A 57,671-nucleotide genomic window follows, 5' to 3' on the forward strand; every position below is an offset into this window, starting at 1 on the left:
ACTCCTAAATACCATAAAACTCGCTTTTCTTTTGGATAACTTGGTTTTAAAGGCATATATTTGTTTATTAGTTAACAGTGTTACCCCTAAGTATACCAAGTGTTACCTATTAGTGTTAACTGTACAACTCATTGACTTTATGTCAATAATATGATACTATTATATATTCTGTTATGTCCTGCTATTTGACAATAATATTTCGATTTTAATCGAAAAAATATAGATAAAAAAACCAAAAAACTCTCATTGGAGGTAAAAATGAGAAAACTATTCCTACTTGTCGCTATATTAGCGACTTTCGTTTCCCTAAGTTCTGTCAATGCATACCTGACCAACATGGTCAACGGCGCAGAACAAACAACCACAGATGTTCTTACAACGGCGGATGATATTCCATTCGTAACATTCACTGTGGAAAACAGTGAAACAGAACCGGTAATCCTGCAGCATGTAAGTTTCTCCTGCTGGAATATCAATCTTACGGCTCAAAACCCAAACATACAATTTTCTATGTATAGTGATGATGGAATTTGGTACCCTACCGAACATTCCATATTCAACTTAAACTTCAACATCGCAAGCGTAATTAATCCCGGATCCAGCAAAACCTTTGTAGTGATGGGTAACGTTTGGGAAAATTCCGACGGCGGAGCAAGGTTCTGCCTTGGATTGTGCAATTCCGGAAACTTCCAAGTGACCGGACAAAACACTGGGGAAACCTACTTCGTCAACATGATCGGACCCTGCCAAGACAACATTTATCATATCATTAATGTCTGGCAATCTATGCACAAGTTGTCCATGGCCCCATTTGTAAACCCGGTAGAAATTTATCAAAATTACTACCAGGACAACTTCTGGGTTTACCCTGGACAGAGTTTCTGGAGTTGTCTGACACTGAACGCTCTTCCGAATTCAGTTGAAAACTCCGCAATTGCCTTTAACTCCCAGACTATATTTGGGGGTACTCTTGGACAAATCAATCCAGGTAATGGTAACTTTTTTGTTACAGATTATCTACCTGGTTTAGTTTGGGCATGGCATCCTGAATACAGCAATTTTCAGATGTCATGGACATCTCCTAATGTAACTGGAGTAGACGCATCGTTTTTATATGAAACGGTGATACAAACCCATCTGAATCCCAACGAAATCCAAAGTGAATACACTTCGGCTACAATTGGGAACTACAGTTCATTGTTTGGGATGTCAACCGAATCTGCTCAATATGAGCGAGTCTATCACCCGTATCAAGCCATCAAGCTTGATGTAAATGGGGATTCCTTGTTTACTCAAGCTGATCTGGATATGTGCCAACAATACAATGTTAATAACATAAATTTGTATGGGACGAATTTTAACAACAATTCTGCCCCAAACATATCCAGGTCATCGGTGATTTTTTTCTACCCGAACAATATGTTCGACCAATGGTTGGGGAATGTATACCTCAATCATCCCCAAGAACCACTGGTGCAGAACCTTGGCATTGGCCTTCCGTATGACGGCACCTGGCCAAATGTCATCGGTTCTACATACACACAAACCGGGAATACCATAACAGTTGACACGAATGGCAATTGTATTGGTGTCTTCGGCCAGTTACCTAACGGAGAAGACTGGAATACAGTCATCTTCATGAACGGTGGTGAAAACCTCCGTTGGAGTAGTGAGTCTCAGACAATTGAACCTGAACGGATACAAATGGATCGAACTCAGATCCAATTCATAATCCCTGAAGGCTTGACTCGTATTGATGTCCAGGCGCGTAGCTTGGCTCAATATACCGCCAATGATGATCCTTCCATTGTCACCCCTGCCACTCCGGTCTTACACCAAAACTTCCCGAATCCCTTCAACCCGGAAACTACCATTTCTTTCAATCTGCCCAAAGCAGGCAAAGCGTCCCTCAACATTTACAATGTGAAGGGACAGTTGGTAAAGACCTTGGTCAATGAAACCAAAACTGCCGGTACCCACCAGATAATCTGGAACGGTACTGACAACTCCGGACAGTCTGTTTCCAGCGGTATATACTACTACAAATTGAATGCTGGAAAATACAGTTCCACCCGAAAGATGATCATGATGAAATAACTCTTCATTCACTCATTTGCTTAAATACATAAGCGATTGAGTGATGAATACAAAACCTTGAAAACCCCAAGTCAGCAATTGACGAAGGGTTTTCTTTTTTTGCAAAACACTCCCGGGGTGAGCCACTCTGGGGGTGGACTTTATTTTACTCATAGGACTTTTATTTTGACATTGTTTATAAATTATGATAATAAGAAATCAAAATACAATTAAGATAATGGAGGATTATCATGCATATCGTGAATAGCAAAAAACTTTTTCTTTTCTTTATGGTAATGTTTTTTTGTATTAGCCTCATGGCTACAACAAAAACCTCAGAATACTATATGGGAATTACAATAGGCATTGTTGGATTAGTATGCCTAGTAGTATTTCTCTATATAGTGTTTCTACTTATCTGCAAGGCAAACTCCTGTTCACAAAGAATTCCATTTAGACCAGGTGAAAAATTAGAACTTAGAATGTCTTCATATTTCTTAGGAAATTATGTATTCAAGTTTGAAGTTCTTATAACAACAAAAAATCAATTTACAATGTTATGTGAGATATTCTCAGAAATTGAGGATAAAAAAAACAAATATGTAGATAAAATTGAGCTAAAAGGAGATATTTCAACTCCTATAGAAAAAACCATCAATATCCCGTTTTTATCTAAACTGTCTATTGGGTACGACGAAAATTCCAACTCTTTGGAAGTCTCAATAGAAAGAATAATCTCTTTTTGCGATGAGACAGTTCAAAACCAAACAATATAACAACAAAACACATTTTAAGGCCCGTGTAATTCATTTTACATGGGCTTCCTTTTTGACTTTTATTGGCTTAGAATATAAAATAAACTCATTATTGTAATACCAATATACAAATGGCATGCCAATCATACAAATGCCAAATTTATATATATTATAAATAATAATTTATAAAAAAATGAAAAGCGATAAAGTGATTTTTAAAAATCTCTCTTATTCTGTTGTCGGTTTATGCTTTGAAACTCATAATGAATTAGGTAAATATTGCAAAGAAAAACAATATGGAGATGCTTTAGAAAAAAAGTTAAAAGAAGCACATATAGAATATAAAAAAGAATTAATTTTTCCAGGTACAAGAAATATTGTCGATTTTCTCATAGAGGACAAAATTATACTGGAATTAAAAGCAAAAGAGACAATAAACAAAGATGATTATTATCAAGTACAACGATACTTACAAATGTTAAAAATAAAATTAGGAATATTAATTAATTTTAGAAGTCAATATTTAAGACCCAAAAGAATAGTGCGTATTGACACAGAATCACACAAAAAATTTTTATATCCATTCATTCGTATAATTGGTATAAATTAGTATATTAGTATTATCCATTCATTCGTATAATTGGTATAAATTAGTATATTAGTATTATAATTAGTATATATGCAATCACGAGAAATCCGACAAAAATACATAGAATTTTTTGTTGAACATGGACATGTAGAACTTCCTAGCGCTTCTCTAATTCCTGAAAATGACTCTACAACACTTTTCAATACTGCTGGAATGCAACCGCTTATTCCATTTCTTTTGGGTGAAGATCATCCTGCAAACAACGCGATTGTAAATTGCCAAAAATGTGTAAGAACTGGAGATATAGAATGTGTTGGAGATAATTCTCATCTTACTTTTTTTGAAATGCTTGGCAATTGGCCACTAGGAAAATATGGAAAACAAGAAGCCATAAAATACAGCTTTGAATTTTTGACAAGTAAAAAATGGCTTGGAATTGATCCAAACAAATTATATGTCACAGTTTTTGAAGGTGACAAAGATATAGAAAAAGATATTGAAGCTATAAAAATTTGGCAAGAATGTTTTGACTCAATTGGAATAAAGGCAAATGAAAATGAAAAAATATTTGCACTTCCTAAAGATGATAATTTTTGGGGGCCAGTTGGTTCAAGTGGGCCATGTGGACCTGATAGTGAAATGTTTGTAGACACTGGATATGACAAATGCTCTGATAATTGCAAACCTGGATGTCACTGCGGAAAATACATAGAAATCTGGAATGATGTTTTTATGTTTTATTACAAAAATTTGGACGGAACTTACAAAAAACTAGACAAACCACAAATTGATACTGGCTTTGGCTTGGAACGTGCAACAACAGTTCTAAATAATTTAGACAATGTTTATGATACAGATTTGTTTATTCCAATTGTTGATGAAATAAAAAATTTAGCAAATATTTCAAATCCAAATGATGAACAATTAAAATCAATTCGCATAATTTCAGATCATATCAGAAGTGCAGTTTTTGTAATGGGTGATGATTTGGGAATTGCTCCATCAAATGTAAATCAAGGTTATGTTGTTAGGCGTTTGATAAGAAATGCAATTCGTCATGGAAAATTATTAAATATAAAAGATGTTTTTTGTTTCAAAATTGCAGAAGTTGTTATTAATTTAATGAGCAATATTTATCCTGAATTAAAAAATAATAAAGACTTTATAATAAATCAAATAGTAAAAGAAGAAGAACAATTCAAAAAAACATTGGACAATGGTTTAAAAGAGTTTAACAAATTAGAAAAAATCACAGGTGCTGATGCTTTCAAACTTTATTCAACTTATGGATTTCCACTTGAAATGACAACAGACCTAATAAAAGAAAAAGGATTAAATTTTGATATAAATGAATTCAATTCTGAATTTAAAAAACATAAAGAGCTTTCACGCACAGCTTCTGAGGGTATGTTTAAAGGAGGACTTGCAGATCACAGTGAAATAGTGACAAAATACCACACTGCGACTCATCTACTTCACCAGGCACTTCGTGAGACCTTAGGAACTCATGTAGAACAACGTGGTTCAAATCTTACTGCTGAGAGAATGCGTTTTGACTTTTCTCATCCTAATAAATTAACACCTGATCAATTACAAATGATAGAAGATCTAGTAAATCAAAAGATAAATGAATCTCTCTCAATAATTTGTGAACTCAAACCAATTGAAGAAGCAAAAAATAGTGGCGCAATAGGACTTTTTGGAAACAAATATGGAGACCAGGTAAATGTTTATGCAATAGGAAATTTTAGCAAAGAAATTTGTGGCGGTCCTCACGTACAAAATACAAATGAGCTTGGACATTTTAGAATAATAAAAGAAGAAGCTTGTTCACAAGGAGTTAGAAGAATAAAAGCAGTGTTGGAATAATATTTATTTTATACATAATAATATAATAATAAAATTAGAAAAGTATATTTAATAAATTAAAAATAAAAAAATGAAAAAATTATTAGTATTCTCATTGTTATTGTTATTACTTATCACAATTTCAACAAAAAGTATATCGGCCTCAGATCTAATTTCAAATGTTCAAATTCAAACATCTCAAAATTCTACAACAATAACATGGAACTCAAATGAATTAGATAAATCATATATTTTGTGGGGTATGAAAAATACAGATAATGATATAAACATAGTATCTCAAGACCCAACTTATACAACGGTTCATTCGATTACAATAAACAATCTAGCTCCAAACACAACTTATTATTATAAAATTTTATCTAGAACAAATAGTAGTAATATAATGGAGTCTGCTGTGTATACCTTTACTACACTCGAAGATACAACATCTTCTGATTTAATCTATAATATACAAATTAATACAACCGAAAACTCTGCAAAAATAATTTGGGATTCAAATAATTTATATAAATCGTATATTTTGTGGGGTATGAAAAATACAGATAATGATATAAACATAGTATCTCAAGACCCAACTTATACAAAAAATCACGAATTAACAATAAATAACCTTATACATAATTCAAAATATTACTTTAAAATACAATATGGAATTATTAATAACGGTGCAACTGAATCTCAAATATATGAATTTACTACACTTGATAAAGAACTATCTTCAGATTTAATCTATAATATACAAATCAATACAACTAAAGACTCAGCAAAGATAACATGGAACTCCTACGAAGATGACCAATCATATTTATTATATGGAACAAAAAATACAAATAATGACATAGGAACAGTTTCAAAAGATGATAATTTTTTAAAAAATCACGAATTACTTCTAAACCATCTAAATCCAAATACAACATATTATTTTAGAATATATTCAAAAAGAAGTACTAATAGTATAGTAGAATCAGAAACATTTTCATTTACAACAAAAAAAATAATAAATCCAGATAAAGAATTATCTAATAAATTAAAAGGTAAATTATTATTAGGCGTAGAAGATAAGGGAAGAATATGGTACGTAAATCCAAGTAATCAACAAAAATATGAGGTAACTTTTACTAATGCTTTATTGATATTTCAAAAATTATCACTTGGAATAACAAATAAAGATCTAAATCAAATATCAAATACAAAATCAACAACACTTGGCAATAAATTAAAGGGGAAATTATTATTACAGGTGGAGGACAAAGGAAGAATATGGTATATAGATTCAAATGGCATAAAACACGAAGTTACTTGGGTAAATTTAATGGATTTATTTACAAGTTTGTCACTTGGAATAACAAATGATAATCTTGACAAAATTGAAGATGGTAATATTTAAAATAATCATTAAATTTGTGAGTTTATCTGTGAGCTTACAAAAATTTTCAAAAATTTGAGTGTAATCAAGCGTAAAGAAACTTCAAGTTACCGATAGGTAACATTTGAAGTTTTAGCTTGACGAAATGATAAATTTAAAAATTTTTGTACTCTCGCGACTTTTCTGCTCAACTCTTTTCTAGAAAAGAGTTGAAAAATAACAAAACCTTTTTTAAATATTAAGTTTATTATGCTACAATTAATATAGATATTTTTATTTACAAATAATTAATGTAAAACTTATGGCCACTATCAAAGCTTTCAAAGGACTTCGACCAAAACTAGAGCTAGTAAAAGAATTTTCAGCTCCACCTTATGACGTATTAAACTCAGATGAAGCAAGAGAATATGTAAAAGACAAACCAAATAGTTTTCTTCATGTTACAAAACCAGAAGTTGATTTAGAAAAAGATATTGACTTGTATGATGATAGAGTTTATGTAAAAGCAAAAGAAAATTTTCAAAAAATGGTAAGTGATGGAATATTTGTACTTGATGATAAGCCATGTCTTTATATTTACAGACTCGTAATGGGTAATATCGATGAAACAGGAATTGTTGCATGTTCTAGCGTTTCCGATTATGAAAATAATATTATCAAAAAACACGAAAAAACTCGTGCTGACAAAGAAGCAGATCGCATAAGACATACTGATACAATAAATGCAAATGCTGGCCCAGTTTTTCTTACATACAAGGCAAGAGAAGATATAAATGAAATAGTAAACAGTTTTATGCAAGATAATTCTCCAGTTTATGATTTTGTAGCAGATAATGGTGTAGCAAATTCATTTTGGAAAATAAGTGATGATGCGATTATTGCAAAAATCGTAAATATTTTTTCTAGAATTGATTATACCTATATTGCAGACGGTCATCACCGAGCTGCCTCCGGTGCACTTGTTGGAAAGCAAAGAAGAGAAGCAAATCCAAATCATAGAGGCGATGAAGAATATAATTTCTTTTTATCAGTACTTTTTCCACACAATCATTTATACATAATGGACTACAATAGAATTGTAAAGGATTTAAATGGACTAAATAAAGAGGAATTTTTGGTAAATGTAAAAGAAAAATTTGAAGTCGAAGAGTTCTCAAAAGAAAATTCCTATAAACCAGAATCAATTCATACATTTGGAATGTATTTGGATCATACTTGGTACAAGATTAGCACAAAAGAAGGAACTTATGACAAAAATGATGTTATAAAATCACTCGATGTTTCTATTTTGCAAGACAATTTATTAAATCCAATTCTAGGAATAGAGGATCCAAGAAAAGACAAAAGAATTGATTTTGTAGGTGGAATAAGAGGACTTGATGAATTAAAAAATAGAGTTGACAATGGTGAAGCAGTAGCTTTCTCAATGTTTCCTACTTCAATCGAAGAACTTATGAATATTGCTGATGCTGGAGAAATTATGCCACCAAAATCCACTTGGTTTGAACCAAAACTCCGTTCTGGAATGGTAATTCATTTGTATTAATTTGAGTTTAAAATAAAATAAACAAAATGAAAAAAGTAAAATTTTTTGTTATCTTTCCGATTTTAATGATTTCGCTTTTTATAAGTTTGAAATCTATAAAGGCCGAAGAATATATAACAGATCCAAGCGAATTACCAAAACAAGATGCCTTCAAAGCAATTGTTCAAATTCATACATTTTATAATGATGAATCAAATTATCTTACAAAATATGGATCTGGCTCTGGAATTATAATAAACAAAAACGGCCTTATACTTACAAATTATCATGTGATAATGCCTTTAGATAATTTTGATGGCACTGAAATAGATACATCTTATCAAATATGTATTTCTCAAGAAATAGGCATTGAACCAGAATGTAAATATAGCGCTAAATTTATAGCAGGAAATGAAAATTTAGATATTGCACTTCTTCAATTAGAACAAATAGAAAATCTAAGTACTATAAATCAAAATTTTCCATATTTAAATTTAAATGAAACTGATACTACAAATATAAACGATGAAGTAATAGCACTCGGCTATCCAGCGATAGGTGGAAATACTATAACTATTACAAAAGGCATTATAAGCGGAAAAGAAACAAAATATAATAATAATTGGATAAAAACTGATGCAATAATATCATTTGGAAATTCAGGTGGTGCTGCAATAGATGAAAATGGAAACGTAATAGGAATAACGAGTGAAGTGGGTTCAGATACTGTTGGAAGTTTAGGATATATTATAAATATTATATCTCTAAATTCTTGGATAAATGAAAACAAAAACACTGTTCCAAAAACCAATAATTTATTAGACAAAACGAAAGACCTTATTAAAAAACAAAATATATTAAAAACTTCAAATTCATTCATTAATACATCTAATCCATATATAGTAATTGCAAAGCCTGATGATTGGAAGTTTTTATTTGAACAAGAAAACATGGTAGCAATATACAATGAAAACGATGAAGATAGTGGAATGCTTATCCTACAAATATCAAATTATCCATATTTACTTGATTTAGATAGCATTGTTTCAATATACAAAAATACAATCACGATACCAACAGCTATAAATTTCAATAAAATAGAAGATATTACCATAAATGGAAGGCAAGGTAAAAAATTATTAATTTCTTCTATGGATGTGATGCAAAATATATACCTTTTACCAGTACAAAATAGATTAGTAGAAGTAACTTATAATTATGGTACAGATGATAAAGATAAAACAATTATAGACAATATGATAAATTCTCTTATAACAAGAGATTCCAGTTTAGCATTTCTTGAAACTTATGAATACGTAAATGAAAATCCAATATTTAGTATAAAGACAACAAACAATTTGCCAATTCAATTATTAAATTCAAAATCAAACCCAATAAAAATATTAAACAAAACCGACAAAGATTTTTTTGTAAATATTAGTATAGAAAAAACTGATGACAATACAAAAAATTTCAATAATGATGAATATTTGACATACGTACAACAAATATTACAGACAGCAAACCAAATGGGATCTTACTTTGATTTTGAGAACAAATTAATTACTTCAAATGCTCATTATAATTTGAATAAAGAGCTAACTGATGTAGTAATGATAGAATACGAAATTAACAAAGTAACTACAAATTCAAAAATAATTCACACATTAGAATATCTTATAAAAACAGAAAATGAATACATCGACATCTCACTTTCATTCTATGGAAATGATGCTTCAAAAATAAACAAAGCAAAAACAGAATTCAATGAAATGTTAAAAACATTCTCTCTTACAAATATTCCAAATGATAGTGAACCAACAAACACAAACACAGAAACAAATAATAACACCGACACTTATAATAATAAAATTTATGATAAGAATCTTAGTAACAGATTAAAAGGTGAATTATTATTACAAGTAGAGGATGGCGGAAGAATATGGTATGTAAATCCAAAAAATGGAAAAAGATATGAAGTCACATTTGCAAATGCCTTGAATTTATTTGAAACACTTGCTCTTGGTATCAACAACAATGATTTGGCTCAAATACCTGTATATACTGATAATTTCACTACAGCTACAGGAAATCGTTTAAAAGGCCAATTATTGCTACAGGTTGAAGATAAGGGACGCATATGGTATGTTGATATGGAAGGTAAAAGACATGAAGTAACTTGGGCAAATTTGATGGATTTATTTACAAGTTTGTCACTTGGAATAACAAATGCCAATCTTGACAAAATAGAAAAAAATTAGTATTATTTAATTATAAGATTATAAATAAAAATAACATTTTGATTACAATTTCTGATTTTATGTAATGTAGTCGTTAGATGTTCTTGACAATATTTTTAAATTGGTTATAATCTATATAATAATAATTCATTTTTATTATTAATATTTTTGTTGAAAAATATTACTTATTTGCTATCCGCTTGGCATTAAATGCGGAGGCGGATATTTTATTTATAGCTAATGAAACAAAACAAACAAACAAACAATACGAGTAAAGATTTTATAGAGTTAGATGGAGTTATATTAGAATCCTTACCTGCAACACAATTCAAAGTAGAGCTTGAAAATGGACATGAAATATTGGCATATTTATCAGGCAAAATGAGAATGTTTAAAATTAGACTTTTGCCTGGGGATAAGGTAAAAATACAAATGACACCATATGACTTGGATCATGGCAGAATAACATACAGATATTAATAGACAATAAAATCAAAAAAATTAAGTAATTTATTATATTATAATAATATGAAGGTTAGACCATCAGTAAAAAAAATATGTAGAGATTGTAAAGTGATTAGAAGAGAAGGTCGCTTGGTTTGTATATGCAAAAATCCAAAGCACAAACAAAGACAAGGTTAAAAATGATGAATGATGAGTTAAGAATTTTGAATGAATTTTAAAATTAATTAATTCAATAATTTATTAGAAATTAGAAATTAATAATTCAAAATTAAAATATTATGGCTAGAATAGCAGGAATAAATTTACCAAATAATAAAAGAACAGAAATTGCTCTTACTTATGTTTATGGAATAGGAAAACAAACATCCAAAAAAATATTAGAAAAGACAAAAGTAAATCCAGATACTAGAGTAAAAGATTTATCAGAGGAAGATATAAATAAGCTAAGAGATGCTGTAGAAAAAGAACACAAAGTAGAAGGTGATTTGAGACGTGAAGTTATGATGAATATAAAAATAATGAAAGATATAAAATCTTACAAAGGCACAAGACATGCAAAACATTTACCTGCAAGAGGACAAAGAACAAAGACAAATTCAAGAACAGTTAGAGGAAATAAAAGAGGAGTTGCTACATCTGGAAAGAAAGGCGCTGCACAAAAAACATAAAAATTATTAAAATTATACTTTAATTATGATTAAAAATAAGACAACAAAAAAAAAGAAAAAAGTTGTAGTAAAAAAAGGACAAGCACATATTAGTGCAAGCTACAACAATACAATAATAACTCTTACCGATCAAAATGGTAATACTTTAGTTTGGGGTTCTGCTGGAGCTATGGGTTTCAAAGGTCCAAAAAAAGCAACTCCGTATGCAGCTGAAGTCATCTGCCGTGAAATAATAGCAAAAGCAAAAACTGTTGGACTTGAAGAAGTAGATGTATTTGTAAAAGGAGTTGGTGCAGGAAGAGAAGGAGCAATAAGAGCACTTCATTCAAATGGATTAAATATTATGTCCATCAAAGATATTACTCCTATCCCACACAATGGTTGCAGACCACCAAAACCAAGAAGAGTTTAATATAAAATAAAATAAATTATTTAATTAAAATAATTCAAATAAATGAGAAAAATCAGTTCAAAATGTAAACTATGTAGAGCAGAAGGCCAAAAACTACTACTCAAAGGGGAAAGATGTATGTCTTCTAAATGTGCCATGATCAAAAAAAATTATAAGCCAGGAGTTCATGGTCCAAAAAAATCAATGACAAAACTCTCAGCATATGGAAAACAGCTTAGAGAAAAGCAAAAAACAAAAAGAACTTACGGAATGTTGGAAAAACCATTTGCAATATTAGTAAAAAAAGCTTTACAAAGCAAAGGAGATGCAGGACGTATTATAACAAATAAATTGGAAAATAGATTTGACAACATAGTATATAGATGCAAATTAGCTAATTCTAGAAATACTGCAAAACAGATAATTAGTCATAATCATTTAAAAATAAATGACAAAAGTGTTAATATATCATCTTATGAATTGAGAATTGGAGATAAAATATCAGTAAAAGAAAATAAATTAAAGGATAAATATTGGGAAAAACTTAAAGAATCTCTAAAAAATGAAAAAGATATGCCAACATGGTTAAATGTAGATACAAAAAATCTTACTGCACAAGTTATTGGCAGTCCAGACTATGAAGAACTTGAAAAATCTATAAATACTTCTCTTATAATTGAGTTTTATTCTAGATAAATTTAATTTTTATAAATTACAAATTTAACAAAACAAAAATGGACAATATAGCTTTACCACAAAAAATAGAATATAAAAAAGTAAAAGAAAATCAAAAAGAAATAATAATAGAACCATTATTTCCTGGTTATGGAATAACCATTGCCAACTCACTTCGTAGAGTTCTTTTATCTTCTTTAGTTGGTTCTGCAATTACAAAAGTAAAAATAAAAGATGTAAGTCATGAATTTTCTACACTACCATATCTAAAAGAAGATATAGTAGAACTTATTTTAAATATAAAAAAAATTAGAGTAAAATCATATTCAGATGAACCTATAAAATTTAGATTAAAAATAACTGGAGAAAATGAAGTAAAAGCTGGTGATATAGAGAAAAATGCACAGTTAGAAGTTGTAAACCCTGATTTAGTAATAGCTCATCTTACAGATAAAAAAGCAGAGTTGGACATTGAATTTACAGCTGAAAAAGGAAGAGGGTATGTAATGGTAGAAGAAAAAAGTGGATATGAAGATTTGGCAGTAAATGAAATAAGCTTAGATTCATTATTTAGTCCCATAGTAAATGTAAGTTTTAGTGTAGAAGCGGTTCGTGTTGGTAAAAAGACTGATTATGAAAAATTAGTCATGAAAGTAGAGACAGATGGATCTATTCAACCAGAAGAAGCAATATTAAGATCTATAAAGATATTAATGAGTCATTTCGCTCTTATTGATCAAAAAGAACCAGAAATTGAAGAACCAATAATTGAAAAAAAGGAAAAAGCAGAAAAGCCTACATCCGCTAAAGTTAAGGTAGACAAGAAAGAAAAAAAAGAAAAAGTTGAAAAAAAAGAAAAAAAAATAGACAAGATAGATAAGAAAGAAAAAAAATCTAAAAAATAAGGATGGCTATCAGTTATCAGCTATCAGCTTAGAAATGCTGACAGCTAAAAGCTAAAAGCTACAAGCTAATATATGAGACATCAAAACAAGAATAAAATTTTAGATAGAAAAATAGGACCTAGAACAGCATTAATAAAAAATCTAGCTGGTCAGGTTGTTTTATTTGAAAAAGTCAAAACAACATCCGCAAAAGCAAAAGTAATAAAATCTTATATAGAAAAGCTAATAACAAAATCATCAAAAAATAATCTTACCACTCAAAGATATTTAAAGACAAAATTAAATTCAAAACAAGCAATAAAAAAATTACTTGAAGTATATGGCCCAAAATTTGAAAATCAAAATGGTGGATATCTAAAAATAATAAAAGCAGAAAAAAGAATAGGTGATGGGGCTGAAATGGTTTATATAACATTTACAAAATAAATAATATGGATATTAAAAGAGAAAAAATTACAATAGATGCAACAGATCAAAGCGTTGGAAGGCTAGCTACAAAAATTGCTATGCTTTTGATGGGTAAAACCAAGGTAGATTATCAACCTAATATAGATTCTGGTGCTGATGTAAATATTGAAAATGCTTCAAAAATAAAATTTACTGGTAATAAAATAGAAAAAAATATTTATCATAGACATACTGGCTATGTTGGTAATTTGAAATCAGAAAGGCTAAGAGATATGTTACCACAAAAAATTGATGTAATACTTAGAAAAGCAGTAAATAATATGTTACCAAAAAATAAGTTAAGAGCAAAAATGATAGCAAGATTAAAAATTAACAAGTAATACCAATATACAAAGGCGGATCAGCCTTGGGCTGAAGTATGAATTAGTATATTAGCATCACATATTAGTATAAAATTATGGAAAATAAAGAAAAAACAACAGACACATATATATATGCAGTAGGCAAAAGAAAAACATCTATAGCTACTGTAAGGATTTATCATGAAAAAGGTGATGTAACTTTAAATGATAAAACTGTAGATGACTATTTCAAAGATAGTGCCATGAGTGAAATTGTTGTAGAATCATTAAACTTATTAAGTCAAACAGGAAAAAATAAAATAACCATAAAAGTAAAAGGTGGTGGAAAAAATAGTCAAGCAGAAGCTATAAGACTTGGTATATCTAGATGTCTTGTAAAAATGGATCCTGAGGCTAGAAAATCTCTAAAAAGTCAAGGATTTTTAACAAGAGATCCAAGAGCAAAAGAAAGAAAGAAACCAGGATTAAAAAGAGCAAGAAAAGCACCACAGTGGGCAAAACGTTAAATATATAATATACACAAAAAACTCTATAAAAATAGAGTTTTTTGTTTGTTGTGTGATATAATAAAAAAATGAATAATTCACCATCAAATAAATTAATAAAAAATACAGGTTATTATACAATAGCCCTTGTTATACAAAAAGTAATCTCATTTACATATTTTTCTTATTTAGCATCAAAAATAGGCTCAATAGGTACTGCAAAATATTTTTTTGCTGTTTCTTTTGTAACTATTTTTTCTGTATTTATAGATCTTGGATTATCAAGTCTTATAAATAGAGAAATAGCAAAAAATAAAGAGTCACATCAAAAATTACTTAGTAATGTATTGGGGGTAAAAATATTAAGCACACTTTTAATAATCATTGCAATATTTATATTTTCCAATATTCTAAATTACAATCAATATTTGAAAAATATGATATATTTATCAATGATTACAATGATCATTGATAGTTTTACTATTACTTTTTTTGCTGTAATAAGAGGAAAACACAACTTAAAATATGAAAGTATTTCTTCTATATTATTTCAATTAATAGTAATAACAACTGGATATTTCATGCTACAAAAGACGCAAGAACCACTTTTATTGCTCATAGTATTATTAGTTGCAAGTATATTTAATTTTATATATTCCTCAATAATTCTTATAAAAAAATATAAAATAAATATTAGCCCTAAATTTGACAAAGAATTCATAAAATTATTACTAGTAACAACTTGTCCATTTGCAATTGCTGGAATTTTTATGAGAATATCTGGAAGTATAGATTCTGTATTTTTGTCAAAATTAGCAACTGAAAAAGCTCTTGGATATTATGGCTTAGCATATAAAATCACTTTTGCATTTCAATTTATTCCATTAGCTTTTTCTGCATCACTATACCCAGCGTTTACACACTTTTTCCATTATGAAAAAGAAAAATTAGAGAATATATTTAATAAAAGTATTATATATCTTTTGATAATAAGTTTTCCTATATCAGTAGGAATAATTTCCCTTACAAATCCAATTATATTAAAAATTTATGGATATGACTTTTATGGTGCAATACTTACATTACAAATTTTAATTTCTAGTATCCCATTTTTATTTGTTACGTTTCCAATGGGAGCACTTTTAAATGCTACAAATTTACAAAAAAAACACACTATAAATATAGGTATAACAATGCTTGTAAGTATAATATTCAACTTTACTCTTATAAAATTATATTCACAAAATGGAGCAGCTATGGCATCAATAATATCAACTCTTACATACCTTATTCTAAATACAATAACCTGCAAAAAAATTATAAATATTCATTACAAGGAAATTATAATAAATATTATAAAAATACTAATAGCTTGTACAATTATGGTATTGTCAATAAAATATCTTGAAAATAAAATTAATTTACTCTTTGTTATAACTATAGGAGCTACAATTTACACATTAACAGCTTATATATTAAAAATATTCACAAAAAAAGATTTATCTTATATAAAAAGTCTCAGAAAAACATAAACAAAACCACAAAAATAACCTATAAATAAACAAGAAAAATGTGTTTATCTATTTTTGCTATTAAATAAAAAATATCGTATAATCAAGTATATGAAGCCTGTTTTAAAAAATAAAATCAGGAAGTTTTTGGTAGTATTACCGATTATATATATATTGGGATTTTTTTGTGTAAATGCAGAAAATCAGGACACAAAAGAAATACTTATAAAACTAAAAAATTCTAATCAAATATATAAAATTAAATTTGATAATAATGAGAGTATTCAGAAGATAAAGTCAGAATATGAAAAAAATGATGATGTAGAAATAGTATCTGAAAATCATAACTATAATATAGCAATATTACCAAATGATGCTATTTTTTCAGAACAAAAATATTTAAAAGATACAAATATAGATCTTGCTTGGACATTTGCTAGAAATACTCAAAATATAACAATAGCTGTTATAGATACTGGAGTAGATTTAAAACATCCTGATCTAAAAAACAATATATGGATCAATAAATACGAAATCCCGAATGACGGAATAGATAATGATCAAAATGGATATGTAGATGATGTTTATGGATGGGATTTTGTAAATAATACATCTGACAATAATGTAAAAATTAGTGTTGGCTATAAAGAATATGCTGTAAATCATGGAACCATTATAGCAGGAATAGTATCTGCCGTTACAAATAATAAAGAGGGTATTGCAGGAGCTTCATGGGGAGCAAAAATAATGTCTCTTAGAGCTATTGATAGTCAAGGACAAGGAAATACTTATAACGTAGCAAGAGCAATTGATTATGCTACAAAAAACGGAGCTGATATTATTAATCTAAGTTTTGTCGGTAAAAACAACGATGAAATATTATCAGATGCAATTAGACGTGCATATAAAGCTGGAGTGGCTGTTATAGCAGCATCTGGCAATGAAAATTCAATAGGTATAGATTTAGATTTAGACCCGAGATATCCAATATGCAATGATTTTAATGACAATACCGTATTTGGCGTAGGATCTATAAATAATGAAAATAAAATATCTTTTTTTTCAAATTACGGAGAAAAATGTATTGATATTATGGCTCCTGGTGAAAACTTTGTAAGCACACAGGTTTATCAACCAACTATAAGAGGATTTACTGAAAAATATATAAAAAATTTGTCTGGTACTTCTGTTTCAACTCCACTCGTAAGTGCTACTGTTGCCCTTATAAAATCAATAGACCCAAGTTTTTCAATTTCTGAAATATATAAAATAATAAAAGATAGTGCAAAAGATATATCTTTTACAAATTTTAGCAAAAGAAATAAAATAGGCGCTGGACTTCTTGATGCCAACAAAGCTGTAATATTGGCACGAAAAATAGCAATGAATAAAATTATATCCATTATTACTATACCTAGTACTGGAACAAATTTTGAAATCAAAAACTTCAATCAAAAAACAGACAAAAACGAAACATACAAAATAGATGATGATAATAAATTCTATACCTACAACATAGCCTCGGGAGATTTAAATGGTGATGGAAAACAAGAATTAATATTATCAAAAACAGATCAGAAAGGAACAAATATATCCATATATGATCAAAAATGGAATCTGATAAATAATTTTACAATAGATTATAAAAATCCCATTAGCATAACAACGGGAGACCTTTATTCAAATAGAAGAGACAAAATAATAATAGGATCTTCATCTGGATATAAGCCAGAAGTGTCAATATATGATATAAGTGGAAATTTATTAAATAAATTTCTTGTTTATGGTGAAAATTTTAGAGGTGGTGTAAATGTTGCATTATGTGATCCAGATGGAGATTTTAATAATGAAATAGTCGTAACTGCAAAAACTGGTGGTGGCCCGCATGTAAGAATATTTAATAAAGATGGAAAATTAAAGGGTCAATTTTTTGCTGGAAAAACTAGTTTTAGAGGTGGTCTCAATATATCTTGTGGAGATTTAGATAAAGATAAAAAAGATGAAATAGTTTTAAGTCCAATGCAAGATGACGAACCAATGATTTCAATATATGATGCAAATGGTGAAATTATAATGAATTTTCTATCTTATGCAAATGACTTAAGAAAAGAAATAAAAACACAAGTAATTGACATAAATGCAGATTATGAAAAAGAAATAATTACTTACATTGGTACTGGAGCAAAATCACATATAAGAATTTTTAATATGAACGGTGATTTAATAAAACAATTTTTTGCATATGAAAATAATAATTTAAAGGGTATAAATTTAACAACATACATTCAAAATGAACATTAACAACCTTAATAAATATAAAAAATTATTATTTCAGATTATAAAATTTGGTATAATTGGATTAATAAATGCTAGTATTGATTTTTCTATATATATTATTCTTACTAGAGGATTTGATATACAAAAAAAATATTATTTAATTGCAAATTTTATATCATTTTTATGTGCAAATATAATAAGTTTTATTTTAAATAAAAAATTCGCATTTGAAGATCAAAGTAAAAACAATAATAATATAAAATATATAAAATTTTTTACAATAACATTAGTATCTTTGATAATTTATCAAATATCATTATTTATTTTTATAAATTATATAGGAATACAAAATAATGATATATATGGTAAAATAGTTGGTGTAATAATAGGTGCTATATGGAACTTTTCTATGTATAAAATATTAATTTTTAAAAATATAAAAGATAATAAATAAATTTATTCAGATCAATCGAACTAAACTCGATTAACTGGACAATAAAAATATGACTAAAAAACAAGTAATATTTGACAAAAAAAACATATTGGTAATAGGAGGTGCTGGATTTATAGGATCAAATTTGATAGAACATTTACTGCAAAATAATAAAGTGATATGCATAGATAGTTTTGTTACTGGAAATTATGAAAATATACATTCCGTACTACAATTTCCTGATTTTGAACTTATAAAACATGATATGAGTGAAAAAATAGATCTTGAAAAAATAGAAGAATTAAAAAAATTTAGGATAGAATTCCAAGGTATACAAGATATAATATATCTTGCATGTCCTACGTCATATAAAGATTCTGACAAATATTCAATAGAAACTATAGATGCAAATTCTATTGCTTTAAAAAATTCATTAGAATTAGCAAAAAAATATGAATCTAGGTTTCTATTTACTTCAACATCTGCAGTATATGGAGACGCTGAAGATGTAGATGGTCTTGTAGATGAATCTTATATTGGAAAAATAAATCATTTAGAATCTCGTGCACCATATAATGAAGGAAAAAAATTTGCCGAAATGATGGTGTATAATTATCATAAAAAGTATAATTTAGATATAAGTATTGTAAGAATTTTTTATACATATGGACCAAAAATGATAACAAATGATGGAAGACTCATTCCTGATTTTATAAATTGTGCATTTGAAAACAAAGATTTAGTAATCTATGGTTCTGAAAACAAAACAAGCACATTTTGTTACATAGAAGATGTAATAGACGCACTACTAAAAGATATGGATACTCCTTTTTTTGAACCACTAAATATTGGAAATCCAGAAGAAATAGAAATAAAAAAAGTAGCAGAAAAAATAATAGAATTAATTGGCTCAAAATCAAAAATCGTGTTTGAGAATGATTTAGATAATATTCAAAGAAGATTAATTCCAGATATTACAAAAGCAAAAGAACTCTTTGGATGGATGCCTATGACAAGACTAGAAGATGGACTTAGAAAAACAATAGATCATATCCAAAGAGAAAGAACTATGCTTACACCTAACAAATTAAACTTATAAATAATATAATAAATCTAGATTATTGACTTTAACTCAACTAGATAAAGAAACATATGACAAAATATTTTTTTACATCAGAATCAGTAACAGAAGGTCACCCAGATAAAATTTGTGACCAAATAAGCGACAAAGTATTAGACACAATATTAGAACAGGATCCACATGGACATTGTTGTTGTGAATCTTTTACAACTACCGGATTGGTACTAGTAGGAGGAGAAATCACTACAAATATATATGTAGATATAAGAAAAATAGTAAGAGATACTTTGAAAGAAATAGGTTACAACAATCCAAATTATGGTATTGATTATCAGAGTTGTTCTGTACTTACAGCTATTGATCCACAATCACCAGACATCGCTCAAGGCGAAGATGAAAATCAAGGTGATCACAAAAGCATGGGTGCAGGAGATCAAGGAATGATGTTTGGTTATGCTTGTAATGAAACCCCAGAACTTATGCCACTTCCAATAACTTTGGCTCATAGACTTACAAAAAAACTTGCGGAAGTAAGAAAAAATGGAACTTTGGCATATCTAAGGCCAGATGGAAAATCTCAGGTTACAGTAGAATATGAGGACGGAAAACCAAAATCTGTAAATACAGTTGTAGTAGCTGCTCAACATAATCCAGATGTAGATTTGACAAAATTAAGAGCTGATATTGTTGAACATGTTATAAAACCAATACTTGGAGAATATTTTGTTGAAGATACAAAAATTTTAATAAATGAAACTGGAAGATTTGTAAGTGGTGGTCCTGCTGCAGATACTGGACTTACTGGAAGAAAAATAATAGTAGATAGCTATGGAGGAATGGGTCGCCACGGTGGTGGATGTTTCTCTGGAAAAAGTCCAAACAAACAAGATAGAAGTGGTGCTTATATGGCTAGATATGTAGCAAAAAATGTAGTAGCTGCTGGACTCGCAGATAGAGTAGAAATAGAAATATCTTATGCAATAGGATATCCAGAACCAGTTTCTATAATGGTAAATACATTTGGAACAAGCAAATTATCTGATGAAGAATTAGAACAAATAGTAAAGAAACATTTTGACTTTACCCCTTCTGGAATTATAAATAATCTAGATCTTCTAAGACCAATATATGCTCAGACAGCAACTTATGGTCATTTTGGAAGAAATGATTTAAATCTTCCTTGGGAAAAATTGGATAAAGTAAATGAATTAAAACAATACATAAAATAAATTCACATTTTTTAATTTTCAATTTGAATTGAATTTCCAATTATCAATAATTCAAATACATTTAGTAAATTATAAATTGAAAATTGTTAATTAATAAGAATATATGAAATCCGTTAGATAATGTATTTAAATAAATAATACAAAATTTAAATGGGTCAAAATAAAGTTATATGACACACAATAACAAAAAAATATCTAACGGATTGAAAATATTAATTACTGGTGGCACGGGCTATATAGGATCTCACACTATTGTAGAATTACAAAATAGTGGTTTTGATGTTGTTATAATTGATAATTTATCAAATTCTAATATCAAAGTACTTGATGGTATAAAAAAAATTACTGGCAAAAAACCAAAATTTGAAAAATTAGATATATTAGATACGAAAAAATTAAAAAATTTTTTTGATAAAAACCAAGACATAGAAGCTATTATACATTTTGCGGCCTACAAATCTGTAGCTGAATCTATAGAACAACCACTAAAATATTATAGAAATAATGTTTTGGGATTAGTAAATATATTAGAAGAAATGAAAAATCACAAAATATCAAATTTTATTTTTTCATCTTCCGCAACTGTATATGGAGAAGCTGATAAATTTCCTGTCACAGAAAATAGTCCTACAAAAAAAGCAACTTGTCCTTATGGAAGTACAAAAATAATGAGTGAGCAAATTTTGGAAGATTTATCAAAAACTGATAAAAATTTTAATATAATTTCACTTAGATATTTCAATCCTATAGGATCTCACGATTCATCACTTATTGGAGAATTGCCAATAGGCACACCTGCAAATTTGATACCATTTATAACTCAAACTGCTATTGGTAAAAGAAAAGAGCTAAAAATTTTTGGAAATGATTACAATACTCCTGATGGATCATGCATAAGAGATTATATTCATATAGTAGATTTAGCACATGCACATATATCAGCGTTGAATAGATTAATTCAAAACAAAAACAAAAATAATTATGAAGTATTTAATATTGGAACAGGACAAGGAACTTCTGTACTTGAAATAATAAAAATATTTGAAAAAGTAAGTGGTACAAAATTAAATTATTCTATAACAGAAAGACGTGATGGAGATATAGCTATTTCATATGCCGATGTAAGTCTTGCAAATAAAGAACTTAATTGGAAAGCAGAAAAGACAATAGATGAGGCATTACTTTCTGCATGGAATTGGGAAAAATATATTAATGAACAAAGATAATCCAAAAATTTTTATTGTAATACCAGCTTGGAATGAAGAAAAAAACATTGCTCCTGTTTTGGATAAATTAATTCAAAAATATAACAATGTTGTAGTAATAGATGACTCATCATCTGACAATACATCAGAAATAATAAAAAAATATCCAGTAGTACTTTTGAAACATATTATAAACAGAGATCAAGGCGCATCACTTCAAACTGGAAATGATTATGCTTTAAAAAATGGAGCTGATATTATAGTTCACTTTGATGCAGATGGACAATTTTTAGTAGAAGAAATAAGTGACTTAATAAATCCAATTATAAATGATGATTATGATATTGTTTTTGGATCAAGATTTTTGGAAAAGAAATCAAAAATACCATTATTAAAAGAAAAAATTCTTTTTCCAATGGCTAGAATAACAAATAAATTAATAATGGGAATAAATACCACAGATCCTCAAAGTGGATTTCGTGCTATGACAGCTGATGCCGCAAGAAAAATAATTATAAAACAAGACAGAAAAGCACATTGCAGCGAAATATTACACAAAGCATTTAAATATAAATTGAAAATAAAAGAAGTTCCAATGACTGTGATATACAATAGATTTGGACAAAATTTTTCAGGAGGAATTGATATAGTAAAAGATTTATTAATAAAAAAAATAATAAAATGATATTTTTAAGAATAATAATAACAATATTTATACTATCAACACTTATAAAATTATTCCAAACCAAAAAGTCTGGAAAAATTTCAACTTTGAATTTCCTATTATGGAGTATATTATGGATAAGTGTTGGAATAGTTTTTTACAAACCAGAATTATCTACGCAATTTGCAAAAACACTTGGTATAGGTCGTGGTGCTGATTTGATGATTTATGCTTCAATAATAGTAATATTTTATTTAATATTCAAAATTCTTGCCAAATTTGAAAGAATAAATGCAGATATTACAAAAATTACAAGAAGTATTGCAATTTCAAAAGCAGAGGACAATAGAAAAGATGAAACCCGTTAGATAATGTATTTAATAAATAATACAAAATCTAAATAGATCAAAATAAAAATTATGTGACACACAATAACAAAAAAATAATTTAAAAATAATCTAAACTAGTATGGAATTTGACAAAAAAGTAGCCGTAATAGTAGTAAACTACAATGGCAAAAAATTTTTAGATGATCTTTTTGAATCATTAAAAATCACAAAGTATCCAGCAGACAAATGGAAACTTGTATTTGTAGACAACAATTCCGCCGATGATTCTCTAGAATACGCAAAAGAAAAATATCCTTTCGCACATTTTATAGAAAACAAAGAAAATTTAGGATTTACTGGTGGAAATAATTGTGGAAGCGATTGGGCTATAGAAAACAATTATGATTATATATTTTTGCTAAATCAAGACACGATAGTTACATCAGACTGGCTAAATATATTAGTAGAGACAATGGAAAATGATTTGACGATTGCATGTCTTCAACCAAAAATATTACTTCACCCAGAAGTAGAAAAAATAAACACAGCTGGAAACAAAATAAATTTTCTTGGTTTTGGATATAGCACATTAAATGGAATAAAAGATGAAGGACAAATAAAATATTTAAGCGATATAAATTACTGCTCAGGAGCTGGTGTTCTTATAAGAGTTGATTTTATAAAAAAAGTTGGACTTTTTGATGATGAAATGTTTTTTGACTTGGAAGATTTGGATCTTGGCTGGAAAGCACAAATGTTGGGATATAGAAATGTAATAAATCCTCGTGCCATAATGTACCACAAATACAAATTTGGTGGCGCAGGAAAAAGAATGTATTTTACAGAAAGAAATAGATTTATAGTATTTTATAAAAATTACAAAACAGCAACTAGAATTTTGCTTTTGCCAATGTCTATAGTAATGGAATTTGGAATTTTGCTTTTTGCACTAAAAAATAAATGGTTGAAATACAAAATACAAAGTTATTTTTATTTTCTAAATCCAAAAAATTGGAAATACCTTAGAAGAGCAAAGAAAAAAATTCAATCACTTAGAACTGTAAAAGATGTCGATATAATGAAAAAGTTTACTCCTGTAATAAATTTTCAAGAAATAGACAATCCACTTCTAAAATATGTTGGAAATCCTATAATGAAACTTTATTATTGGCTTATGATACTAATTATAAAATGGTAGAAAATACAAAAAAAATATCTCACATAGTTTGTGTATTTCCACCTTACAATGGTGGAATAGGTACAGCAGCTCAAAAACAAGCTAAAATTGGCCAAAAATTTGGCTATAATGTCTCTGTATATACCCCAAATTATCAAAAAACAGGCGATATTAGAGACGTAATAGAAAATATAGATATATACAGACTAAACCCAAAATTTACACTAGGAAACGCAGGATATATTAATATTTCAAAATATTTAAAAGATGCTGATATTATTCATCTCCACTATCCATTTTATTTTTCAATGATTCCTGTAATATTGTTTGCCAAAAAACACAAAATAAAAGTTTTGACTTTCTGGCATATGAATCCAAAAGATGTTGGACTAAAAGGATTATTTTTTGTGCTTTATGAAAAATTTGTTACGCCTTGGATATTCAAAAATTCTGACAAAACATTAGTAAGCACAAGTGATTATTTTTTGAATAGTTCTACAAAAAAATTATTTGAAAAAAATAAAAATAAAATACAAGAATTAGCTTTTAGTGTAAACACAGAAAATTTTAAACCGCGAGAAAAAAATTTTGAATTAATTGAAAAATATAATTTGATTGGAAAAAAAGTTTGTATATTTGTTGGTGGACTGGACAGGGCACATTATTTCAAAGGACTTGAAATAATACTTCATGCATTTACAAAATTAAATGATAATTATAGATTGCTTGTTGTAGGCATTGGAGATATGAAAGAATATTATAAAAATCTTACAAAAGAATTAAAAATTGAAGAAAAAATAATATTTCTAGATTCTATACAAAACAACGCACTTCATAAATACTATAATTTGGCTGATTGTCTTATACTTGCTTCTATAAATCAAGGTGAAGCATTTGGAATAGTGCAACTTGAAGCAATGTCTAGTGCAATCCCTGTAATAGCATCTGATTTACCAGGGGTAAGAACAGTTCTAAAAGACAATGAGACTGGATTTACTTTCAAAACTGGCAATGCAAATGATTTATCTGATAAAATAAAAAAACTTTTTGAAACAGAGGATTTGCTTATAAAATTTGGTAACAACGCGAGAGAAAGAGTATTAGAAAATTATAGTGATGAAATAATTTCACAAAAATTGAATTCAATATATGAAAATATGCTTAATAAATAGCTTTTTCTATCCAGATAAAAAAGGTGGCGCTGAGACAGTAGTGTACAATATTGCAAATGAACTGAAAAATAGAAACTACAAAGTAGTTGTAATATGCGCAGGATTAGAAAAAGAAAAAACAACCGAAGAATATTTGGATGGTTTTAAAATATATAGAGTAGGCTTCGATAAATATTTTCCATTTCATAATATTGATAATGAAAATATATTTTCTAGACTCTTATGGAGAATACATCAATTCAATAACAAATTCTCATCAAAAAATATACAAACTATAATAACAAAAGAAAATCCAGATTTAATTCTTACTCATAATGTTTTGGGACTTGGATATAATATCATAAAAGATATAAATAAATTCAAGAAGAAACACATCACAACGATTCATGACGTACAACTTGTAATTCCATCCGGTGTAATGACGAAAGAAGCAAAAATAAATGATATAAATAAAATTTATATGTTTTTTACAAAAAATATATATAGAAAATGTAAGTACATTATAAGTCCATCTCAAAAATTAGTAGATTTTTATTCAAAATACAAATTTTTCCAAGATGCAAAAATAAATATATTACCAAACCCAATACAATTGCAAAAAATAAGTACACAAGAAAAAAAACATGATGAATTAAAAGTTTTGTATATTGGACAACTTGAAGAGCATAAAGGATTATCTGATCTTATAAAAACATTCAAAAAATTGGACGCAAAAAAATTTCATCTTACAATAGCTGGTCGTGGACAAATGGCAGAAAAAATAAATAATATTGCCTATACTGTAAGTAATATAGATTTTGTAGGAGAATACTACGCTCAAAAAAGAATAAAATTACTAGAAGAAAGTGATATAGTTGCAATTCCATCAAAATGTTTTGAAAATTCACCAATGGTAATGTATGAATCATGGCTTTCTGGTGTTCCTGTAATTGTTTCAGATTTTGGTGGATTACCAGAATTAATAAAAGAATACAAAAATGGCTGGACTTTTGAAATGGGAAATATTGATGATTTGAAATTAAAGTTAGAAGATATATACAAAAACAAGGAAAAATTAGATGAAATATCAAAATATTGTCTAGAATATGTAAAAAAGTTTGATGTTTCTAAATATGTAGATAAAATATTAAATATTTAACCCCCCCCTGCAAAGCGGGACAAGAAAAAAGATGGAAAATATTTTTGAAAAAATAGAAAAAAAAGATAAATTCTTCTCAAAAAAAACAGGAGTACATTTTTTTACATATTTGCTTGTGGGTGGTATTGGAAATTGTATTGAGATAGTAATTCTTCTTATGCTTGTAGAAATATTTAATATTTGGTATCTATATGCATCTATTATTACATTTACATTAGGAACCATACTTTCTTTTGGCATGAGAAAAATTTTTATTTTCAAAAATAAAGGATTTAAAAAAATACACAAACAAATAGCTTCTTATATTTTTATGTTTATTATAGAACTTTGTATAAATTATTTTATAATGACTTTTTTTGTAGAAATATTTAAACTACACTATTTAATGGCTTATATAACATCTATTTTGATAGCTAGCGTAACTGGTATAGCAGGTTTTTTATGGAATAAAAATGTCACTTTTAGATAAAAATACCTACCCCCCCCCTCATATTTTGTGATATAATTAATATTATTAAAATGATTAATATTATTTTAAAAAAATATTAATAATAACATTATGAAAAAAATAAACAAATATATAATACTATCATTTTTTGTATTTCTATTTTTTATAATAAATACAAATACTACAAAAGCAGCAACAAGCACTATAGATAGTATTCAAGATCTATACAATATAAGAAATAATTTATCAGGAAATTATGAATTAGGTGCTAATCTAGATTTTGATGATATAAATAGTTATGATGTAACGACTTCAACAACAGGATATGATACAGTGGCAGAATTCAAAACAGCAATGACTAGCGGAACCGGGTGGTTGCCGATTGGAGATTATGATAATAAATTTATGGGAAATTTAGATGGAAACAGTTATACAATATCCAATCTATTTATAAATAGACCAACAACTGATTCTATAGGATTATTCGGATATACAAATGGAGCAAGTATTACAAATATATTTTTAGAAAATGTTGAAATAACGGGAAGAAATGGTGTTGGTGGATTGATTGGTGTAGCTTACATGATAAGCAGTCTTTATGTAGAAAATTGTGGTGTCCAAGGAAATGTAAACAGTACTCACATGAGTGTGGGGGGACTCATAGGTGTAGCTCAGTTATTAGGTATAAAACAAATATTAAATTCATATGCTATAGTAGATGTAACAGGTAGTGCAACACAAAATATTGGTGGACTTGTAGGAGAAAATTCAGCTACTATATCAAACTCCTATTCTTCTGGTAATGTAAGTGGAACAGGGACCTATATAGGTGGATTGGTTGGCTACAATACTGATTTTGGAAATATTATAAATTCCTATGCAACAGGACGTATAAGTAAAAAAGATGGAGGCTCAGGTGGATTAATTGGACGCAACCAAGGGACAGTCATAAATAGTTATTATAATTCAGAAACAACTGGACAAATTGATACCAGAAAAGGAGATTCCAAGACAACGCTACAAATGACAAGTAGTTCTACATTTATTGGTTGGGACTTTGACACTATTTGGAATATTGAAGAAGGTTCAAGTTATCCATATCTAAGACATCAGAACGATATTTTATTATACAATTATCCTATTATTGTTACTTTGGAAAAAGATATATCGGTCAGTGATTCGGACTATATATTAACATTATCCTGGAATCCAGTAATTACTCCTTCTGATTATACATTTTTAGGATATGATATATATCGTAATGATATAAAAATAGTTGATTATACCTTTGAAACCGAGTATATAGATAATATACTTGAAATAGAAACTGATTATAATTATTATGTAAAAGCAACATTTCAAAAAGACCCAGAGCAACTTATAACAACTTCAAATATTGTTTCATTTAAATTATATGAGGTTTCCTCTGCTGATGATCTAAATAATATAAGAAGTGATTTAAATGGCTATTATATACAAACTACAAATATAAATTTAGCTGTATCTCCATACAACGAAGGAACTGGATGGGTTCCCATAGGAAATAGTAGTACTAAATTTTCTGGAACATTTGATGGAAATAACCACACAATTTCTAATCTTTTTATTAATAGTGCTGATAGTTATGGTGTTGGTTTATTTGGTATTAATTCATATCTTGCTACGCTAAAGAATGTATCTTTAGAAAATATTGATATTACAAATGGTGTTAATTGGGCTTGGGCTATTGGTGGATTGGTGGGGGAAAATAATGGTAGTATAATAAATTCATATACAACTGGTAATTTACATGAAACAGACGAAAGTGGAGAGGGTATTGGTGGATTGGTGGGGGATAATTATTTTTTAATTGATAGATCATATTCAAATGTAAATGTTATTGGTGGTGATTGGGCTATTGGTGGACTTGTAGGAGAGAATCGTGGTATTATTCTAAATTCTTATTCTACTGGAAGTGTTAGTGGGGTTCTAGATTCTGTAGGTGGATTGGTGGGGGCAAATTATGATGGTATTATAGAAAATTCCTATTCTACAGGTTTAGTCACTGGGCTTACAAATGTGGGTGGATTAGTTGGGGATCATGATGATGACTATATCACATCCTCCTACTACAACTCACAAACATCAGGTCAATCAGATGATGATGGAAGAGGTACTCCTAGAACTACATTAGAGATGACATATCCATATGATGATAGTGAAAATGATACTTATGTAGATTGGGATTTTGTTGATACTTGGCATAGCGATATAAATTTAAATGTTAACAATGGTTATCCAGTTAACTATACTTATATAGATTCTGTAGGACCAGTCATAACAATTCTAGGATCAAATCCATTATCAATATACAAAGGAGATAGTTATTATGATGAAGGAGCTACAGCTATAGATGCAGTAGATGGAGATATAACAAATGATATATGTAGATATAAATACAGTAGGATCATATACTGTCACATATGTAGTATCAGATTCTGCTACTAATACAAGTACATCTACAAGAGTAGTAAATGTATTAGCAAGACCGTCATCTGGATCAACAGGTGGAGGTGGTGGATCAACTGTTGTTGTACCACCAACTATACCAACATATTCTACAACTGTTACACCAGCAAATGGTGGAACACTTAATTATACATTTTCTGATAGTTCTGCTATTACTGTTGTAGTACCAGCTAATACTGTAACATCTAATACTACAATTACTGTAAGCGAAGTGTCATTAAGTACTGATAATACACCAGGCAGTGGTACTGGTGCATTTATGATAGGAGGAAGTGTATTTAATATTACAGCAATAGATATTAATAATAGTTCTATTACATCATTTACTAATAATCTAACTATATCAATAACATTATCTAGTCTACCATCTGATACATCTAATCTAGGAGTATATTATTATGATTCAATATCTGATAGTTGGATATTAATAGAAAATGCTGTATTTGATACAACTACAAACAAAGTAACATTTACTGTAAATCATCTAACCATATTTGCAATATTTAATATTGCAGGAATACCATCTACTATTGATACAACAAGTGTTGAAAGTGATATACCACAATCATTCTGGACTACTGGTAAATGGGTAAAGACAGAGGATAGATCTACTGTATATTTTGTAGATAGTAATAATGATAGACATGCATATCCAAATGAAAGTATATGGTATTCATACTTTAATGATGATTTTTCATTTGTAAGTACAATAACCAAAGAAGAACTAGCTACTTATACATTAAAGAATAATGTTCCATATAATACTGGTATACTATTTAAAATACCAACAATAGCAAAAGTATATGTTGTAGGAGTAAATGGACTTATACAATGGATAGAGACAGAAGAAAAAGCAATAGAATTATATGGTACTAATTGGAATAAACTAGTTCATGATTTACCAGATGAATTGTTTGGGGATTATGTATTAGGAGATGATATTGAATAATTGCAAAATAGTATAATATAAAATCTCACCTATGTAATAGTTTAATTAACTAATAGGGTAATTATTAATCGATACAAAAAATAGAGTTTTTTATATGTAAAAAAACTAGTAATTTACAGGCACGTTATACTCAAATATAAAGGCTTTTCCAGAATCTACTTCTACCCAATTGTTGGCCAATTTTTTATGCTCATCAATAAGTTTATCAGTAAACTCCCAATAATCATTCAAAACTACAAATATAGTATTTACTTCAACTTTTTTTGCAGTATTAACGGCTGCCTCTTTTTTATTTTTTTCTTCTTTTGTCATATCAAGAAAATCTGAATAAATATTATCTTTTATTTTTGTAGGAAGTGAATAATAAAATTCATTTTTATAATATTTTCTAAATCCATACTTACTTATAACAGTTGCTCCAAGTGTTTGATCGCCCAATACTACATAATTTCTATTATCAAAATTTTGTTCTATATAATCTACTATTTTTATATGAGTATCAGACATACTGTATCCATGAAAATTCTCATATTTATCCACTCTAGGATAACTAAAATAAAAAGAAATAGATAAAAACAAAGACAAAGATACAAAAACAAATATTCTAAAAATATGCTTATTTTCTACAAAGCTCTTTATGAGAAGAACTATTCCCACCATAAAAAATGGCAATAAAAAATAAAAACTTAAATTAAATATACGCTCAGAGAAATCAGATAAAAATGGAAATTTTATATAAGTTATAACTATAATATAATTTACAATAAGAATAAAAAACATCATTAAATAAGTAAAATAGGTTTTTAATTGCCTATAATATATAACAAAAATTATTCCCAAAATACTTATTATAAGAATAACTAAATTAACATTTCTTCCATACAAATATACAAGATCAAAAAAATTTACAAATCTTGGCCAAAAAATATTTTCAGGAACAAGATTCATAAGTAAATTATTTCCCATCATTTGCTCTAAACTTGAAAAATTTATTTTCTTTATAAAACCATAAATCCAAAAAGCAACTGGCAGTGCAAAACATGATGAAATTGCAATAATCCAAAATGCAAAATTTTTAAATATTGTCTTTATAATCATTCCTTTTTCTTCAAACATGTGATAAATCCAGGTAAGTAATATAAAAAGAATAATTGGCAAACCACTAAGTGGATGAATAAAACAAGTTGCAATTCCTAAAATGAAAAGTGGCCAAACACTAGAAAATCTATTATTTATAAAGGAAATTGCAAAAAATATTATTATCAAAACAAATATATTTGCAAGAGATTGAGGTGTAGTGTATGTAAAATTTGCAAATGGTATAAGAAGAAAGGAAAGTACTGATACAAAAATTATATTATTTTTTATAAAAAGATTTTCCTTTAGGCTCTGATAAATAACAACTGGTAAAAATAATGAAGCTACTACTGGCACCAAAAGCTTATCAAAAAATACAACTGATTGAGCAAAAATTTTACTCAAAATAACTACCAAACTATATTGCCCCAAATAATAAAAAGGTTTTGGTGAAAAAGTACCAACTTGCATCATAAGTTTTTCTGACGCTTGATGAAGATAAGGATCGTACCCAAAACCAAGTTTATATACAAAAATTATCACACAAAAAGAAAGAAAATAGTGCAAAGAAACAAAAAAAATGAAAACATCATTTTTACTAATAAGAAGTAATAATATCAAAATAAATGTTGATAATCCATATATAAAAAATATATTTGGAGACAATACTTGCCAAGGTGAATTTATGCTAAGCTCTATTGCCTTTGAAATAAAATATTTAAACTGTGTATAACACAAAAATAAATATATTGCAGAAAATATCGCTTGCAACAAAACTATAAACGATAATTCTGGAAAAGAAAATTCCAGAATAAATGGTTCTTTTATTAATTTAAATCCCAAAAACAAAGGAGCAAAAATTAATATTATGGATACGGCAATATTTGACAATATAAACAAATAATAAAAAATACTTCCAAAAATCATAAAATAAGCAAATATCATCAAAACACCAAAAAACAATTTTGATATAAACTTATATTTAGAAAAAAAGTAATGCCCGGAAAATATTCCAAAATAAATAATATAAATAAAGCCTACAATTATGGATAAATTCGTATTTTGAAAAACAAAAAAATTAACAAGTAATGTCGATATTATCAAACAAGTAAATATATAATACATTTTCCAAGAAACCTTCAACATAATAATATTTTAACACATTTTTAAACTAAATTATATCATTAACCCTACTTTTACAAAAACCATATCCTTCGCTATAATAAAAGCATGAATAAGAAAAAAATTATCTTTTATTTTTTATATTTTTTAATTTTAGGCATATTTTTCTATTTCTATAATTATCTAAATATTGAGAATGGTTCACAACCACTTATTTTCAATTCTCCAGATGAAACTTCAAATTATTATTTTACAGAACACTTTTCCAAAAATCTAAATTTCAAAGAATATAATAGTTATTTATCAATATCAAACGATATTCACCCAAGAAGCACAAAAGTATCAGGAAATTATATTATGCCAAGCAGTTTTATAGGGCTTCCTATGATATATGGATTTATTTCAAAATTCACAGGGATCTGGACTATTCCGTACATGACTCCTATTTTTGCAATAATAGGAATTATATTCTTTTTTCTTTTGATAAAAGAAATATTTGACAAAAAAACTGCAATAATTTCTTCTTTATTATTACTTGTACTACCTAGTTATTGGTATTTTTCTGTAAAATCAATGATGCATAATATATTGTTTATCGTGCTTTTTATAATTTCTACATATTATTTTTTATTGGCGATAAAATACAAAAAAATTCTATTTTATTTAATATTCCCTATATTTCTGGCATTATCTTTAATGACAAGAACATCTGAAATTGTTTGGATATCTTTTATATACTTAATTATTACTATATTTTCAATAAAAAAAATCGATTGGAAAAAATTTATATTGAGCGGAATTATTTTTTTAATATTTCTAACACCGCTATTTTATTTCAACAAACAAAATCAAGGATCGGTTACGACCCCAGCTTATCTAAATGATTCAACAGATTCAAATAATTTAAGCGCATTACAATTAGTAGAAAAAATAATTTTACCCTTTGGGTTTCATCCAAAAAATATGCAATACACTATTTGGAATTATATTTTCAAATTAGTATGGTTTTATAGTTTATTATTCTTGGTAGGAATTATATATTTTATATGGAAAAGAAATAATATTGATAAAATTAAAAATTTATATTTTTTATTGTGGATACTTTTAAGTGGATTTTTATTTACATATTATGGAAGCTGGCTATTCTATGACAACCCGACTCCTACATCAGTAACAATTGGAAGTTCTTATCTTAGATATTTATTACCATATTTTGTATTTGGAATACCAATTGCGGGATTTTTTATTTCAAAAATAAATTTCAAAAAAACATATATAAATACAATAATTATATCTCTAATTCTTATTTTTATATTTATAAATTCGTATATGATAGTAATGAAAGATAATGAAGAAGGTATAATAAAAATTGGAAATGATTTGAATATTTATAAAAATAGAACAGAAAAAATTATACAAGACACTCCAAAAAATGCAATTATAATTACTAATATGGCTGACAAATACATATTTCCTTATAGAAATGTAATACATTTTGAAAATGAAATTTATTTATACAACAATTTTGATAAATTATTTGAAAACAACATTCCATTATATTACTTTGGTTTTACATTTAAAGATTTATATATTAATTCAAAATTTGAAAATGAAAACATAAAAATTAGTGAACCTATTTTTACAGATGGAGATCATTCTTTATATAAGATTTATCGTGAATAAATTATGAAAAAAATTACAAAAATTAGAATATTTATAAACCTAGTTGGAATATTAGGAATAGTTTTATTATTCTCATGGCTTATAAAAAAAGATTTGATTCTTGATGGGAAATTAATTATAAATTCAGATTTAACAAAAACTACTCCAATGATATCTATAATATATCCCGAACATAGAGTAGAAAAAGGCAACGAATATTATAATATAATAGAAGAACCAGTATATTTCAATCTTCGAAGTCCAATAAAATTTGATGAAGCAAATATAGAGATAGAATTTCAAAATGAAGGAGCTAATATTATACAACTATCAGTAGCAGACAATGGTGAAGGTTGGTCTTATATAGATCATACCCTATACAATAAAACACTAGACGACATAACGTGGCCACAGATAAGTGATAACATAAATACTCTATGGCAAAAAGAAACAAAATTTGATTCAATAAATGGATTTATAAATGAAATACATTCATTAGATGGTGTAGGAGCATATGATTTTAATCTTGGAGAAAATTTTACAATATCAAACTATGAAGCAAAAAAAAATGAGCTTATAATAAATAATTGTATCCGAGGAGAACACAAACTATACACATATATAAAAAATGAAGCCTTGAATTTCACATTTACAATACAAGACATAAATAGAACCGATGGTTCAGATCCTATATCTATAGAAATTTTCAATATAAATAATAAAAAAATATACTCAAAAATAATCTCTGACGATGGAATGATATCAAGTAAAGATCCGGCAAGCGACCCAAGATATATTTCTTTATATATACCAAATTTGGAAGAGGGCGTTTATAGAATAGAATTTCTCACAAACGATGATGTTTTAATAAGACAAATAAAAACAAATCAGCAAAAAATTTCTTTTATAGATAGATTATATTTATGCGACAATCCAGAGTATAGTGATGGACTAGTAGATTTAAAATATCTTCCTACAACGATTTATACAAATGCAAGAACTATATCATTTTATACTGCTCATGATAAAGGTTTGCAAACAGTTACTATAGATGATAAAACTATAAACATAAACAAAAAACACGAGTGGATAAAAACAGAAAGCGGTCCAAAACTTTCCAAAATTTATATACCCAAAAATGATCTAAAAATATCTGGAAGAGGAGTATTTGCTTTAAATAAAGAACAATATTTTAATCCTGAGATTGTAAATTCAAAAGATTATTCTGATTCAGAAAATATGAATTATATTATAGCTCAATACCAAAAACCTGAGATAATAGAAAATAATGAAAATGAAACTTGGTTTAAAGGAATTGTTCACTTTTCTCTTAATGATGCAAAAATAGAAGATGGAAATCTAAAATTTATGGTATCATCTCCAAATCTCAATCTAGAAAAAAATAAAATAAAAATAAGATCTATAAAAGTTGAACTTATAAAAAATAAAAAACAAAATGAAAATGAGGCTTATGAACAATTTTGGAACATTATAAAACAAAAAATTAAAAGTTATATAAATTTATTTAATAAGATTTAACTAATTTTTTATGGAAGGAGACATAAAACAAACAAAAAGTAATGGTAATAAAATATTATTTGATCTTTTCTATTTATCAATAGTGTTGTATATTGCAAGTATAATACTAGAAAATTTAAAACCTGGACTAATATCAAATTATCTTGATATAAATAAAATATTATTTATAATAATACCATTAGGCATAATATGTGTATTAATAAGCAATAAAAAATCTAATAATTAATTATTCCAGTTTAGCTGGGGAGAAAAAAATATGATAAAAGATGTAATAATCAAAGAACTCACAAAATACAGTGACCAAAGAGGTTGGCTCGCTGAAATATTTAGAGAAGATGAATCCAATTTAAAACCAGTTATGAGTTACATTTCTGTAACATTACCAAGTGTCTCTCGTGGCCCTCATGAACATTTAAAACAATCAGATTTTTTCGTATTTGTAGGACCTGGAACATTTAAAGTATATTTATGGGATAATAGAAAAGACAGCCCAACGTATGAAGAAAAGATGGAAATAGAAGTAGGCGAAGATAAACCTGCAACTATTATAGTTCCACCAGGAGTTGTACATGGTTATAAATGTATTTCCGATATTCCAGCATGGTCAGTAAATTTACCAGACAAATTATATAAAGGTACAAATAAGACAGAAGAAGTAGACGAAGTAAGATGGGAACAAATAGAAGACTCACCATTTAAAATAGAATAATACAAAAAAATGATAATAATAATTATAAAAGCAATATATATATTTGTACTAGCAACAGTTCTAGCAGCACTTGAAGTACAAATAGAAGCAGGAAATGGTTGGGCAAAAAATATTCCGACATGGCGCCCAGATCCAAAAAAATGGTACGCAAAAACATACAAAAAAATAATGAGCGGAAAAGAGTTAACTGGATATCATTTATTTATGTTTACTTTTGTAGCTCTTATATTTCATTTACCATTTTTCTTTGGGGTTAATTGGAATATGGCAAAAGAATTAGATATATTATGTATCTTCCTTATATTTGTTGTAATATGGGATTATTTATGGTTTATAATAAATCCACATTTTACAATAAAAAATTTCAAGGGTGATCATATTTTTTGGCATAGCAAATGGTTTTTAGGATTACCAACAGATTATTGGGGTGCAGCTCTAATTTCTCTTGTTCTTGCTTTTATAAATGATAAATTCTTTAATTCAACATATATAAAGGAATGGTTTATATTTTCTATAACAATGCTAATACTTACAATTATTGAAAAATGGTTTATAAAAACATTTAAACCAGGATGGGAATAAACAATTTTAAATTTTGATTGCTGAATTTTAAATAAATTTCATAATTCACTAATTAAATAATTTATTCATCATTCCATTCGGCCCGAGCTCATGGCCGAGGGCAAAATTCTTCATTAAATAATTAAAAATATGGACTGTGTATTCTGCAAAATTATAAAAGGAGAAATTCCATCATTAAAAATTTATGAAGATGATGATTGCTTGGCATTTCTAGATATAAATCCTATAAATGAGGGACATACTCTTGTTGTACCAAAAAAACATTATGATACATTCCTAAACACACCTATAGAAGAAATTGAAAAGTTAATAAATGTAATATACAAAATAGCACCAAAGATAAAAAAATCTCTAAATGCAGATGCTTTTAATATTGGATTAAACAATGGAAAAGAGGCTGGACAAATCATATTCCATACACATTTTCATATAATTCCTAGATTTAATGACGATAATTTGGCTAATTGGGAAAACAAAACTATGAATCAAGAAGAATTAGAAAATATATCAAAAAAAATTCAAAATAATATTTAATTTATGCTTAAATTAAAATCAAAACCAACTTTAAAAGAAATTCAAAAATATGTAGAAAAAATGGAAACTGAACGTGGTTTTGTAAAAGAACATGTTATACAAAAATGTCTTTTATTAGGCGAAGAAGTTGGAGAATTATTCAAAGCAGTTAGAAAACAAATTGGAATAAAAGTTGACAAAAAATCTACGGAATACATGATAGAAAATGAATTAGCAGATGTGCTAATTTATTTATGTGAAATAGCAAATAGATATAATATTGATTTGGAAAAAGCACTAAGAAGAAAAGAAGAAATAAATAAAAAAAGAGTGTGGGAAAAAACAACTAACAAAAAAATAACAATATATTAAAAAATAATTTTAAAAATATGAAAATATTTATAACAGGTGGTGCGGGTTTTATAGGTACGAACTTCATCTATTATATGATGAAAAAATACCCGGATTATAAAATAGTAAATTTTGATAAACTTACTTATGCTGGAAATTTGAATAATTTAAAAAGCATAGAAAATAACCCAAATTATAAATTCATAAAAGGAGATATTGCAGAAGAAAATGATGTAAAAAATGCAATGACTGGTTGTGATACTGTTGTACATTTTGCTGCAGAGAGTCATGTTGATAGATCAATTATGGATCCAGATACTTTTGTAAGAACAAACATACTTGGAACAAATGTACTTCTTCGAATTGCAAAAGAGCTTAGAATTAATAGATTTCACCATGTTTCAACTGACGAAGTATTTGGGGCTTTGAAGCCAAATGATTCTAAATTCAATGAAGATACCATCTATGACCCAAAAAGTCCTTATTCGGCATCAAAAGCGGCCTCAGATCACCTTGTAAGAGCATATTATCACACATTTGCACTTCCTATTACAATATCAAATTGTTCAAATAATTATGGCCCATATCAATTCCCTGAAAAATTTATTCCACTTTTTGCCACAAATTTAATAGAAGGAAAAAAAGTACCTGTGTACGGAGAAGGGTTAAATATTAGAGATTGGATTCATGTTGATGATCACTCTAGTGCTGTAGATTTGATTCTTCACAATGGAAAAATAGGAAGTACATATTGTATAGGAGCTGACTGCGAAAAAACAAATATTGATATTGTACATTTGATTTTGAAACATTTTGGAAAAGATGAAGAAATGATTGAATATGTTCAAGATAGATTGGGTCATGATTTTAGATATGCAATTGATTCTTCAAAAATTCAAAATGAATTGGGGTGGAAACCTCAAATTAGTTTTGAAGATGGATTAAAGCAAACTCTAAAATGGTATGAAGACAACGAGTATTGGTGGAGAGAAATAAAATCAGGTGATTATCAAAAGTATTACGAAAATCAGTATGTAAATAGAAAATAAATAATTTTTAATTTATAATTCAAATTGTCACTAATCATATTTATCATGTCTAATAAAAATATCATTGAGCAGTATTGGAATAAAGTATATAGCAAACATCCTTCAAATCAGTTACCATGGTTTAATATAAAAATTCCAAAAATAATTATTGCAAACATTAATAAATTAGATAAAAATAAAAAATTACTTATTCCCGGATGCGGAACAGGGGAAACAGTAAAGTTTATTAAAAATTTAGGTTTTAATGATATAATTGGTACAGATATCTCAAGTACGGCTATTAAAATTGCTAAAAAACAATTTTCTAATATAGTTTTTTATAAAATTGAAACAGAAAAACTTGATCAAAACAGATTTTTAAACTCAAATATTTTTGATTGGCTAAATCTTCATCAAATTAGCCCAAAGAAATTGAATAAGTATTTATTGACTCTACAAAAAATTTCCAACTTCTTAATAATTACATATATATTTGAACCAGAGTTAGGTAAAGTCAGAAATTCATATATAACTGAGGCTAAAGTTTATAATCATGATCCAGAAAAAATTATAAAAATATTAAAAGGTTTGGCTTTAAAACATAGATTTAATTTTGTTTTTTCTATTAATAAAAAATTTGGAACAAAAAAACATAATGCCGAATGCTTAATATTTGAAAAGTGTATAAAATTTTAAATTTATTTATTTAATAAAAAATAATTAATAATTACAAAAATATGAAAATACTCATAACCGGTGCAAAAGGAATGCTTGGAAAAGACATTTCTGAAATATTATCAAATCACGATCTAATTTTACTAGACAAAGAAGAATTAGATTTGACTGACTTTACAAAAACTGAAGAAGAAATTACAAAATTACATCCAGAATTAATAATAAATTGTGCAGCTTTTACGGATGTAGATAAAGCAGAAGAAAGTCCTGAAATAGCAAATCTTATAAATGGAGAAGTTCCTGGAAATTTGGCAAAAATATGTAAAAAATTATCTATAATACTTTTACAAATTAGCACTGAGTATGTTTTTGATGGAAAAGATATAAATGGATACAGCGAAGATGCAATTACAAGTGCAATAAATGAATATGGGAAGTCGAAAGCACTGGGAGAAAAATTAATACAAGAAAATTGTAAAATGTATTATATTGTAAGAAGTTCATGGCTTTATGGACACAACTTACAAAGAGGTAAAGAAAGAGGAATAAACTTTGTAGATAGAATTATAGAATTGGCGGGTGAAAGAGATGAATTAAATATGGTAAATGACCAATTTAGTAAACCTACTTTTACAAAGGATTTAGCAAATGGAATAAAAACCTTGATTGAAGAAAAATATCCATGCGGAATATATCATATGACAAATGAAGATGCTACAGTTCCTTATGAATTTGCAAATGAAATATTTAAAATTAAAGGAATAAATACAAAAACAAGCCCTATTAGTTATAGTGCATATCCATCAAAAGTTGAAAGACCAATAAATGCAATACTGGTAAATACAAAATTTCCAAAACTCAGAAGTTGGCATGAGGCAATAAAGGAATATTTAAAATAAAACAATTCAAAACACCACGTCCGACGTTAAAAACGTCGGACGTGGTGTTTTATTTTTCCACTTGCAAATTCAAAAAAATGTGTTAAGATACTTAATAATTTAAAAATAATATTAAATATATGAAAGGTGTTATTTTAGCAGGTGGAACTGGATCTAGATTATATCCTTTAACAAAAATAACAAATAAACATTTATTACCAGTTTACAACAAACCAATGATTCTTTATCCTATAGAATCACTTATAAAGGCTGGTATAAAAGATATTATGATAATCTCTGGAAAAGGTCATGCTGGAGACTTTTTAGAGCTACTTGGTTCAGGGCAAAAATATGGAGCTCATTTTTCATATGCAATTCAAGAAGAAGCTGGTGGGATAGCACAAGCATTAGGGCTAGCAGAAAACTTTGTAGATAATGAAAAAGCTGTAGTATATCTTGGAGATAATATCTTACAAGATGATATTACAGAAGCAGTAGAAGAATTTAAAAAAGTCACTCTTGGGGGAAGAATATTTCTAAAACAAGTAGACAATCCAAGTTCATATGGTGTAGCAAAAGTAGAAGATGAAAAAATAGTAGAAATTATAGAAAAACCACAAGAATTTATAAGTGATTTAGCTGTAATTGGTGTATATATGTATGATAATCAAGTTTGGGATATTATAAAGACACTAAAACCTTCTGGAAGAGGTGAGCTTGAAATTACGGATGTAAATAATTTTTATATAAAACAAGGTACTATGAAATACAGTGTTTTAAAGGGTTGGTGGGGTGATTGCGGAGAATCTATTGACAGCTGGCTTGATGCCAATAATATGGTTGCAAATGATAAACCAATAGAAAAAAGCATAATATCAGAAGACCAAAAACAAAAAATTAGAGATATAACTGAAGAAATAATAAATGATACATTAAAAATAGTAAAAAATACAGCAAAAGAAGCTTCTGAAAAACCAAAAAAATCTGGTTACAAAAAAGCATATGAACCAGAAAATTTAACACTTGAAAATATAGTAAAAGATGATGATGAAGGGTACACTGGAGATACTTTTGATATAAATAATTATTATTCAAAATAAATTATTGTATAGTTTCTTTTATAAGTCCTTCTGGGGTAATATGATACAAAATATTACCCTTTTTGTTTGCTAAAAATATATTCGAAGATTTTATAGAGCTTAAATCAAATACATTTTTTTTATCTCTATTATCCATTTCTATAACATATAGTTTATTATCTAGACTATAAAATATGTGATTATTATTTCTATGCCAAAAAGCATCTAAAATTTTTGTACTAAACCTATTTACAATACTTTGTTCATTTGTTTCTAAATCATAATAAGATATTTCATAATCATTTTTTAATAAAAGAATTCTATTATACAAATCCCAATCAACACTATTTATACCATAAAAAGTTTTTACAAGATATTTATCCAAATTAGGATCTATTAAATATAAAATTTTCATATCAGTATCAAACAAACAAAAATAATCTCTATGTGGTAACAAAAATTCATAATTGTTTGTATTTTCAAAACTAAATATTTTTTCATTTTGATTTTTATCTATATCAAATACATAAAAATTTGTAATTCCATTCTCTTGTGATGCATAAAATATTTTTGATTTCTCTGGTTTTACAGCTGAAACGTTTTTAATATTCATTAATTTCAAAACTTTTTTATCTATATTAAATGAATATAAATTTAAACTTGAATCGGTAATATACAACAAACTAGAATCAAATTTATCCCAAACACATTCTTTGATATCAAATTTTATATAATCACTCAATCTTAAAATAGGAGAATTTAAAAACGTAAATGAAACAAAATATTCAGCATTTTGATTCAATGAACTATATTTCACAGGTAAAAAGTCTGTAGATTCATTTATTTTTAAAAGTATTTTTTGATTATCAGATGACCAAATATTTTTTTCAATATTTCCTATATTTCTTTCAACGGATATTATCTGATTATCAGAAATACTAAAAAAACTAAGCTCATCATTATCCTTATCATAAAATAAAAGTTTTTCTTTGTCTGGAGATATTGACAATTCTTCAAAACTTCCTGATTTCAAAATTTCTGATTCTGGTTTTTGTAAAAACAAAGATATATCTTCTATAAAAATAGACTCATCTGGTCTTACAAGAAATTGTTTCTCCCATGTTTGATAATCAGCTTTTGAAACTTTTATATCATACAAATCTGGATTTAAATGTGTAATTCTAGCAGGAGTTGAATTGCTGTAATTCTTACTATTTAATGTTATAGTGGCATCTTTTGGATATGATTTTATATACAAAATACTTGTTTTTTCAAATTTATGTTTTGAAAAACTATATTTATATCCCAATGCTAGAGATATTAAAAAAGTAGATACCAACAAAAAAATAAAAACTATTAAAACCAAATAAATTCTTCTGACCCAAATATTTATTTTCATAATTTATATTAAAATATAAGCTATTGTGTATATTATCTTTTTCTAGTAAAATTATCAATAATAATTACTAATATAAATATAATATGTCCAAGTTTATTATTCAAGGCAATACTAAATTATCTGGCGAAATATCAGTAAAAGGAGCAAAAAATAATGCTCTAAAAATTATTCCGGCAATACTTCTTACAAGCGATAAGGTTACAATACACAATGTACCAAATATAATAGATGTAAATTTATCACTCGATATATTAAAAAGTTTGGGTGCTGATATAAAAAAAATAGGCAATTCATCTTTTGAAATAGAAGCAAAAAATATAAATCCAAAAAATTTCAATCTGGATTTGGCAAAAAAAATCAGAGCATCTTTGATGTTTGTAGCTCCACTTCTCCACAGATTCAAAGAAGTGAGTATTCCTCATCCTGGAGGTTGTGTAATAGGAAAAAGACCTATAGATTTTTTTATAGATTTTTTTCAAACTCTTGGGGTAGAAATAGTAGAAGACGGATTAAATTATAAATTTATAAATAATGGACTCAAAGGATCAAAATATATTTTCCCACAAATAAGTCATACTGGGACAGAAAGTTTGATACTCGCAGCAGTTCTTACTCCAGGAACAACAGAAATAGTAAATGCAGCATGTGAACCAGAAGTAGAAGCTTTGGCAGAATTTCTAAATAATATGGGTGCAAAAATTAATGGTGCAGGAACAAACAATATAATTATAACTGGAGTAAAAAAACTTCATGGAACAGAATTTACAATTATCCCAGATAGAATAGAAGCTGGCAGTTTCTTATGTATAGGTGTTGCCACAAAAAGTTTGATAAAAATAAAAAATTGTAATCCAAAACATTTAGAGGTGCCAATAAAATTATTACAAAAAATGGGGGTTGCTATGGAGATTGGAAAAAATTATATAAAAATATTAAAAGTCAATAAATTAAAATCAGAAAATATTACAACTCATGAATATCCAGGACTTCCTACAGATTTACAAAGTTGTTTTACAATACTTCTTACTCAAGCGAATGGTATGAGCCTTGTTCATGAAACAATATATGAAAGTAGATTATTTTTTACAGATTTACTTTCTAGAATGGGTGCCAGTATTGTACTTTGCGATCCACACAGAGCTGTAATAAATGGTCCTTCAAAATTATATGGTAAAAAAGTAGAAAGTCCAGATATAAGGGCGGGGCTTGCAATGCTTATAGCAGGGCTTATTGCGAATGGACAAACAGAAATAGATTATATAGAACAAATAGATAGAGGATATGAAAATATAGATAAGAGATTAAATAAATTAGGAGCAAAAATAAAAAGAATAAACTAATCAAAATAAAAAATATTTTTTGATAAAATAAATTTATGATAGAAGATTTTTATTTATTAAATAAACAAAAAAAAGTTTTAGAAAAAAAGAAAACTATAAATATAATTATTATTATCTCAGTGATAATTATTAGCTTTTTTATTGGTGTTATAACTGGCGCTACAAATATTGAAAAAAACCCAAATGGAAATATAGGCAGATTGTTAAACAAAGATGCTGATAAATCAAATTATCTTTCAAAAGATGTAAATTTCAAACTTTTTTGGGAAGTCTGGGATCTTATAAGAGAAAAATATATAAACCAAGATATTACTGATTCAGAAATGTTCTATGGCGCTGAAGCTGGTCTTGTAGCATCACTAAAAGATCCTTATTCTGTATTTTTACCACCAGATGTATCAAGTGACTTCAATGATGAATTAGAGGGCAAATTTGAAGGCATAGGAGCTGAAATTGGAATTAAAAATGATAAATTAACAGTTGTAGCACCTCTTTCAGATAGTCCAGCAGAAAAGGCAGGGATAAAAGCAGGGGATATTATATTAAAAATAGATGATTTTGACACTACTGGAATTTCACTCAGCAAAGCTGTTTCTATGATAAGAGGGGATAAAGGCACTGAGGTTATATTAAAAGTTCTACACAAAAATAATGAAGAAGAAACTATCAAAATTAACCGAGATCAAATACATTATGAAAGTGTAAAATGGACTACAAGGGAAAATAATATAGGATACATACAAATCACACATTTCAATCAAGATACAGAAAAACTATTTGATAATGCAGTAAATGAAGTATTAAATAAAAATGTAAATTCTATTATATTAGATCTTAGAAATAACCCTGGAGGATATTTATCAACAGCAATAAAAATTTCAAGTTATTGGATAGAGGATGGAGTAATAGTAAAAGAACAATCACAAAACAAAGAAAAGATGCAAAACTATTCTGCAAGTGGGCAAGCAAAACTTAAAAACAAAAAAACTATAGTTTTGGTAAATGGAGGATCTGCATCTGCTTCTGAAATAGTCGCAGGAGCATTACAAGATTACGAAATAGCTCAAATTGTAGGAGAAAAAACATTCGGAAAAGGAAGTGTCCAAGATCTTACACAATTAAGTGATGGATCTTCTGTAAAACTTACAATAGCAAAATGGCTCACACCAAAAGATAGATCTATAAATGAAGAAGGAATTGAACCTGATATAACAATAGAATTGACTGCGGAAGACTATAATGCGGATAGAGACCCACAAATGGACAAAGCAATAGAATTATTGAAATAGCGATCAGCTTTTAGCTGTTAGCTATTAGGATAAATACAGATAAATAATAAATCTGCTGAAAGCTTAATGCTGACAGCTAATAGCTAAATATATGAAAGTAATATTTATAAAAGACCTAGATTCAAAAAATAAAAAAAATGACATAAAAGATGTATCAAGCGGTTATGCTATAAACTTTTTATTTCCTAAAAAATTTGCTATACCAGTTACACGAGAAAAATTAGAAGAAGTAAAATCAAAAAATATAAAAAATCAAAAAGAAAAAGATAAAGAAAAAGAAATTATAGAAAAACTCTCAAAAAAAATTCAATCTCTAAATATAATAATTGAAGAAAAGGCAAATGATGAAGGACACTTGTTTGGTAGTGTAGATAGCAATGAAATAAGTAAAATACTAAAAGAAAAACATAAGTTAGATATAGATAAAAATAAAATAGATTTACCTCACCATATAAAAAATATTGGTGAACACAAAATACCAATCAAATTATCAAATAATGAAACACCTTTTTTAAAAGTAACAATAAAAAATAAATCGAGCTGATCGAGTTTAACCCGACTAAGCTCAAAAACTTTAAAAAACATCCTATGGAAAATACAAAAAAGATAACAAACAAAACAAAATCAATTAATGCAAAATATATATTTGTATCCGGTGGTGTACTTTCAGGTCTTGGAAAAGGAGTAACTGCAGCATCAATAGGTTTACTTTTGAAAAGTAGAGGATATTCTGTAGGTGTTTTGAAATGTGAAAATTATATAAATTTGGATTCTGGAACAATAAATCCAATAGAGCATGGAGATCCATTTTTGTGTGAAGATGGACTTGAGGCAGATATGGACCTTGGAACTTATGAAAGATTTCTAAATGAAGAAATGGGTCAAAAAAACTTTACAACAATGGGTCAAATTTATAATACTGTAATTCAACGTGAAAGATCATTTGGCTACAATGGTGAAGATGTAGAGGCAATTCCACATGTATCAAATGAAATAATAGGACGCATAAAAGAAGTTGCAAAGGGAAAAGAAATTGTAGTAATAGAACTTGGTGGAACTGCTGGAGAATATCAAAATATGTTGTATTATGAGGCTTGTAGAATAATGAAAACAGAAAATCCAAGAGATGTAATAAATATTCATGTCACCTATGTTCCTATTCCAAATCATCTTGGCGAACCAAAAACAATGCCTACTCAAATGTCCGTAAGAACTCTCATGTCTATGGGAATACTTCCTGATTTTCTTGTACTTCGTGGAAATATGACAATAGATAAAAGAAGAAGATATCTATTAGGATTAAAATGCGGAATAGCTGGTGATAATGTTATTATGGCACCTGATTTGGATAATATTTATGAGCTCCCACTTTTATTTGAAAAACAAAAATTTGACTTCAAAATACTCAAAAAATTAAATTTAAATCTAAAAACCTTGAATATAAGTAAATGGAAACAATTAAATAAATTAATAAGGATAGATCACAAAAAAGAAATAATTATATATGTAATAGGAAAATATATTTCAACAGGAGATTTTGAACTACTTGATTCATACGCATCTCTTATAGAGGCAATTCATCATGCATCATGGCACAACAGCTTGAATGTAAAGATAAAATTTATAAATAGTGAAGAAATAGAAAAACATGGAATAAAACTTATAAAAAATGATGCCTCAGGAATAATAGTGCCAATAGGTTGGGGATCACGAGGCACAGAAGGAAAAATAAAAACCATACAATATGCAAGAGAAAACAAAATACCATATTTAGGACTTTGTTTTGGAATGCAATTAGCTTGTATAGAATATGCAAAAAATGTAATAAATATGAGTGATGCCTCATCAAGTGAAATAAATCCAAAATCAAAAAATCATATTATTCATGACATTCCAATGGAAGAAAAATATCAAACTATAAAAGGTAAAGGAACATCTATGAGACTTGGTGGATTTGATTGTATAATAAAAAAAAATACTCTTGCCTATCAATGCTACATAAAACACAATGAGGGTAAAAAGATGAAAGATAATAATTTGAAAATATCTGAAAGACACAGACATAGATATGAATTCAATAATAAGTATAGGGAAATATTAGAAAAAGCTGGAATGATATTCTCAGGCACTTCTCCAGATAATTTCTTTGTAGAAATAATAGAGCTTCCAAAGAAAAAACATCCATTCTTTATAGCTACTCAAGGACATCCAGAATATAAATCAAGACCACTTTCTCCACATCCTTTATTTATGGAATTTATGAAAGCTTCTTCTGAATACAAAAACAAATAAAAATATATTACAATAAAAATCTCCAGGCCATTTGGCCTGGAGATTTTTTATAAAATTAATACTTTGTTATTAATCTACAATCCACAAACTTCTGTCATAGAGGGACAATCAATAGCATTTATCATACAATCAACTTTTTCACTATCCCAATTTTTACATTCTTTTAAACAAGACTCATGTCCTTCAGTAAAAAATGCTTCATTTGCATTTGGAACTAAGGTCAAACAATTTTTTACATACTTATCGCAAGCAGCTCCACAATCATTAGAAGCTTTATTTTCTATAATTTTTACTGTACTTGTAGAAAATTCATCTTGTTTTTCAACATATTTTTTGGAAGAACACGCACTCAAAGTAAAAACCATAAACAACAACACAATTGAAAGAATAACTTTTTTCATAAATTTTTTAATCCTATTTTAATTAATATTTTAAAATCTAATTTAAAAAATTATTTAATTTTTCCAAAATCTGATCACTATAAGAACTATCAAGAAGATCTGATTCTTTTATTCCTAATATTTCTAAATATTTATTACATTGCTCAAGTAAATTTTCTCCAACAATACCATCATCACCATCAATTGCCTCTATCTCTACAAAAGTTCCAAGTCCACTCACAGTATCCAAATGAAATTTCACATTATCTATAAAATATATTTCTCTTTGTTTATCGACTACTACCAATACTCCTAATGATTTCTCTAATACTTTTTTAAGTCCTGAATCTTTTTGAAATTCACAAAAAGTTACATTTGATTGTTTTGGACCACTTTTATCTTCACGTTCATAAAATATCAAATGATTTTCAATATTTCCTTCTCTAAGCTTCAATCTGCCTTTTGAAACTTTGAAATATGTATCTATTTGGTGATCTGTACCAATAAATTTTGCATCATATGATTTAAGAATATCTCTTATTTTATCTTGATTTATACACTTTGCTTTGATTTCTATATTTGTATGTTTCATATATTTAAAACTCTTTATTTTTTTACAAAAAGTTAAAACTCATTACAATTTTTTCAAAAATTTCTGTAATTTTTACTTTATCAAATTCTATAATTCCTTGATCAGGAGAATAATTTCCTATATTTGTTGAGTGAATTGTGTATTCAATTGCATAGCACTCATCATTATAAATTGTTCTATAAGTTGTAGTCTCATAAAAATTTCCAGCTCCTGCGTCAGCGAAACTGATTTTTGTAAATTCATGATTATTTATTGTAGCTTTTGTTGTACTTGTAGAATTTCCCAAATTATATATTAAACAATTTTTAACTGCATCAGTGTCAGCACTTACGCCAACTGTAAATTTTGCTTCAGAAAAATTTGTACTTTGTATAAATTCTCTAGGAATGACAATTTGCGCAAGTACAAGTCCCAAATTTGTAGATTGCTGTGCCCAATTTTGACTATATCCAATTTCTCCACCTGACAATACAAATTCACTGGGAAATGAAAATGAAAATATTTCAGAATTATCAATAAATATACTTGTACTGGTTGAAATTTTATCAAATTTAATATTTCCAGATACACAATTTGTATAAGTTTTAATATTATTTTCTGTAAGATATGCATTATCACCTTTACTGAAAAATACTATTGATCCGAGTTCATAACGAACACCAGATGCAGAAATTGTTTGAAATAATGTAATTATATTTCCATCTTTTAAAGTTAAATCTACTGTATTTGTAGTGTTTTCAGTTATATTATAATCTGCTTTTAAAAGTCCTTCTTGACAGTAATAATTCACTTCTTTAATTATTTTTATATGAGAAGGACTTATTACAGAATTTTGATTTGATTTTGTAAAAATATAAATTCCCAAAGCAACAAATACCAAAACTAATACAATTACAATTATACGTAATAATTTTTTATTTAACCTATTAGATATATTTTTTCTCATATATTTATTTTTAAAATACTGTTAATTAATTGAAATTACTAATTAGATAATTATATTTATATAATGGGTTTCATAGATTTACTCATTATTTAATATATATTTTTTATTATACCCTCAAAACAAAAATTATTGATTTATAATATTTTTTAATTGATCTAGATTATTTATCAAAAAATCTGGTTTTAGAGATTCAAGTCTCTCTTTGGTGGAAAACCCCCAAGTCACAGCACCAGTTTTTACCCCTACAATTTTTCCTTCCTGTATTTCATGATTTGAATCTCCGATAAAAATTGTTTCTTCTATTTTGAAATTATTTCTCTTTATCAAATCCTTAAGTCCTTCTGATTTGTCATGAGCATCAGCTATCATATCAACAAATTCATTTTCCAATCCAAAACTTTTCATTTCGGATAAAAGTATTTCTGGTAAATCAGAACTGAGAATGGCCATTTGCAATCCTTGTGTTTTAAAATCTTTTATAACTTCATCAATTTTTGGATATAATTTTGCTTTTAGATATTTCAAAAAATATTTTTTGTAAGAATTTCGTACTTCTTCCACTGTTATATTTGGTAAATATATATTATAAAAACGTATATATGGTTGTTCCCAAGTATTTTTGAATTCTTCTATAGATATTTCTCGTGCGCCAAATTCTTTTAATATTTCATTTGTTACCAAAAGATTATTCTCAGCAGAGTCATTTATTACCCCAGACCAATCAAAAATTATATTTTTTATCATAAATTTAATTTATTTGCGCCAAAAGTACTATATAATTCTTTCCATATACTTTTGCACATTTTGGACAGGTTGTATAGTAAAAATATATATTTTTTATTTCTTTGTTTTTATTTTTTACATATTCTTCCATTTCCTTTATCCATTTTGGAACATTTTGATATGATCCTTCAAAAACTTTTGTCAAAAATATACCCGTTAGTTTTGTCATTTGTGCACCTGGTACATCTTTTGTAACATCAATGTAAAGATCAGCACCCCAAAGCGATTTTTCATCAGTTATCATAATTTGATTATGCATTTTAGCATCAGCTTTTTCAATTAAATGCATATTTTTTACAATTTTATTTCCCATACCAAGAGGAATATGAAAAAAACTGACAACATGATCTTTGACAAAAATTTTATCATTCCAGATTATTTCTTTTTCTTGCCATAGTTCTAGACTAAATGGTTCACAACAACCAGTAGATTTTACTATTTGTTCATTCATATTTTTACTTGCCCTACCGTTTATTAATAATGTTTTTATTATACATCAAATAAGAAACAGACACCAAACACAACATTATTTAACTTTTGATATAGACATTTTCATCTAAATATGATAACATTTTTTATTATTGGGTCGTAGCCCTACCTTTGCTATTTCTTTAGCTAAAGCTTCGAGAGTTAAAAGGCTACGGTAGGTAGGCAAAAGTGGTTTCATATCTCATCCAAAGTACATTTAAATTTTATTGAACATTGGGTCGTAGCCAAGTGGTAAGGCAACGGGTTTTGATCCCGTCATTCGTAGGTTCGAACCCTACCGACCCAGCCACCCTTCGACAAACTCAGGGTGTCAAAATATCTATTTATTAAATTAATACATTTTTTATAAATATGTCTTATTGGATGTCCTAAGTTTATATAAGGATATTCAATTCGTTCCGCAATATGGGACTCACTCATGATTTCCATTTAAAAATACAAAAATTAATATCAAACACGGAGAGATGCCAGAGTGGTCGAATGGGGTAGTCTTGAAAACTACTGAGCCTTAACGGGTTCCGGGGGTTCGAATCCCTCTCTCTCCGCCAACACAATTTAGTATCGGTGTCAACCCTTTTACCTATGAGAGAAGGGCGACCTTAGTGGTTCGAATCCGTTCTGGCTCGCCATGACAAATCCATATACATATGGATTTTTGTTTTTTTAAAATCAAAAGAGTATTTTTTTATATTTTATGATAAAATATATTAATGTTAATAATAGGTCACAGAGGCGCAATGGGTCATGAACCAGAAAACACACTGGTTTCTTTTGAAAAAGCTATAAAATTTGGCTTAAAAATGATTGAATTTGACGTTTATAAGTGTAAAAGTGAGGATATAGTAATAATACACGACGACACACTAAATAGGACTACAAATGGAAGTGGTTATATCTGGAATAAGACATTAAAAGAATTAAAAGGTTTAAAAATAAAAAATAATATAAAGAGCTCAACTAGTACATCCCGTTCAATTGGACAAGAAATTCCTACACTTATAGAAGCTCTTAATTTAATAGACAGAAAATGCAAAGTAAATATAGAATTAAAAGGTAAAAACACTGCAAAACCAGTATTTGAAATTATAAAAAGACAGATAGAAGAAGAAAAATGGAAATATAGTGATTTTCTAATATCTTCATTTAGTAAAAAAGAAATAATAGAATTTCAAAAATTTACAAAAAAAATAAAAACAGCAATCTGTATTAAAAAAACATCACTTGAAATTATAGAATTTGCAAAAAAAGAAAAACTTTATTCAATTCACCCAGGACTAAAATGTGTAAATGAAAAATTTGTAAATCTAGCACATAAAAATAATTTCAAAATATATGTTTGGACTGTAAATGAAAAAGATGATTTTGAAAAAATGAAAAAAATAAAAGTTGATGGAATATTTACAAATTATCCAGACAAATTTTTAAAAAACATTAAATCAAAATAATATGCAAATAAAAGGCAATAAAATAAATCTCCGACCAATGAAAATTTCTGATGTAGATTCTATTGTAGAAAATATAAATGATAAATTAATAGCACGATACACACAAAGATTACCTTATCCATATTTTAAAAAAGATGCTATTGATTTTATTAAAAAACAAAAAATAGGAAAAGATACAAAATTAAATCTTGGAATACAGGACAAAAAATCAGGAAAAATAATTGGTGGGATAGGACTTGATGAAATAAATCAAAAAAACAAAAGCGCTGTTTTGGGATATTGGCTTGGAAAGAAATATTGGGGAAATAAAATAATGACAGAAGCTACAAAACTAATCATAAATTATGCTTTCAAAAATCTAAAACTTCAAAGAATACAAGCTACTGTAATGCATCCAAATATTGTATCTATGAAAGTTTTGGAAAAAAATGGCTTTAAATGTGAAGGAATACTTAGAAAAAAAATATTAAAAAATAATAAGTGGATGGATATTCATGTTTTTGGATTATTAAAAAATGAATTTAGAAAATAAAATATGTCAGATAATGATAAGAAAAAAATATTAATAACAACATCAACTTTTCCAAAATGGGAAATGGATACAACACCACCATTCGTCTATGAATTATCCAAAAGACTAGTAGATGATTTTCAAATATTTATTTTAGCTCCGTACTCAACTGGCTCAAAAAAATACGAAAAAATTGATGGAATGGATATATATAGGTATAAATACTGGTTTAACTCAAAAAATAATCTATCAGATGGAGCAATACTCCCAAATTTAAAAAAAAATAAATTATTTTATTTACAAATACCATTCTTTTTATTATTTCAATTTTTAGCCATAAAAAAGATAGTAAAAAAAGAAAAAATAAACACCATTCATGCACATTGGATAATTCCACAAGGATTTGTTGCCGTTTTGTATAAAAAAATTATAAATAAAAATATCAAAATACTATGCACAAGTCATGGTGCGGATATTTTTGGTTTACAAAAATTTAATTTTTTAAAAAAATGGATATTAAATAATTGCACAAGACTAACAGTTGTAAGTAATGCTATAAAAAATGAAGCTTTAAAAATTGGAAGTAAAATAAATACTGAAGTTTTACCTATGGGGGTTGATCTTGATATATTTAATCCCAAAAACTATTCAGAAGAAATAAAAAGTAAATATAATATCAATGGTTCATTTTTATTATTTGTAGGTAGATTAAGCGAAAAAAAAGGAATAAAATATTTAATTGAAGCAATGCCAAGAATAATAGAAAAATTTCCTACAACAAAATTATTAATAATTGGAAACGGAGAAGAAAAAAACAAATTAGAAAAATTATCAAAAACATTAAATTTAGAAAATAATATTATTTTTACTGGAGCGATTCATAATTTAGAATTACCAAAATATTATGCAACAGCTGATATATTTATAGGTCCATCAATCATTACTAAAAATGGAGATAGAGAAGGATTACCAGTAACATACATGGAAGCTATGGCTTCTGGATCTGTATTAATAGGAACAAATTTAGATGGAAATTATGATATACTTGATCATGAAAAAACTGGAATAATGATAAAACAACATAATTCTGTAGAGATAAGTAAATATGTTATAGAATTACTAGATAATAAAGACTACAGAGAAAAATTAATTAAAAATTCAATACTTAAAATTGAAAATAATTATAATTGGAAAATTATTTCTAAAAAATATAAAGAATTATTAAAATGAAAGAAGAAAAAGAAATTTATAATGAATTGCATAAAATTTGGGACTCAGGTCACAACTCTGGATCACCAACTTATTTAGTTAGAAAACAATTATTAGACAAACAAATCAAAAAAATATTAAACAATAAAGTTAGTGTCAAAATTTTAGACTTAGGATGTGGAACTGGAGATTATATAAAAACTTTTGAGAAATATAATATAGATTATACCGGATTAGATCTGTCTGATTATGCTATAGAAAAATTGAAACAAAAATATAAATCTTACAAATTTATATGCGATGATTTATTAAAAATTGAAGGTAATTCTAAATATGATTTAATATTTATGAGTGAAGTTTTAGAACACATTGAAAATGAAAATTTATTTTTAGAAAAAATATACACATTATTAAATAATAATGGAATTCTTATATTAAGCGTTCCTTATGATCCTAAATTATGGAATTATTCTGATGAACAAGCGCAACACAAAAGAAGATATACTAAAAAATATTTAAATGATAAATTAAAAGAAAACAAATTTAAACCCATAAATCTAATTTGTTATGGATTTCCATTTCTAAGAATATATTGGTTTCTTACTAAAAATTATAGAAAAAATATACAGACTAGAAAATACAATAAACATTCATTATTAATAAAAATTATCGGAAAAATATTTCTATTAGATAAACTTTTTATTAAAACAAATTATGGAATTGGTCTTATATCTATTTCTAAAAAAAATTAATTTTAATTATATGAAAAAACAAACAATAGCAATACTCTTCGGTGGAAAATCCGCAGAGCACGAAATATCACTCATTTCTGCAAAAAATATTATAAATTCAATAGACAAGGCAAGATATAATACAATTCTTATAGGAATTGATAAAAATGGCGAATGGTTTTTGTGCGACAAAAACAATTATCTTATAAATCCAAATGATCCAAAAAAAGTAAAACTTATAAAATCAGAAGTACCGCTTGCTATAATAGTTGGGAAATATGATAACCAAATAATAAGATTAAAGGATAAAAAATCTATTGGAAAAATTGATGCAGTATTTCCAGTATTACACGGAACATTTGGTGAAGATGGAACAGTTCAAGGAATGCTAAAATTATTAAATCTTCCATTTGTAGGAGTTGATATGACAGGCTCTGCAATTTGTATGGATAAAGATATCACAAAAAGATTATTAACTGAAGCAAAAATTCCAAATTCAAAGTTTATTGTTTTTAAAAATTATGAAAAATCAAAAATAAAGTTTAGTGATATAAAAAAACAATTAGGCATGCCTTTGTTTGTAAAACCAGCAAATGCAGGATCTTCTGTTGGAATAAGTAAAGTTAAAAACGAAATAGACTTCAAAAATGGAATAAATGAAGCATTTAAATATGACAACAAAATATTAATTGAAGAATTTATCAGTGGCAGAGAAATAGAATGCGCAGTACTTGGAAATGACAAACCACGTGCATCTTTGATTGGAGAAATTATTTCTGTAGATGAATTTTATTCTTACAAGGCGAAGTATATTGATGAGAAAGGAGCTATTTTAAAAGCTCCTACAAAATTAAACAAAACAACTCTAAAAAAAGTTCAAAGCTTAGCAATACAAACTTATAAAACACTAGTTTGTGAAGGAATGAGTAGAGTTGATATGTTTCTTACGAAAAATGGAAAAATTGTAATAAATGAAGTAAATACAATTCCTGGATTTACAAAAATATCAATGTATCCAAAACTATGGGAACAAACTGGAATTCCACAAAAAAAACTCATAGACAATCTAATACAACTAGCGATTGAAAGATTTGAAAATAGTAAAAAGATAAAAACTACTTTTGATTAATTAATATGCTATAATAAAGCTATAAATTATAATTAAAAACACTATGGAAAAAGTAATAACAAAAAATAAAAATATAACAAACAATATAAGTGGAGCAATATCTGAAACTTTTATATTTATTGGATTATCTCTTATAGCATTTTTTACACCAATAATATTGCGACATCCTCAAATGTTAATTGGGATTATAGTAAATATGATGCTTATAAAAGGAGCTTTGACTTTGAAGCAAAACAAATTAATAGCTCTTAGCATATTTCCATCACTTGGAGTACTAGCATCAGGAATATTATTCGGAAATCTTACAAATTTTATAATTTATCTTATTCCATTTATTTGGATATCAAATTATATTCTTACTTATATTATTAAAAAATTTGCAGACAAAAATTATTTTAGAGCAATTGTATTATCAACATTTTTAAAAACAACATTTTTGTTTTCTATAACATTTTTGCTTTTTAGTTTAAATATACTACCAAAAATATTTTTGGTAAGTATGGGTTATATGCAATTTGTTACAGCAATGATAGCGGGAATAATAATATTTTTTGAATTAAAAACAGAAAAATGGCTAAAAAAGAAAAATTAATAATAAATAGTTTTCACGAAATTCAAGACAAAAATGGTTTTATATCTGAACAAGATATAAAAAATGTTGCAACTGAATTTCACAAATCTGATGCTGAAATATACGAAGCAATTTCTTCTTATGCAAATTTTAATTTATTCAAATCAAAAAAAAGAATAGTAAAAATTTGTGATAGCCCAAGTTGTCATATAAAAAATGGCGAAAAATTAATAAAAAAAGCATCTGAAATATTAAATGTGAAAGTTGGAAATGAACATGGTAAAGTAATAATAGAAGCATGTCAATGTCTTAGTTTATGCGACAAAGGACCTATTATGATGATAGATAATAAAATTTATACAAAAGTTAGTGAGGAAAAATTAGAGCAAATATTTAAAAAAGAAGGATTAGTATAGAAAAGCAAAAAATTATAAATAAGTAGTCATTTCG

Annotated in this window: 58 protein-coding genes, 2 tRNA genes and 1 pseudogene; 54 read left to right on the plus strand and 7 right to left on the minus strand. The window is 27.2% G+C overall.

Going from position 1 to position 57,671, the window contains the following annotated elements:
* The first annotated feature begins 258 nt into the window (after nt 1–258).
* The 30 genes from PHZ07_02720 (at nt 259) to PHZ07_02865 (ending at nt 30,900) form a co-directional block, all read left to right on the plus strand.
* Nucleotides 259–2,097, plus strand: coding sequence for a FlgD immunoglobulin-like domain containing protein (locus tag PHZ07_02720; protein MDD3284484.1), 1,839 nt, complete (start codon nt 259–261; stop codon nt 2,095–2,097).
* Nucleotides 2,098–2,393: 296 nt separating this feature from the next.
* Nucleotides 2,394–2,852 carry a hypothetical protein gene (locus PHZ07_02725; GenBank protein MDD3284485.1) on the plus strand — a complete coding sequence of 153 codons (459 nt, stop codon included), beginning with the start codon at nt 2,394–2,396 and terminating at the stop codon, nt 2,850–2,852.
* A gap of 172 nt (nt 2,853–3,024) precedes the next feature.
* The gene (locus tag PHZ07_02730) at nt 3,025–3,441 is read left to right on the plus strand and encodes a GxxExxY protein (GenBank protein MDD3284486.1); all 417 of its coding nucleotides are present in this window, start codon (nt 3,025–3,027) and stop codon (nt 3,439–3,441) included.
* A gap of 69 nt (nt 3,442–3,510) precedes the next feature.
* The gene (locus PHZ07_02735) at nt 3,511–5,289 is read left to right on the plus strand and encodes an alanine--tRNA ligase (protein ID MDD3284487.1); all 1,779 of its coding nucleotides are present in this window, start codon (nt 3,511–3,513) and stop codon (nt 5,287–5,289) included.
* A 70-nt stretch (nt 5,290–5,359) separates the two neighbouring features.
* On the plus strand, nt 5,360–6,676 hold the full coding sequence (locus PHZ07_02740) for a fibronectin type III domain-containing protein (GenBank protein MDD3284488.1): 1,317 nt from the start codon (nt 5,360–5,362) through the stop codon (nt 6,674–6,676).
* 280 nt (nt 6,677–6,956) lie between these two features.
* The gene (locus PHZ07_02745; protein MDD3284489.1) at nt 6,957–8,201 is read left to right on the plus strand and encodes a DUF1015 family protein; all 1,245 of its coding nucleotides are present in this window, start codon (nt 6,957–6,959) and stop codon (nt 8,199–8,201) included.
* Nucleotides 8,202–8,227: 26 nt separating this feature from the next.
* Nucleotides 8,228–10,441, plus strand: a complete 2,214-nt coding sequence (locus PHZ07_02750) for a serine protease (protein ID MDD3284490.1) — start codon at nt 8,228–8,230, stop codon at nt 10,439–10,441.
* Nucleotides 10,442–10,660: 219 nt separating this feature from the next.
* Nucleotides 10,661–10,900: a translation initiation factor IF-1 gene (gene infA, locus PHZ07_02755; GenBank protein MDD3284491.1), complete on the plus strand. Its 240-nt coding sequence runs from the start codon at nt 10,661–10,663 to the stop codon at nt 10,898–10,900.
* 48 nt (nt 10,901–10,948) lie between these two features.
* Entirely contained in the window at nt 10,949–11,062 is a 114-nt protein-coding gene (gene rpmJ, locus PHZ07_02760) for a 50S ribosomal protein L36 (protein MDD3284492.1), read from the plus strand.
* 101 nt (nt 11,063–11,163) lie between these two features.
* Complete coding sequence (gene rpsM, locus PHZ07_02765; GenBank protein ID MDD3284493.1) at nt 11,164–11,553, plus strand: 30S ribosomal protein S13; 390 nt, start codon at nt 11,164–11,166, stop codon at nt 11,551–11,553.
* Nucleotides 11,554–11,578: 25 nt separating this feature from the next.
* Nucleotides 11,579–11,965: a 30S ribosomal protein S11 gene (rpsK, locus tag PHZ07_02770; GenBank protein ID MDD3284494.1), complete on the plus strand. Its 387-nt coding sequence runs from the start codon at nt 11,579–11,581 to the stop codon at nt 11,963–11,965.
* Between the two features lie 42 nt (nt 11,966–12,007).
* Nucleotides 12,008–12,640: a 30S ribosomal protein S4 gene (gene rpsD / locus PHZ07_02775; GenBank protein ID MDD3284495.1), complete on the plus strand. Its 633-nt coding sequence runs from the start codon at nt 12,008–12,010 to the stop codon at nt 12,638–12,640.
* Nucleotides 12,641–12,678: 38 nt separating this feature from the next.
* Nucleotides 12,679–13,524, plus strand: a complete 846-nt coding sequence (rpoA, locus tag PHZ07_02780; protein ID MDD3284496.1) for a DNA-directed RNA polymerase subunit alpha — start codon at nt 12,679–12,681, stop codon at nt 13,522–13,524.
* Nucleotides 13,525–13,596: 72 nt separating this feature from the next.
* Nucleotides 13,597–13,950, plus strand: coding sequence for a 50S ribosomal protein L17 (gene rplQ / locus PHZ07_02785; GenBank protein MDD3284497.1), 354 nt, complete (start codon nt 13,597–13,599; stop codon nt 13,948–13,950).
* Nucleotides 13,951–13,955: 5 nt separating this feature from the next.
* Nucleotides 13,956–14,312, plus strand: coding sequence for a 50S ribosomal protein L13 (rplM, locus tag PHZ07_02790; GenBank protein MDD3284498.1), 357 nt, complete (start codon nt 13,956–13,958; stop codon nt 14,310–14,312).
* 77 nt (nt 14,313–14,389) lie between these two features.
* Nucleotides 14,390–14,800, plus strand: coding sequence for a 30S ribosomal protein S9 (gene rpsI, locus PHZ07_02795; GenBank protein MDD3284499.1), 411 nt, complete (start codon nt 14,390–14,392; stop codon nt 14,798–14,800).
* Nucleotides 14,801–14,868: 68 nt separating this feature from the next.
* The gene (locus tag PHZ07_02800) at nt 14,869–16,311 is read left to right on the plus strand and encodes a flippase (GenBank protein ID MDD3284500.1); all 1,443 of its coding nucleotides are present in this window, start codon (nt 14,869–14,871) and stop codon (nt 16,309–16,311) included.
* A 90-nt stretch (nt 16,312–16,401) separates the two neighbouring features.
* Nucleotides 16,402–18,591: a S8 family peptidase gene (locus PHZ07_02805; GenBank protein ID MDD3284501.1), complete on the plus strand. Its 2,190-nt coding sequence runs from the start codon at nt 16,402–16,404 to the stop codon at nt 18,589–18,591.
* Nucleotides 18,581–19,021 (plus strand): GtrA family protein, encoded by a 441-nt coding sequence (locus tag PHZ07_02810; GenBank protein ID MDD3284502.1) that lies wholly within the window; start codon nt 18,581–18,583, stop codon nt 19,019–19,021. Before PHZ07_02805 ends, PHZ07_02810 begins: the two co-directional genes overlap by 11 nt.
* A gap of 49 nt (nt 19,022–19,070) precedes the next feature.
* Nucleotides 19,071–20,099: a GDP-mannose 4,6-dehydratase gene (locus PHZ07_02815; GenBank protein MDD3284503.1), complete on the plus strand. Its 1,029-nt coding sequence runs from the start codon at nt 19,071–19,073 to the stop codon at nt 20,097–20,099.
* A 53-nt stretch (nt 20,100–20,152) separates the two neighbouring features.
* Nucleotides 20,153–21,310: a methionine adenosyltransferase gene (gene metK, locus PHZ07_02820; protein MDD3284504.1), complete on the plus strand. Its 1,158-nt coding sequence runs from the start codon at nt 20,153–20,155 to the stop codon at nt 21,308–21,310.
* Between the two features lie 170 nt (nt 21,311–21,480).
* The gene (gene galE, locus PHZ07_02825) at nt 21,481–22,536 is read left to right on the plus strand and encodes a UDP-glucose 4-epimerase GalE (protein MDD3284505.1); all 1,056 of its coding nucleotides are present in this window, start codon (nt 21,481–21,483) and stop codon (nt 22,534–22,536) included.
* Nucleotides 22,523–23,200, plus strand: coding sequence for a glycosyltransferase family 2 protein (locus PHZ07_02830; protein ID MDD3284506.1), 678 nt, complete (start codon nt 22,523–22,525; stop codon nt 23,198–23,200). The genes galE and PHZ07_02830 overlap by 14 nt, the downstream gene beginning before the upstream one ends.
* Nucleotides 23,197–23,547, plus strand: coding sequence for a DUF2304 family protein (locus tag PHZ07_02835; protein MDD3284507.1), 351 nt, complete (start codon nt 23,197–23,199; stop codon nt 23,545–23,547). Before PHZ07_02830 ends, PHZ07_02835 begins: the two co-directional genes overlap by 4 nt.
* A gap of 100 nt (nt 23,548–23,647) precedes the next feature.
* Nucleotides 23,648–24,706, plus strand: coding sequence for a glycosyltransferase family 2 protein (locus tag PHZ07_02840; GenBank protein ID MDD3284508.1), 1,059 nt, complete (start codon nt 23,648–23,650; stop codon nt 24,704–24,706).
* The gene (locus PHZ07_02845) at nt 24,700–25,857 is read left to right on the plus strand and encodes a glycosyltransferase family 4 protein (protein ID MDD3284509.1); all 1,158 of its coding nucleotides are present in this window, start codon (nt 24,700–24,702) and stop codon (nt 25,855–25,857) included. The genes PHZ07_02840 and PHZ07_02845 overlap by 7 nt, the downstream gene beginning before the upstream one ends.
* Nucleotides 25,835–26,995: a glycosyltransferase gene (locus tag PHZ07_02850; protein MDD3284510.1), complete on the plus strand. Its 1,161-nt coding sequence runs from the start codon at nt 25,835–25,837 to the stop codon at nt 26,993–26,995. The genes PHZ07_02845 and PHZ07_02850 overlap by 23 nt, the downstream gene beginning before the upstream one ends.
* Nucleotides 26,996–27,026: 31 nt before the next feature.
* A complete protein-coding gene (locus tag PHZ07_02855; protein MDD3284511.1) occupies nt 27,027–27,464 on the plus strand; it encodes a GtrA family protein in 438 nt (145 codons plus the stop codon).
* A 90-nt stretch (nt 27,465–27,554) separates the two neighbouring features.
* Nucleotides 27,555–29,930, plus strand: a complete 2,376-nt coding sequence (locus tag PHZ07_02860; GenBank protein ID MDD3284512.1) for a GLUG motif-containing protein — start codon at nt 27,555–27,557, stop codon at nt 29,928–29,930.
* Nucleotides 29,860–30,900 carry a hypothetical protein gene (locus PHZ07_02865; GenBank protein MDD3284513.1) on the plus strand — a complete coding sequence of 347 codons (1,041 nt, stop codon included), beginning with the start codon at nt 29,860–29,862 and terminating at the stop codon, nt 30,898–30,900. Before PHZ07_02860 ends, PHZ07_02865 begins: the two co-directional genes overlap by 71 nt.
* A 105-nt stretch (nt 30,901–31,005) precedes the next feature.
* On the opposite strand, the gene PHZ07_02870 is transcribed toward PHZ07_02865, so the two are convergent.
* Nucleotides 31,006–32,904: a hypothetical protein gene (locus PHZ07_02870; GenBank protein MDD3284514.1), complete on the minus strand. Its 1,899-nt coding sequence runs from the start codon at nt 32,902–32,904 to the stop codon at nt 31,006–31,008.
* Nucleotides 32,905–33,207: 303 nt separating this feature from the next.
* On the opposite strand from PHZ07_02870, the gene PHZ07_02875 reads away from it, so the two are divergent.
* From PHZ07_02875 to PHZ07_02925, 11 genes and pseudogenes are all read left to right on the plus strand, one after another.
* Nucleotides 33,208–34,782: a glycosyltransferase family 39 protein gene (locus PHZ07_02875; GenBank protein MDD3284515.1), complete on the plus strand. Its 1,575-nt coding sequence runs from the start codon at nt 33,208–33,210 to the stop codon at nt 34,780–34,782.
* Between the two features lie 3 nt (nt 34,783–34,785).
* Nucleotides 34,786–36,300, plus strand: a complete 1,515-nt coding sequence (locus tag PHZ07_02880; protein ID MDD3284516.1) for a hypothetical protein — start codon at nt 34,786–34,788, stop codon at nt 36,298–36,300.
* A 10-nt stretch (nt 36,301–36,310) separates the two neighbouring features.
* Nucleotides 36,311–36,526 (plus strand): hypothetical protein, encoded by a 216-nt coding sequence (locus tag PHZ07_02885; GenBank protein ID MDD3284517.1) that lies wholly within the window; start codon nt 36,311–36,313, stop codon nt 36,524–36,526.
* 30 nt (nt 36,527–36,556) lie between these two features.
* Entirely contained in the window at nt 36,557–37,009 is a 453-nt protein-coding gene (locus tag PHZ07_02890; protein ID MDD3284518.1) for a dTDP-4-dehydrorhamnose 3,5-epimerase family protein, read from the plus strand.
* A 9-nt stretch (nt 37,010–37,018) separates the two neighbouring features.
* Nucleotides 37,019–37,591 carry a hypothetical protein gene (locus PHZ07_02895; GenBank protein ID MDD3284519.1) on the plus strand — a complete coding sequence of 191 codons (573 nt, stop codon included), beginning with the start codon at nt 37,019–37,021 and terminating at the stop codon, nt 37,589–37,591.
* Between the two features lie 129 nt (nt 37,592–37,720).
* Nucleotides 37,721–38,125 carry an HIT family protein gene (locus PHZ07_02900; GenBank protein ID MDD3284520.1) on the plus strand — a complete coding sequence of 135 codons (405 nt, stop codon included), beginning with the start codon at nt 37,721–37,723 and terminating at the stop codon, nt 38,123–38,125.
* 3 nt (nt 38,126–38,128) lie between these two features.
* On the plus strand, nt 38,129–38,476 hold the full coding sequence (locus PHZ07_02905) for a MazG nucleotide pyrophosphohydrolase domain-containing protein (protein MDD3284521.1): 348 nt from the start codon (nt 38,129–38,131) through the stop codon (nt 38,474–38,476).
* A gap of 17 nt (nt 38,477–38,493) precedes the next feature.
* Complete coding sequence (gene rfbB / locus PHZ07_02910) at nt 38,494–39,504, plus strand: dTDP-glucose 4,6-dehydratase (GenBank protein ID MDD3284522.1); 1,011 nt, start codon at nt 38,494–38,496, stop codon at nt 39,502–39,504.
* A 45-nt stretch (nt 39,505–39,549) separates the two neighbouring features.
* Nucleotides 39,550–40,179, plus strand: a complete 630-nt coding sequence (locus PHZ07_02915) for a methyltransferase domain-containing protein (GenBank protein MDD3284523.1) — start codon at nt 39,550–39,552, stop codon at nt 40,177–40,179.
* A 41-nt stretch (nt 40,180–40,220) separates the two neighbouring features.
* Nucleotides 40,221–41,057: a dTDP-4-dehydrorhamnose reductase gene (gene rfbD / locus PHZ07_02920; GenBank protein MDD3284524.1), complete on the plus strand. Its 837-nt coding sequence runs from the start codon at nt 40,221–40,223 to the stop codon at nt 41,055–41,057.
* 119 nt (nt 41,058–41,176) lie between these two features.
* A pseudogene (locus PHZ07_02925) lies at nt 41,177–41,878 on the plus strand (sugar phosphate nucleotidyltransferase).
* Nucleotides 41,879–42,137: 259 nt separating this feature from the next.
* On the opposite strand, the gene PHZ07_02930 reads toward PHZ07_02925, so the two are convergent.
* A complete protein-coding gene (locus tag PHZ07_02930) occupies nt 42,138–43,514 on the minus strand; it encodes a PEGA domain-containing protein (protein ID MDD3284525.1) in 1,377 nt (458 codons plus the stop codon).
* 83 nt (nt 43,515–43,597) lie between these two features.
* Between PHZ07_02930 and murA the strand changes: the two genes are divergently transcribed.
* From murA to PHZ07_02950, 4 genes are all read left to right on the plus strand, one after another.
* Nucleotides 43,598–44,854: a UDP-N-acetylglucosamine 1-carboxyvinyltransferase gene (gene murA / locus PHZ07_02935; GenBank protein MDD3284526.1), complete on the plus strand. Its 1,257-nt coding sequence runs from the start codon at nt 43,598–43,600 to the stop codon at nt 44,852–44,854.
* 35 nt (nt 44,855–44,889) lie between these two features.
* Entirely contained in the window at nt 44,890–46,143 is a 1,254-nt protein-coding gene (locus PHZ07_02940; GenBank protein MDD3284527.1) for a S41 family peptidase, read from the plus strand.
* A gap of 91 nt (nt 46,144–46,234) precedes the next feature.
* The gene (rplI, locus tag PHZ07_02945; protein MDD3284528.1) at nt 46,235–46,687 is read left to right on the plus strand and encodes a 50S ribosomal protein L9; all 453 of its coding nucleotides are present in this window, start codon (nt 46,235–46,237) and stop codon (nt 46,685–46,687) included.
* A 44-nt stretch (nt 46,688–46,731) separates the two neighbouring features.
* A complete protein-coding gene (locus PHZ07_02950) occupies nt 46,732–48,435 on the plus strand; it encodes a CTP synthase (GenBank protein ID MDD3284529.1) in 1,704 nt (567 codons plus the stop codon).
* A gap of 74 nt (nt 48,436–48,509) precedes the next feature.
* Here PHZ07_02950 and PHZ07_02955 read toward each other — a convergent pair whose 3' ends face one another.
* The 5 genes from PHZ07_02955 to PHZ07_02975 form a co-directional block, all read right to left on the minus strand.
* Nucleotides 48,510–48,836, minus strand: a complete 327-nt coding sequence (locus tag PHZ07_02955) for a hypothetical protein (GenBank protein ID MDD3284530.1) — start codon at nt 48,834–48,836, stop codon at nt 48,510–48,512.
* Nucleotides 48,837–48,873: 37 nt separating this feature from the next.
* A complete protein-coding gene (locus PHZ07_02960) occupies nt 48,874–49,407 on the minus strand; it encodes a class IV adenylate cyclase (GenBank protein MDD3284531.1) in 534 nt (177 codons plus the stop codon).
* Between the two features lie 22 nt (nt 49,408–49,429).
* Nucleotides 49,430–50,353, minus strand: a complete 924-nt coding sequence (locus PHZ07_02965) for an MliC family protein (protein MDD3284532.1) — start codon at nt 50,351–50,353, stop codon at nt 49,430–49,432.
* Nucleotides 50,354–50,479: 126 nt separating this feature from the next.
* Nucleotides 50,480–51,097, minus strand: coding sequence for an HAD hydrolase-like protein (locus tag PHZ07_02970; protein ID MDD3284533.1), 618 nt, complete (start codon nt 51,095–51,097; stop codon nt 50,480–50,482).
* 4 nt (nt 51,098–51,101) lie between these two features.
* Entirely contained in the window at nt 51,102–51,587 is a 486-nt protein-coding gene (locus tag PHZ07_02975) for a hypothetical protein (protein ID MDD3284534.1), read from the minus strand.
* 252 nt (nt 51,588–51,839) lie between these two features.
* Between PHZ07_02975 and PHZ07_02980 the strand changes: the two genes are divergently transcribed.
* The 9 genes from PHZ07_02980 to PHZ07_03020 all read left to right on the plus strand — a co-directional run bounded on the left by PHZ07_02980 (nt 51,840) and on the right by PHZ07_03020 (nt 57,637).
* Nucleotides 51,840–51,914 (plus strand) — tRNA-Gln (locus tag PHZ07_02980).
* 169 nt (nt 51,915–52,083) lie between these two features.
* A tRNA-Ser gene (locus PHZ07_02985) sits at nt 52,084–52,173 on the plus strand.
* A gap of 162 nt (nt 52,174–52,335) precedes the next feature.
* Nucleotides 52,336–53,070, plus strand: coding sequence for a glycerophosphodiester phosphodiesterase family protein (locus tag PHZ07_02990; GenBank protein MDD3284535.1), 735 nt, complete (start codon nt 52,336–52,338; stop codon nt 53,068–53,070).
* Nucleotide 53,071: 1 nt separating this feature from the next.
* Nucleotides 53,072–53,602 carry a GNAT family protein gene (locus PHZ07_02995; protein MDD3284536.1) on the plus strand — a complete coding sequence of 177 codons (531 nt, stop codon included), beginning with the start codon at nt 53,072–53,074 and terminating at the stop codon, nt 53,600–53,602.
* Nucleotides 53,603–53,605: 3 nt separating this feature from the next.
* Complete coding sequence (locus PHZ07_03000) at nt 53,606–54,811, plus strand: glycosyltransferase (protein ID MDD3284537.1); 1,206 nt, start codon at nt 53,606–53,608, stop codon at nt 54,809–54,811.
* Nucleotides 54,808–55,542 (plus strand): class I SAM-dependent methyltransferase, encoded by a 735-nt coding sequence (locus PHZ07_03005; GenBank protein ID MDD3284538.1) that lies wholly within the window; start codon nt 54,808–54,810, stop codon nt 55,540–55,542. The genes PHZ07_03000 and PHZ07_03005 overlap by 4 nt, the downstream gene beginning before the upstream one ends.
* A 10-nt stretch (nt 55,543–55,552) precedes the next feature.
* Nucleotides 55,553–56,650 (plus strand): D-alanine--D-alanine ligase, encoded by a 1,098-nt coding sequence (ddlA, locus tag PHZ07_03010; GenBank protein MDD3284539.1) that lies wholly within the window; start codon nt 55,553–55,555, stop codon nt 56,648–56,650.
* A 43-nt stretch (nt 56,651–56,693) separates the two neighbouring features.
* Nucleotides 56,694–57,242 (plus strand): hypothetical protein, encoded by a 549-nt coding sequence (locus PHZ07_03015; protein MDD3284540.1) that lies wholly within the window; start codon nt 56,694–56,696, stop codon nt 57,240–57,242.
* A complete protein-coding gene (locus PHZ07_03020) occupies nt 57,221–57,637 on the plus strand; it encodes an NAD(P)H-dependent oxidoreductase subunit E (protein MDD3284541.1) in 417 nt (138 codons plus the stop codon). The genes PHZ07_03015 and PHZ07_03020 overlap by 22 nt, the downstream gene beginning before the upstream one ends.
* The last annotated feature ends 34 nt before the right edge of the window (nt 57,638–57,671 follow it).

The sequence above is a fragment of the Patescibacteria group bacterium genome, from assembly GCA_028692545.1.
Taxonomy (GTDB): domain Bacteria; phylum Patescibacteriota; class Patescibacteriia; order UBA1558; family S5-K13; genus STD2-204.

Excerpts from the sequence above, each read along its gene's own strand:
- PHZ07_02720 (MDD3284484.1), top strand. The coding sequence starts at position 259 with ATGAGAAAACTATTCCTACTTGTCGCTATATTAGCGACTTTCGTTTCC.
- PHZ07_02725 (MDD3284485.1), top strand. The coding sequence starts at position 2,394 with ATGGCTACAACAAAAACCTCAGAATACTATATGGGAATTACAATAGGC.
- PHZ07_02730 (MDD3284486.1), top strand. The coding sequence starts at position 3,025 with ATGAAAAGCGATAAAGTGATTTTTAAAAATCTCTCTTATTCTGTTGTC.
- PHZ07_02735 (MDD3284487.1), top strand. The coding sequence starts at position 3,511 with ATGCAATCACGAGAAATCCGACAAAAATACATAGAATTTTTTGTTGAA.
- PHZ07_02740 (MDD3284488.1), top strand. The coding sequence starts at position 5,360 with ATGAAAAAATTATTAGTATTCTCATTGTTATTGTTATTACTTATCACA.
- PHZ07_02745 (MDD3284489.1), top strand. The coding sequence starts at position 6,957 with ATGGCCACTATCAAAGCTTTCAAAGGACTTCGACCAAAACTAGAGCTA.
- PHZ07_02750 (MDD3284490.1), top strand. The coding sequence starts at position 8,228 with ATGAAAAAAGTAAAATTTTTTGTTATCTTTCCGATTTTAATGATTTCG.
- infA (MDD3284491.1), top strand. The coding sequence starts at position 10,661 with ATGAAACAAAACAAACAAACAAACAATACGAGTAAAGATTTTATAGAG.
- rpmJ (MDD3284492.1), top strand. The coding sequence starts at position 10,949 with ATGAAGGTTAGACCATCAGTAAAAAAAATATGTAGAGATTGTAAAGTG.
- rpsM (MDD3284493.1), top strand. The coding sequence starts at position 11,164 with ATGGCTAGAATAGCAGGAATAAATTTACCAAATAATAAAAGAACAGAA.
- rpsK (MDD3284494.1), top strand. The coding sequence starts at position 11,579 with ATGATTAAAAATAAGACAACAAAAAAAAAGAAAAAAGTTGTAGTAAAA.
- rpsD (MDD3284495.1), top strand. The coding sequence starts at position 12,008 with ATGAGAAAAATCAGTTCAAAATGTAAACTATGTAGAGCAGAAGGCCAA.
- rpoA (MDD3284496.1), top strand. The coding sequence starts at position 12,679 with ATGGACAATATAGCTTTACCACAAAAAATAGAATATAAAAAAGTAAAA.
- rplQ (MDD3284497.1), top strand. The coding sequence starts at position 13,597 with ATGAGACATCAAAACAAGAATAAAATTTTAGATAGAAAAATAGGACCT.
- rplM (MDD3284498.1), top strand. The coding sequence starts at position 13,956 with ATGGATATTAAAAGAGAAAAAATTACAATAGATGCAACAGATCAAAGC.
- rpsI (MDD3284499.1), top strand. The coding sequence starts at position 14,390 with ATGGAAAATAAAGAAAAAACAACAGACACATATATATATGCAGTAGGC.
- PHZ07_02800 (MDD3284500.1), top strand. The coding sequence starts at position 14,869 with ATGAATAATTCACCATCAAATAAATTAATAAAAAATACAGGTTATTAT.
- PHZ07_02805 (MDD3284501.1), top strand. The coding sequence starts at position 16,402 with ATGAAGCCTGTTTTAAAAAATAAAATCAGGAAGTTTTTGGTAGTATTA.
- PHZ07_02810 (MDD3284502.1), top strand. The coding sequence starts at position 18,581 with ATGAACATTAACAACCTTAATAAATATAAAAAATTATTATTTCAGATT.
- PHZ07_02815 (MDD3284503.1), top strand. The coding sequence starts at position 19,071 with ATGACTAAAAAACAAGTAATATTTGACAAAAAAAACATATTGGTAATA.
- metK (MDD3284504.1), top strand. The coding sequence starts at position 20,153 with ATGACAAAATATTTTTTTACATCAGAATCAGTAACAGAAGGTCACCCA.
- galE (MDD3284505.1), top strand. The coding sequence starts at position 21,481 with ATGACACACAATAACAAAAAAATATCTAACGGATTGAAAATATTAATT.
- PHZ07_02830 (MDD3284506.1), top strand. The coding sequence starts at position 22,523 with ATGAACAAAGATAATCCAAAAATTTTTATTGTAATACCAGCTTGGAAT.
- PHZ07_02835 (MDD3284507.1), top strand. The coding sequence starts at position 23,197 with ATGATATTTTTAAGAATAATAATAACAATATTTATACTATCAACACTT.
- PHZ07_02840 (MDD3284508.1), top strand. The coding sequence starts at position 23,648 with ATGGAATTTGACAAAAAAGTAGCCGTAATAGTAGTAAACTACAATGGC.
- PHZ07_02845 (MDD3284509.1), top strand. The coding sequence starts at position 24,700 with ATGGTAGAAAATACAAAAAAAATATCTCACATAGTTTGTGTATTTCCA.
- PHZ07_02850 (MDD3284510.1), top strand. The coding sequence starts at position 25,835 with ATGAAAATATGCTTAATAAATAGCTTTTTCTATCCAGATAAAAAAGGT.
- PHZ07_02855 (MDD3284511.1), top strand. The coding sequence starts at position 27,027 with ATGGAAAATATTTTTGAAAAAATAGAAAAAAAAGATAAATTCTTCTCA.
- PHZ07_02860 (MDD3284512.1), top strand. The coding sequence starts at position 27,555 with ATGAAAAAAATAAACAAATATATAATACTATCATTTTTTGTATTTCTA.
- PHZ07_02865 (MDD3284513.1), top strand. The coding sequence starts at position 29,860 with ATGATATATGTAGATATAAATACAGTAGGATCATATACTGTCACATAT.
- PHZ07_02870 (MDD3284514.1), bottom strand. The coding sequence starts at position 32,904 with ATGATTTTTGGAAGTATTTTTTATTATTTGTTTATATTGTCAAATATT.
- PHZ07_02875 (MDD3284515.1), top strand. The coding sequence starts at position 33,208 with ATGAATAAGAAAAAAATTATCTTTTATTTTTTATATTTTTTAATTTTA.
- PHZ07_02880 (MDD3284516.1), top strand. The coding sequence starts at position 34,786 with ATGAAAAAAATTACAAAAATTAGAATATTTATAAACCTAGTTGGAATA.
- PHZ07_02885 (MDD3284517.1), top strand. The coding sequence starts at position 36,311 with ATGGAAGGAGACATAAAACAAACAAAAAGTAATGGTAATAAAATATTA.
- PHZ07_02890 (MDD3284518.1), top strand. The coding sequence starts at position 36,557 with ATGATAAAAGATGTAATAATCAAAGAACTCACAAAATACAGTGACCAA.
- PHZ07_02895 (MDD3284519.1), top strand. The coding sequence starts at position 37,019 with ATGATAATAATAATTATAAAAGCAATATATATATTTGTACTAGCAACA.
- PHZ07_02900 (MDD3284520.1), top strand. The coding sequence starts at position 37,721 with ATGGACTGTGTATTCTGCAAAATTATAAAAGGAGAAATTCCATCATTA.
- PHZ07_02905 (MDD3284521.1), top strand. The coding sequence starts at position 38,129 with ATGCTTAAATTAAAATCAAAACCAACTTTAAAAGAAATTCAAAAATAT.
- rfbB (MDD3284522.1), top strand. The coding sequence starts at position 38,494 with ATGAAAATATTTATAACAGGTGGTGCGGGTTTTATAGGTACGAACTTC.
- PHZ07_02915 (MDD3284523.1), top strand. The coding sequence starts at position 39,550 with ATGTCTAATAAAAATATCATTGAGCAGTATTGGAATAAAGTATATAGC.
- rfbD (MDD3284524.1), top strand. The coding sequence starts at position 40,221 with ATGAAAATACTCATAACCGGTGCAAAAGGAATGCTTGGAAAAGACATT.
- PHZ07_02930 (MDD3284525.1), bottom strand. The coding sequence starts at position 43,514 with ATGAAAATAAATATTTGGGTCAGAAGAATTTATTTGGTTTTAATAGTT.
- murA (MDD3284526.1), top strand. The coding sequence starts at position 43,598 with ATGTCCAAGTTTATTATTCAAGGCAATACTAAATTATCTGGCGAAATA.
- PHZ07_02940 (MDD3284527.1), top strand. The coding sequence starts at position 44,890 with ATGATAGAAGATTTTTATTTATTAAATAAACAAAAAAAAGTTTTAGAA.
- rplI (MDD3284528.1), top strand. The coding sequence starts at position 46,235 with ATGAAAGTAATATTTATAAAAGACCTAGATTCAAAAAATAAAAAAAAT.
- PHZ07_02950 (MDD3284529.1), top strand. The coding sequence starts at position 46,732 with ATGGAAAATACAAAAAAGATAACAAACAAAACAAAATCAATTAATGCA.
- PHZ07_02955 (MDD3284530.1), bottom strand. The coding sequence starts at position 48,836 with ATGAAAAAAGTTATTCTTTCAATTGTGTTGTTGTTTATGGTTTTTACT.
- PHZ07_02960 (MDD3284531.1), bottom strand. The coding sequence starts at position 49,407 with ATGAAACATACAAATATAGAAATCAAAGCAAAGTGTATAAATCAAGAT.
- PHZ07_02965 (MDD3284532.1), bottom strand. The coding sequence starts at position 50,353 with ATGAGAAAAAATATATCTAATAGGTTAAATAAAAAATTATTACGTATA.
- PHZ07_02970 (MDD3284533.1), bottom strand. The coding sequence starts at position 51,097 with ATGATAAAAAATATAATTTTTGATTGGTCTGGGGTAATAAATGACTCT.
- PHZ07_02975 (MDD3284534.1), bottom strand. The coding sequence starts at position 51,587 with ATGAATGAACAAATAGTAAAATCTACTGGTTGTTGTGAACCATTTAGT.
- PHZ07_02990 (MDD3284535.1), top strand. The coding sequence starts at position 52,336 with ATGTTAATAATAGGTCACAGAGGCGCAATGGGTCATGAACCAGAAAAC.
- PHZ07_02995 (MDD3284536.1), top strand. The coding sequence starts at position 53,072 with ATGCAAATAAAAGGCAATAAAATAAATCTCCGACCAATGAAAATTTCT.
- PHZ07_03000 (MDD3284537.1), top strand. The coding sequence starts at position 53,606 with ATGTCAGATAATGATAAGAAAAAAATATTAATAACAACATCAACTTTT.
- PHZ07_03005 (MDD3284538.1), top strand. The coding sequence starts at position 54,808 with ATGAAAGAAGAAAAAGAAATTTATAATGAATTGCATAAAATTTGGGAC.
- ddlA (MDD3284539.1), top strand. The coding sequence starts at position 55,553 with ATGAAAAAACAAACAATAGCAATACTCTTCGGTGGAAAATCCGCAGAG.
- PHZ07_03015 (MDD3284540.1), top strand. The coding sequence starts at position 56,694 with ATGGAAAAAGTAATAACAAAAAATAAAAATATAACAAACAATATAAGT.
- PHZ07_03020 (MDD3284541.1), top strand. The coding sequence starts at position 57,221 with ATGGCTAAAAAAGAAAAATTAATAATAAATAGTTTTCACGAAATTCAA.